The 54983-nt window shown below is 70.7% G+C and carries 53 protein-coding genes and 1 tRNA gene (1 of these 54 running past the window's edge); 29 read left to right on the top strand and 25 right to left on the bottom strand.

Features of this window, described 5'->3' with window-relative positions; genetic code table 11:
* Positions 1 to 1293 carry the 5' portion of a GntT/GntP/DsdX family permease gene (locus tag ACZ5U5_RS25535; protein ID WP_363210831.1) on the bottom strand. Its footprint begins 105 nt before the window's first position, so the window shows 1293 of its 1398 coding nt (coding positions 1-1293); its start codon is at positions 1291 to 1293; its stop codon lies off the left edge, out of view.
* Positions 1294 to 1340: 47 nt separating this feature from the next.
* Positions 1341 to 1850, bottom strand: coding sequence for a gluconokinase (locus ACZ5U5_RS25530; RefSeq protein WP_469025750.1), 510 nt, complete (start codon positions 1848 to 1850; stop codon positions 1341 to 1343).
* Positions 1851 to 2039: 189 nt separating this feature from the next.
* Here ACZ5U5_RS25530 and ACZ5U5_RS25525 point away from each other — a divergent pair, with 189 nt between their 5' ends.
* The 5 genes from ACZ5U5_RS25525 (at position 2040) to ACZ5U5_RS25505 (ending at position 8925) form a co-directional block, all read left to right on the top strand.
* Entirely contained in the window at positions 2040 to 2741 is a 702-nt protein-coding gene (locus ACZ5U5_RS25525; protein ID WP_453445034.1) for a FadR/GntR family transcriptional regulator, read from the top strand.
* A gap of 139 nt (positions 2742 to 2880) precedes the next feature.
* A complete protein-coding gene (locus tag ACZ5U5_RS25520) occupies positions 2881 to 3285 on the top strand; it encodes a YchJ family protein (RefSeq protein WP_469025747.1) in 405 nt (134 codons plus the stop codon).
* Between the two features lie 400 nt (positions 3286 to 3685).
* The gene (locus ACZ5U5_RS25515) at positions 3686 to 6562 is read left to right on the top strand and encodes a peroxidase family protein (protein ID WP_469025745.1); all 2877 of its coding nucleotides are present in this window, start codon (positions 3686 to 3688) and stop codon (positions 6560 to 6562) included.
* Positions 6549 to 7985 (top strand): hypothetical protein, encoded by a 1437-nt coding sequence (locus ACZ5U5_RS25510; protein WP_469025742.1) that lies wholly within the window; start codon positions 6549 to 6551, stop codon positions 7983 to 7985. The genes ACZ5U5_RS25515 and ACZ5U5_RS25510 overlap by 14 nt, the downstream gene beginning before the upstream one ends.
* Before the next feature lie 85 nt (positions 7986 to 8070).
* Complete coding sequence (locus ACZ5U5_RS25505) at positions 8071 to 8925, top strand: YhjD/YihY/BrkB family envelope integrity protein (protein ID WP_469025740.1); 855 nt, start codon at positions 8071 to 8073, stop codon at positions 8923 to 8925.
* Here the strand turns inward: ACZ5U5_RS25505 and ACZ5U5_RS25500 are convergent.
* The 3 genes from ACZ5U5_RS25500 to ACZ5U5_RS25490 form a co-directional block, all read right to left on the bottom strand.
* A complete protein-coding gene (locus ACZ5U5_RS25500; protein ID WP_469025738.1) occupies positions 8890 to 10110 on the bottom strand; it encodes an MAB_1171c family putative transporter in 1221 nt (406 codons plus the stop codon). The genes ACZ5U5_RS25505 and ACZ5U5_RS25500 overlap by 36 nt on opposite strands.
* Positions 10110 to 10613, bottom strand: coding sequence for a hypothetical protein (locus ACZ5U5_RS25495; RefSeq protein WP_469025736.1), 504 nt, complete (start codon positions 10611 to 10613; stop codon positions 10110 to 10112). The genes ACZ5U5_RS25500 and ACZ5U5_RS25495 overlap by 1 nt, the downstream gene beginning before the upstream one ends.
* A gap of 136 nt (positions 10614 to 10749) precedes the next feature.
* A complete protein-coding gene (locus tag ACZ5U5_RS25490; protein ID WP_469025734.1) occupies positions 10750 to 11421 on the bottom strand; it encodes a helix-turn-helix domain-containing protein in 672 nt (223 codons plus the stop codon).
* 521 nt (positions 11422 to 11942) lie between these two features.
* On the opposite strand from ACZ5U5_RS25490, the gene ACZ5U5_RS25485 reads away from it, so the two are divergent.
* The 12 genes from ACZ5U5_RS25485 to ACZ5U5_RS25430 all read left to right on the top strand — a co-directional run bounded on the left by ACZ5U5_RS25485 (position 11943) and on the right by ACZ5U5_RS25430 (position 23387).
* A complete protein-coding gene (locus ACZ5U5_RS25485) occupies positions 11943 to 13178 on the top strand; it encodes a sensor histidine kinase (protein WP_469025731.1) in 1236 nt (411 codons plus the stop codon).
* Between the two features lie 3 nt (positions 13179 to 13181).
* Entirely contained in the window at positions 13182 to 13790 is a 609-nt protein-coding gene (locus tag ACZ5U5_RS25480) for a response regulator (protein WP_469025729.1), read from the top strand.
* Positions 13791 to 14092: 302 nt separating this feature from the next.
* Positions 14093 to 15532: a phytoene desaturase family protein gene (locus ACZ5U5_RS25475; protein ID WP_469025727.1), complete on the top strand. Its 1440-nt coding sequence runs from the start codon at positions 14093 to 14095 to the stop codon at positions 15530 to 15532.
* Between the two features lie 183 nt (positions 15533 to 15715).
* A complete protein-coding gene (locus ACZ5U5_RS25470; protein ID WP_469025724.1) occupies positions 15716 to 15907 on the top strand; it encodes a hypothetical protein in 192 nt (63 codons plus the stop codon).
* 42 nt (positions 15908 to 15949) lie between these two features.
* Positions 15950 to 16156, top strand: a complete 207-nt coding sequence (locus ACZ5U5_RS25465) for a hypothetical protein (protein ID WP_365820849.1) — start codon at positions 15950 to 15952, stop codon at positions 16154 to 16156.
* Between the two features lie 231 nt (positions 16157 to 16387).
* Complete coding sequence (locus ACZ5U5_RS25460) at positions 16388 to 18193, top strand: alpha/beta fold hydrolase (protein WP_469025721.1); 1806 nt, start codon at positions 16388 to 16390, stop codon at positions 18191 to 18193.
* Complete coding sequence (locus ACZ5U5_RS25455) at positions 18190 to 18771, top strand: hypothetical protein (RefSeq protein WP_469025718.1); 582 nt, start codon at positions 18190 to 18192, stop codon at positions 18769 to 18771. Before ACZ5U5_RS25460 ends, ACZ5U5_RS25455 begins: the two co-directional genes overlap by 4 nt.
* Positions 18772 to 18840: 69 nt before the next feature.
* Positions 18841 to 19662 carry a nuclear transport factor 2 family protein gene (locus ACZ5U5_RS25450; RefSeq protein ID WP_469025715.1) on the top strand — a complete coding sequence of 274 codons (822 nt, stop codon included), beginning with the start codon at positions 18841 to 18843 and terminating at the stop codon, positions 19660 to 19662.
* 48 nt (positions 19663 to 19710) lie between these two features.
* Complete coding sequence (locus ACZ5U5_RS25445; protein ID WP_469025712.1) at positions 19711 to 20466, top strand: class I SAM-dependent DNA methyltransferase; 756 nt, start codon at positions 19711 to 19713, stop codon at positions 20464 to 20466.
* A gap of 38 nt (positions 20467 to 20504) precedes the next feature.
* Positions 20505 to 20684: a hypothetical protein gene (locus tag ACZ5U5_RS25440; protein ID WP_469025709.1), complete on the top strand. Its 180-nt coding sequence runs from the start codon at positions 20505 to 20507 to the stop codon at positions 20682 to 20684.
* The gene (locus ACZ5U5_RS25435) at positions 20681 to 22414 is read left to right on the top strand and encodes an ABC transporter ATP-binding protein (RefSeq protein ID WP_469025707.1); all 1734 of its coding nucleotides are present in this window, start codon (positions 20681 to 20683) and stop codon (positions 22412 to 22414) included. The genes ACZ5U5_RS25440 and ACZ5U5_RS25435 overlap by 4 nt, the downstream gene beginning before the upstream one ends.
* A gap of 85 nt (positions 22415 to 22499) precedes the next feature.
* Complete coding sequence (locus ACZ5U5_RS25430) at positions 22500 to 23387, top strand: M23 family metallopeptidase (protein ID WP_469025704.1); 888 nt, start codon at positions 22500 to 22502, stop codon at positions 23385 to 23387.
* A 60-nt stretch (positions 23388 to 23447) separates the two neighbouring features.
* On the opposite strand, the gene ACZ5U5_RS25425 is transcribed toward ACZ5U5_RS25430, so the two are convergent.
* Positions 23448 to 23535: transfer RNA gene (locus tag ACZ5U5_RS25425), tRNA-Leu, on the bottom strand.
* A gap of 181 nt (positions 23536 to 23716) precedes the next feature.
* Here ACZ5U5_RS25425 and ACZ5U5_RS25420 point away from each other — a divergent pair.
* The 3 genes from ACZ5U5_RS25420 (at position 23717) to ACZ5U5_RS25410 (ending at position 26340) form a co-directional block, all read left to right on the top strand.
* Positions 23717 to 25069, top strand: a complete 1353-nt coding sequence (locus ACZ5U5_RS25420; RefSeq protein ID WP_469025702.1) for a M20/M25/M40 family metallo-hydrolase — start codon at positions 23717 to 23719, stop codon at positions 25067 to 25069.
* Positions 25070 to 25207: 138 nt separating this feature from the next.
* Positions 25208 to 25441 carry a chaplin ChpH gene (gene chpH / locus ACZ5U5_RS25415; RefSeq protein ID WP_469025699.1) on the top strand — a complete coding sequence of 78 codons (234 nt, stop codon included), beginning with the start codon at positions 25208 to 25210 and terminating at the stop codon, positions 25439 to 25441.
* Between the two features lie 140 nt (positions 25442 to 25581).
* A complete protein-coding gene (locus ACZ5U5_RS25410) occupies positions 25582 to 26340 on the top strand; it encodes a chaplin (protein ID WP_469025696.1) in 759 nt (252 codons plus the stop codon).
* A gap of 85 nt (positions 26341 to 26425) precedes the next feature.
* On the opposite strand, the gene ACZ5U5_RS25405 is transcribed toward ACZ5U5_RS25410, so the two are convergent.
* Positions 26426 to 26614 (bottom strand): DUF5703 family protein, encoded by a 189-nt coding sequence (locus tag ACZ5U5_RS25405; RefSeq protein ID WP_363210842.1) that lies wholly within the window; start codon positions 26612 to 26614, stop codon positions 26426 to 26428.
* Between the two features lie 47 nt (positions 26615 to 26661).
* On the opposite strand from ACZ5U5_RS25405, the gene ACZ5U5_RS25400 reads away from it, so the two are divergent.
* The gene (locus ACZ5U5_RS25400) at positions 26662 to 27411 is read left to right on the top strand and encodes a hypothetical protein (RefSeq protein ID WP_469025694.1); all 750 of its coding nucleotides are present in this window, start codon (positions 26662 to 26664) and stop codon (positions 27409 to 27411) included.
* A 70-nt stretch (positions 27412 to 27481) separates the two neighbouring features.
* Here the strand turns inward: ACZ5U5_RS25400 and ACZ5U5_RS25395 are convergent, their stop codons facing one another.
* Complete coding sequence (locus ACZ5U5_RS25395; RefSeq protein ID WP_469025691.1) at positions 27482 to 29686, bottom strand: helix-hairpin-helix domain-containing protein; 2205 nt, start codon at positions 29684 to 29686, stop codon at positions 27482 to 27484.
* A complete protein-coding gene (locus ACZ5U5_RS25390) occupies positions 29683 to 30663 on the bottom strand; it encodes an aldo/keto reductase (RefSeq protein ID WP_469025688.1) in 981 nt (326 codons plus the stop codon). Before ACZ5U5_RS25390 ends, ACZ5U5_RS25395 begins: the two co-directional genes overlap by 4 nt.
* Positions 30664 to 30838: 175 nt before the next feature.
* Between ACZ5U5_RS25390 and ACZ5U5_RS25385 the strand changes: the two genes are divergently transcribed.
* Positions 30839 to 31888: an LLM class F420-dependent oxidoreductase gene (locus ACZ5U5_RS25385; protein ID WP_451213877.1), complete on the top strand. Its 1050-nt coding sequence runs from the start codon at positions 30839 to 30841 to the stop codon at positions 31886 to 31888.
* 224 nt (positions 31889 to 32112) lie between these two features.
* Positions 32113 to 32892, top strand: a complete 780-nt coding sequence (locus ACZ5U5_RS25380; protein WP_469026124.1) for a ferritin-like domain-containing protein — start codon at positions 32113 to 32115, stop codon at positions 32890 to 32892.
* 25 nt (positions 32893 to 32917) lie between these two features.
* Here ACZ5U5_RS25380 and corA read toward each other — a convergent pair whose 3' ends face one another.
* Positions 32918 to 33925 (bottom strand): magnesium/cobalt transporter CorA, encoded by a 1008-nt coding sequence (corA, locus tag ACZ5U5_RS25375; protein WP_469025685.1) that lies wholly within the window; start codon positions 33923 to 33925, stop codon positions 32918 to 32920.
* A 53-nt stretch (positions 33926 to 33978) separates the two neighbouring features.
* Here corA and ACZ5U5_RS25370 point away from each other — a divergent pair, with 53 nt between their 5' ends.
* The 4 genes from ACZ5U5_RS25370 (at position 33979) to mshC (ending at position 37584) form a co-directional block, all read left to right on the top strand.
* Complete coding sequence (locus tag ACZ5U5_RS25370; protein ID WP_469025682.1) at positions 33979 to 34665, top strand: histidine phosphatase family protein; 687 nt, start codon at positions 33979 to 33981, stop codon at positions 34663 to 34665.
* 81 nt (positions 34666 to 34746) lie between these two features.
* Positions 34747 to 35337 carry a DUF3090 domain-containing protein gene (locus ACZ5U5_RS25365; RefSeq protein WP_363210848.1) on the top strand — a complete coding sequence of 197 codons (591 nt, stop codon included), beginning with the start codon at positions 34747 to 34749 and terminating at the stop codon, positions 35335 to 35337.
* Positions 35301 to 36158: an SCO1664 family protein gene (locus ACZ5U5_RS25360; RefSeq protein ID WP_469025680.1), complete on the top strand. Its 858-nt coding sequence runs from the start codon at positions 35301 to 35303 to the stop codon at positions 36156 to 36158. Before ACZ5U5_RS25365 ends, ACZ5U5_RS25360 begins: the two co-directional genes overlap by 37 nt.
* 196 nt (positions 36159 to 36354) lie before the next feature.
* A complete protein-coding gene (gene mshC, locus ACZ5U5_RS25355; protein ID WP_469025679.1) occupies positions 36355 to 37584 on the top strand; it encodes a cysteine--1-D-myo-inosityl 2-amino-2-deoxy-alpha-D-glucopyranoside ligase in 1230 nt (409 codons plus the stop codon).
* Positions 37585 to 37681: 97 nt separating this feature from the next.
* On the opposite strand, the gene ACZ5U5_RS25350 is transcribed toward mshC, so the two are convergent.
* The 4 genes from ACZ5U5_RS25350 to ACZ5U5_RS25335 form a co-directional block, all read right to left on the bottom strand.
* Positions 37682 to 38167 carry a hypothetical protein gene (locus tag ACZ5U5_RS25350; protein WP_469025677.1) on the bottom strand — a complete coding sequence of 162 codons (486 nt, stop codon included), beginning with the start codon at positions 38165 to 38167 and terminating at the stop codon, positions 37682 to 37684.
* Positions 38168 to 38201: 34 nt separating this feature from the next.
* Positions 38202 to 40007 carry a S8 family peptidase gene (locus ACZ5U5_RS25345; protein WP_469025674.1) on the bottom strand — a complete coding sequence of 602 codons (1806 nt, stop codon included), beginning with the start codon at positions 40005 to 40007 and terminating at the stop codon, positions 38202 to 38204.
* Between the two features lie 254 nt (positions 40008 to 40261).
* A complete protein-coding gene (locus ACZ5U5_RS25340; RefSeq protein ID WP_469025671.1) occupies positions 40262 to 41302 on the bottom strand; it encodes a PAC2 family protein in 1041 nt (346 codons plus the stop codon).
* A 140-nt stretch (positions 41303 to 41442) separates the two neighbouring features.
* A complete protein-coding gene (locus ACZ5U5_RS25335) occupies positions 41443 to 42114 on the bottom strand; it encodes a FadR/GntR family transcriptional regulator (RefSeq protein ID WP_469025669.1) in 672 nt (223 codons plus the stop codon).
* A gap of 172 nt (positions 42115 to 42286) precedes the next feature.
* Between ACZ5U5_RS25335 and ACZ5U5_RS25330 the strand changes: the two genes are divergently transcribed.
* Positions 42287 to 42829: a MarR family winged helix-turn-helix transcriptional regulator gene (locus tag ACZ5U5_RS25330; protein WP_469025666.1), complete on the top strand. Its 543-nt coding sequence runs from the start codon at positions 42287 to 42289 to the stop codon at positions 42827 to 42829.
* A gap of 3 nt (positions 42830 to 42832) precedes the next feature.
* On the opposite strand, the gene ACZ5U5_RS25325 is transcribed toward ACZ5U5_RS25330, so the two are convergent.
* From ACZ5U5_RS25325 to ACZ5U5_RS25275, 11 genes are read right to left on the bottom strand one after another with little or no spacing between them, the layout of a single operon-like run.
* Entirely contained in the window at positions 42833 to 43861 is a 1029-nt protein-coding gene (locus ACZ5U5_RS25325) for a Rieske 2Fe-2S domain-containing protein (protein ID WP_469025663.1), read from the bottom strand.
* A gap of 5 nt (positions 43862 to 43866) precedes the next feature.
* Positions 43867 to 44091, bottom strand: a complete 225-nt coding sequence (locus tag ACZ5U5_RS25320; protein WP_469025660.1) for a recombinase-like helix-turn-helix domain-containing protein — start codon at positions 44089 to 44091, stop codon at positions 43867 to 43869.
* Positions 44092 to 44110: 19 nt separating this feature from the next.
* Positions 44111 to 45046 (bottom strand): PDR/VanB family oxidoreductase, encoded by a 936-nt coding sequence (locus ACZ5U5_RS25315; protein ID WP_469025657.1) that lies wholly within the window; start codon positions 45044 to 45046, stop codon positions 44111 to 44113.
* A 12-nt stretch (positions 45047 to 45058) separates the two neighbouring features.
* Positions 45059 to 46948, bottom strand: a complete 1890-nt coding sequence (locus ACZ5U5_RS25310) for a thiamine pyrophosphate-binding protein (protein WP_469025654.1) — start codon at positions 46946 to 46948, stop codon at positions 45059 to 45061.
* An 11-nt stretch (positions 46949 to 46959) separates the two neighbouring features.
* Positions 46960 to 47745, bottom strand: a complete 786-nt coding sequence (locus ACZ5U5_RS25305) for an SDR family oxidoreductase (protein WP_469025652.1) — start codon at positions 47743 to 47745, stop codon at positions 46960 to 46962.
* Between the two features lie 19 nt (positions 47746 to 47764).
* Entirely contained in the window at positions 47765 to 48520 is a 756-nt protein-coding gene (locus tag ACZ5U5_RS25300) for an SDR family oxidoreductase (protein ID WP_469025649.1), read from the bottom strand.
* On the bottom strand, positions 48513 to 49034 hold the full coding sequence (locus ACZ5U5_RS25295; RefSeq protein ID WP_399391996.1) for a cupin domain-containing protein: 522 nt from the start codon (positions 49032 to 49034) through the stop codon (positions 48513 to 48515). The genes ACZ5U5_RS25300 and ACZ5U5_RS25295 overlap by 8 nt, the downstream gene beginning before the upstream one ends.
* 14 nt (positions 49035 to 49048) lie before the next feature.
* A complete protein-coding gene (locus ACZ5U5_RS25290; protein ID WP_469025646.1) occupies positions 49049 to 49831 on the bottom strand; it encodes an alpha/beta fold hydrolase in 783 nt (260 codons plus the stop codon).
* Positions 49831 to 50628 carry an aspartate dehydrogenase domain-containing protein gene (locus ACZ5U5_RS25285; RefSeq protein ID WP_469025643.1) on the bottom strand — a complete coding sequence of 266 codons (798 nt, stop codon included), beginning with the start codon at positions 50626 to 50628 and terminating at the stop codon, positions 49831 to 49833. Before ACZ5U5_RS25285 ends, ACZ5U5_RS25290 begins: the two co-directional genes overlap by 1 nt.
* Positions 50625 to 51578: a VOC family protein gene (locus ACZ5U5_RS25280; RefSeq protein ID WP_469025641.1), complete on the bottom strand. Its 954-nt coding sequence runs from the start codon at positions 51576 to 51578 to the stop codon at positions 50625 to 50627. Before ACZ5U5_RS25280 ends, ACZ5U5_RS25285 begins: the two co-directional genes overlap by 4 nt.
* Positions 51579 to 51609: 31 nt before the next feature.
* On the bottom strand, positions 51610 to 53097 hold the full coding sequence (locus tag ACZ5U5_RS25275; RefSeq protein WP_469025638.1) for an aldehyde dehydrogenase family protein: 1488 nt from the start codon (positions 53095 to 53097) through the stop codon (positions 51610 to 51612).
* Between the two features lie 300 nt (positions 53098 to 53397).
* On the opposite strand from ACZ5U5_RS25275, the gene ACZ5U5_RS25270 reads away from it, so the two are divergent.
* Positions 53398 to 54777, top strand: coding sequence for an MFS transporter (locus ACZ5U5_RS25270; protein WP_469025636.1), 1380 nt, complete (start codon positions 53398 to 53400; stop codon positions 54775 to 54777).
* Positions 54778 to 54983 lie beyond the last annotated feature (206 nt).

Below are 54983 nucleotides of genomic sequence, written 5' to 3'. Positions count from 1 at the left end.
GTACTCCTTCACCAGCCAGAACCCCGCGTCGTTCACGTGGGAGAAGAAGAGCGAACCCGCTCCGATGGCAAGGACGAGCAGCGCCGTATGCGTGTCGGACATGTTCGCGGCCAGCGGTGCCACAAGGCCCGCGGCCGAGATGGTGGCGACGGTCGCCGACCCCGTGGCGAGACGGATCACCACGGCGATCAGCCACGCGAGCAGCAGCGCCGGAATCGACCAGTCCTCGGAGATCTCCAGGACCATCTTGCCGACACCCGAGTCGATGAGGGTCTGCTTGAAGCCACCGCCCGCACCGACGATCATCAGCACACCGGCGATCGGCGCGAGCGACTTCTCGACGGTGGTCGAGAGCTGCCCCTTGGTGAACCCTGCCGCACGGCCCAGCGTGAACATGCCCACGATGACCGCCGCGAGGAGCGCGATCAGCGGCGAGCCGACGACGTCGAAGACGCGCTGAACCGTGTGCTCGGGGTTGTCGACGATGATGTCGACCAGGGCCTTGGCCAGCATCATCACGACGGGCAGCAGCACGGTCGCGACCGTCACGCCGAACCCGGGACGCTTCTCCAGGTCCTCCGAAGGACGCTGCGGCGTCATCTTCTCGGGGACGGGGACGTCCACCCACTTCGCCGCGTACTTCGAGAAGACCGGTCCGGCGATGATCACCGTCGGGATGGCGACGAGCACGCCGAGCGCGAGGGTGATGCCGAGGTTGGCGTCCACCGCGTCGATGGCGACCAGCGGGCCGGGGTGCGGCGGGATGAGCCCGTGCATCACGGACAGACCGGCCAGGGCCGGGATGCCGATCCGCATCAGCGAGTAGTTGCCGCGCTTGGCGACCATCAGGACGACCGGGATCAGCAGCACGATGCCGACCTCGAAGAAGAGCGGAAGCCCGATCACCGAGGCGATCAGGACCATCGCCCACGGCATGGAACGCCCGCCCGCCTTGGCGAGGATCGTGTCGACGATCTGGTCCGCGCCGCCGGAGTCGGCGAGCAGCTTGCCGAGGATCGCGCCGAGCGCGATCAGCACACCCACGCCCGCGACCGTCGAGCCGAGACCTGCGGTGAAGCTGGCGATCGCCTTGTCGAGCGGGGCGCCCGCGAAGGCGCCGAGGGCGAGCGAACCGATGGTCAGGGCCAGGAACGCGTGGAGCTTGAACTTCGTGATGAGCAGGACGATGACGGCGATGCCCGCGAGGACGGCGATACCCAGCTGGGCATGGCCAGCTGAGGTGATCGGCTCGACGGCGTCCGCTGCCAGCATCTCAACGCTGAGACTGGTCACGGTGTCTTCCTTGTACGTCAGGGGAGGGGGGTGCGGGGGACGGGGGACTACTGGTCGAGCCCGCCGAGTGCCTCGAAGGCGCGCTCGCTGATCTCTTCCGGACTGCCGGTGACGTCGACGGCGACGCCCGCCTCGTCCGCGCCGAGCGGCTGCAGCGTGGCGAACTGCGAGTCGAGCAGGGCCGTCGGCATGAAGTGGCCCTGGCGGTGGGACATCCGGTCCTCGATGAGGGCCCGGTCACCGGTGAGGTGCACGAAGACGACGCCGGGGGCCGCGGCCCGCAGCCGGTCGCGATAGCTGCGCTTCAGCGCCGAGCTGCTGACCACGCCGCCGAGTCCGGCCCTGCCATGGGCCCAGGCGCCGATGGCATCGAGCCACGGCCAGCGGTCGTCGTCGGTCAGCGGGGTCCCGGCCGACATCTTGGCGATGTTCGCCGGGGGGTGGAAGTCGTCGCCCTCGGCGTAGGGAACGCCGAGCTGTGCGGCGAGCAGGGGACCGATCGTTGTCTTGCCGGTTCCTGCCACGCCCATCACTACGACGACGTGGGGGGTGCTCATCGCTGTCCTGCCTCGCTGTCTTCTTCGACATCGGTCCGAAACGAGCCATCGGTCCGGAACGAGCCACGGGACGGGGGAGACCCGTGGCTCGTTCACGTCACTGAAACCCATTAGGTCTGACAAATTCAAGAGGCTGTGACACAAAAGTCTGACTTTTTGTTCCCGCGGGTCCCCACATACCCTGACGACATGACCGATCAGGCCCGTGGGCTGCACGCTCGCGTACTGGAAAGCCTCGGGCCCGCCATCACCGGTGGCGAGTACCCGCCGGGCAGCGTGTTGCGCACGGACGAGCTGGCCCAGCGCTTCGAGGTGTCACGCTCCGTCGTGCGCGAGGCGGTGCGGGTCCTTGAGTCCATGCACCTGGTCGAGTCCCGGCGCCGGGTCGGCGTGACGGTGCGGCCCACCGCGGAGTGGAACGTCTACGACCCCCAGGTCATCCGGTGGCGTCTCGCCGGCGCCGACCGGCCACGCCAGCTGCGCTCCCTCACGGTCCTGCGCTCGGCGATCGAACCGGCGGCCGCGGGCCTCGCCGCCCAGCACGCCACCCCTGAGCAGTGCGCGGCCCTCACCGAATGCGCCCTCGGCATGGTCGCCACCTCGCGGGGCCAGCAGCTGGAGGGCTACCTCTTCCACGACATCAACTTCCACCGCATCGTCCTGAACGCGTCCGGCAACGAGATGTTCGCCCGGCTCGGTGACGTCGTCGCGGAGGTCCTCGCGGGCCGCACCCACCACCAGGTCATGTTCGAGGACCCGGACCCGGCCGCCGTCACCCTGCACGTCAGGCTCGCGGAGGCGGTGCGGGAGGGAGATCCGGCGCGCGCGGAGGAGCTGACACGGGAGATCGCGGTGGGGGCGCTGCACGAGCTGGACATCCTCGCCCCGTAGCGGACGCCCCCTGCCGGGGGGCGGGTGCCTTCCGCGGGCGCGTAGTGGCTGGTCGCGCCCGCGCGGCGGAGCCGTATATGTCACAGCCCCGCGCCCCTGCGGGACGCTCGTCCTCCCGCCGGCGAGGACAATGGTCCGCATGTCACGACGCGCCCCCCGCCCCCAGCCGACCTGCCCCTGCGGCCACCCCCAGCCGTACGAGAAGTGCTGCGGGCGGCTGCACAGGGGCGAGGCCGCGGCCGGCGTGCCCGAGGAGCTGATGCGCTCCCGGTACTGCGCCTTCGCCGTCAAGGACGAGGCCTATCTCCTGCGCACCTGGCACCCCCGCACCAGGCCGCCCCGCGTCGAGTTCGACCCGGGCCTGCGCTGGATCGGCCTGGAGATCCTGGACACGGCGGACGGCACCGCGTTCCACGCCACCGGCACGGTCGAGTTCCGCGCCCGCTACACCGACGGGGGCCGCAAGGAGGCCCTCCACGAGCGAAGCCGTTTCGAGCGGCTCGACGGGGCCTGGGTGTACGTCGACGGAGCCTTCATCGACTGACCGCGGCCCAGCGGCCCGTCACCACGTAGTGCCCCGGGCTCGGCCCGATCCGCAGTCAACACGCGCGCGCCGGGGCCCCGCGCGCCCGTCACGGACCGGCCATCGGCCGGCTCCGCCCCCTGGGGTTGCTGAGAGAGAAGTCGCCCGAGGGGCACCAGGACGATCACGCGCGCCGGGTCCCGGGCCCGCCTCAGGGCGCCCGACGGGCCCAAATACCGCTGCCCGCCTGCCTGTTCGAGGCACACGGAGCCTCCCGCACATAGGCGGGAACCCGCGCTGTGGCTGTCCGGCGCCGCCAGTAGCGTCCTAGGCCCTGTCGTCGGACAGGGCCCCAAGGTCCTGCCGTCGGACAGGGCCGAGCCCACCCGTCCCGTACGCCTGCGTGCGAAGGAAGCGCCTGATGGCCGACACCGGACAGTACGAGCAGACCTACGAGCGTTACGTGGGCGGCAGCCCCGAGGCGGAGCACCGCCTCTTCGAGCGCCTGGCCCAGGAGATCATGAAGGTCCAGGCGAAGAACCGGCGTACTGGCGACGCCGGTTCACTCGCGCGCACCCAGCACGCGAAACCCGCGCTCGGCGTGGAGAACGCCCGCCTCACCTTCCACGAAGACCTCCCCGAAGCCCTGCGCGGCGGCTTCGCCCAGCCGGGCGCCGAGTACGCGGCGACCGTGCGGCTCTCCAACGCCGGCGGCACCCGGCAGCCCGACGCCGTGGCCGATCTTCGGGGCGTGGCCGTGCGGGTGACGGTGTCGGACGAGGAGAGCCATGACCTCCTTGCCACCAACTTCCCGGTGTCGCACGCCCGCGACGCCCGCGAGTTCGTGGCCTTCGCCAAGGCCATGGCGGGTGCGAACACCACGCCGCAGAAGGCCTTCGGCCTGTTCGTGAAGCTCCCGCTCGCCGTCGGGTTCTCCACCGCGACCCGGATGCGGCGCAACATCCAGGCGGCCACCCGGCACAAGGTCGACAGCCTTGCCAAGGAGACGTACTGGAGCCGCGGCGCCATCCTCTGGGGCGAGGCCGGCCCCGTCCGCTACCTCCTGCGTCCCGTCGTGGGCCGCGCGCCCGACCCCAAGCCCGAGCGCCGCGACCCGGGTTTCCTGCACAGGGAGCTCGCGCACCGCCTCATCACGTCGGACGTCGTCTTCGACCTGTGCGTCCAGCGGTACGTGAACGAGCAGCGCACGCCCGTCGAGGACGGCTCCGTGGAGTGGAAGGACAACGTCGCGCCCCCGGTGCCCGTCGCACGCCTCACCGTGCCACGCCAGGACCTGGCCACCGCCGACGCGCAAGCAGCGGCGGGCCGGGTCGAGGAACTCGCCTTCAACCCCTGGTACACGACCGACGCGTTCCGCCCCCTCGGCAATCTCAACCGCGCCCGCAAGGCCGCGTACGAAGCGAGCGTCGCCCACCGCCAGGGCCTGCGCTTCACCACCGGGGAGCCGCTGCGCAACACCGTCCTCGGCATCCCCGTCGGCCGGTTCTTCGGCGCGCTCAACCGCTATGTGCCGTGGTACAGGCTGCCGTTGGAGGCGAGCCTGCTGAACCTGGTCTTCCTGCGCAAGGTGCTCCGGCGCCTCAACCTCATCGACACCGACGTCCACGAGGCACCGCCGAAGGCCGTCCGGGTGCCGCCGCCGGTCGACGAACGGCTGCGTACGGCCCGGTCGTACGACGGCACGTACAACGACCTCTCCGCGCCCTCCATGGGAGCCGTGGGCGCCGCCTTCGGACGCAACCTGAAGCCCGACTACCGGCCCGACCTCTTCGACACCCCGAACCCGGTCACCGTCAGCCGCACGCTCCTCCAGCGCGACACCTTCGTGCCCGCGACCTCGCTCAACATCCTGGCCGCCGCCTGGATCCAGTTCCAGGTCCACGACTGGGTCAACCACGGCCGCTACCCGACAGGCACCAAGTCGGTCGAGGTGCCGCTGCCGCCCGGCAGCACCTGGCACAACACACCCGGCGGGCCGCCCGAGAACGTCATGCGCTTCGCCGAGAACGAGGGCATCCAGCTCCCCGGCCGGCAGCCGCCGATCCTCTTCGCCAACACGGCGTCCCACTGGTGGGACGGTTCCGAGGTGTACGGCGCGGACGAGCAGACCGCGAGGTTCCTGCGCGAGGCCGACGGCAGCGCCGACCTGCGCCTGGAGGACGGCCACCTGCCCACCGGCCAGAACGGCATCCCGCTCACCGGCTTCAACGAGAGCTGGTGGCTCGGCCTCAGCGCCATGCACACGCTCTTCGCCCGCGAACACAACGCGGTCTGCACCGCCCTGCGCCGCGAGTACCCCGCGATGAGCGAGGACAGCGTCTACCACACGGCGCGTCTGGTCGTCTCCGCCCTCATCGCCAAGATCCACACGGTGGAGTGGACCCCGGCGATCCTCGCCACCGAGGCCATCAAGCTCGGCCTGCACACCAACTGGGAGGGCCCGCCCAGCAATTGGCTGAACAAGCTCGGCCTGTGGCTCCTGGAGTCGCACTCGCTGACCGGCATCCCCAAGACCCTGCCGGACCACCACGCGGCGCCGTACTCCCTCACCGAGGACTTCGTCACCGTCTACCGCATGCACCCGCTGGTCCCCGACGACTACGTGATGCGTGAGCACCACTTCGGGCAGCGCCTGGAGAGCCTGACCTTCCAGGACATCCAGGGCGGCGCGGCGGAGGCCGCCATCCGCAAGACGGGCCTGGCCGACACTCTCTACTCGCTGGGCATCGCCCATCCCGGCGCGATCACCCTGAACAACTTCCCGCGCGCGCTCCAGCGCTTCGAGCGCGACGGCGAGATCATCGACCTGTCGGTCGTCGACCTCGTCCGCACCCGCAGGCGGGGCGTGCCGCGCTACAACGACTTCCGTGCGGGCCTGCACAAGCCGCGCATCCGCCGCTTCGAGGACCTCAGCCAGGACCCCGAGACCGTCGCGCGGCTCAAGGACGTCTACAGCTCGGTCGACGAGATCGACACCGTCGTCGGCCTGTTCGCCGAGAACCCGCCGACCGGCTTCGGCTTCAGCGACACGGCCTTCCGCATCTTCATCCTGATGGCCACCCGGCGCCTGCAGAGCGACCGCTTCCTGACCGTCGACTACCGCCCCGAGATCTACACGCCGCTCGGCATCGAATGGGTCGAGAAGAGCGGCATGAAGTCCGTGATCCAGCGCCACGCCCCGGACCTCGCGGGTCTGCTGCCCCGCGACGCGAGCGCGTTCGCCCCCTGGCGGCAGGTCAAGCCGGTGCGGGACGGGGGCAGCGATGTCACCGGGTGAGGCCGGGCTGCCACTGGGTGAGGCCGGGCCCGGCAGCCGGGCGAACGGCCGCCACCCCGGGCTCGCCGACCTCTTCGTACGTCCCCTTCTGGAGACGGTCTGGCGCCGCCGCACCCACCGGGTGAGCCGCGGCGCCACCGTCCCCGCGGGGTCGATGAGTTACGTCTCCGAGAACGCCCCGCAGCCCCTGACCGAGCTGGAGGAGGCGGTCCTGATCGCCCTCACCGGCTGTACGGGGCTGACCATGCCCGACCGTCCCTTCGAGGACCCGCGCAACGGCAAACCGATCATGGCGAAGCCGAACCTGACCATGGCGGGGCGCACGGCGGGCAGCCCCGACAACGCGCAGGGCACGCACTTCTTCCTGATCAACGACACCGGCACGTACTACCTGAGGAAGCTGCCGCCGGCGCCGGAGGAACCCTTCGACGACGTGACGCTGACCTCCCGCGCGCGGGAGGCCAAGGTCAAGGTCCTCGACCACCGTCTCGACGTGGCGGAGGGCCTGCGGGACTTCCCCGCCTACCTGGACTCGAACCGCTTCCTGTCGAACCTGCCGGGCACGACGGTCCTCTTCCCGGTGGTGGACCTCTCCCACCAGTACATCAACGCCCTGATGTACCTGCTCACGCAGCCGGACGGGGCGCGGCCCACGCTGGTGGACGACCGGAACTTCTACCGCCCCGCGGGCGTCCAGAAGTGGATCAAGAACGGCTTCCTGAACGAGAAGCTGAAGCTGCCGCTGGGGGCCCTCGGCCCGCTCCGCACCCAGATCGAGGCCGACCTGCTGCTCCAGAACCTGATGCTGGTGGCGGAGGCGATGGGTCTGGGCGCCTGGATCCACGCGTCCATCAACCCCCAAATCGCCCTGGGAGACCCGAAGTTCTCCCGCGCCTACGGCAGGATGCTCGGCTTCACCTTCGTCACCCCGCGCTGGCGCCCGGCCGACATCTGGCGCTGGCACATCCCGCTCCCCAAGTACGCCAACGTGCGCTCGCACCCGGTGGGCCTGAAGGGGCCGGGCGGCGAGCAGCTGATCTCCGCGATGTGCCCGCCCGCGTTCGCGTCGATGTCCGACGCGGTGGACGCGGTGATCCGCGAGAAGTTCGGCCCCGGGGGCGTCTACGGCGACAAGGACGTCTTCAGCCGCATCTACCGGGAGGACTACGGCCGGCGTTATCTCGCCGAGGCGAGCGAGTACGAGGAGCGGGTGATCGAGTGCGCCCGCGACATCTGCACGTACATCCTCCGGACGCATCGCCGCTTCCCTGCCCACACGGACGCGATCCACGTCCCCGGGGTCTGGCTCCAGGCCCACCACGTGGAGAACGAGTACTACGACAAGTACTTCACGCAGGGCCTCACCCCGGCCCACCGCCGCCACGGGGGTCTGTGGGACGGAGCCCGTGATCCTCAGGCCTGATTTCCACCGCGATCCATGAGGTCGGTGCGCTCGTTCGGCGGTACGTGCGGCTGGTTTCATGGGGATTGCGGGTATTCGACCTGGCATGCCCTCAGCTCCTGATACGCCGCCGGGTGACGGACGCCGATCCCCGCGCTTCCACCGCCGCCTGCCGACGTCCTCGTCGTTCGCCGGGCTCGTCTGGAACCGGGGACGGGAGATGGAGCTGATGCACCGTGCCATGGGCTTCGCGGCGCTGAGCTTCCTGACTCTCGTGCCGCTGCTGGTCGTGGTCGCCGCGGCCGATCTCGCGAGGGGAGAAGGCTTCGCACGGTGGCTGGTGCAGGGTCTTGGGGTGTCCGAGGTGCCGGAGGAAGAGATCAAGCAGCTCTTCGGCGTGCCGGGGCGGGCGTTGCAACGGACCACGGCACTTGGCCTGGCCGCGCTGGCCGCGTTCGGCGTGACCTTCGGATCCGCCGTGCAGACGGGCTACGAACGTGCGTGGGGCCTGCCGTCGGCGCGCTGGCACACCATGTGGCGGCACGTCGTCTGGCTGGCCGTGCTGGTGTTCTTCTTGCTGCTCTTCGTCACCATGCCCGCGCCGGAGGAGTCGTCCGCGGCCGAGACCGCTCTCGTCACCGTGGGCGACACCATCGGCGTGTTCCTCTTCTTCTGGTGGTCACAGCGACTGCTGCTCTGCGGCCGGATCCGCTGGCGGGCCCTGGCCCCCGGGGCCGTGCTGACCGCTCTCGGGCTTCTTGGGCTGCGCGTCTTCTCGCAGTTCGTCTTCTCGCCACTGATCGCCTCGAACGCGGTGACGTACGGCCCCTTCGGCACCGTGCTCATCCTGCAGTCCTGGCTGGTGGGCGTGGGCTTCGTCGTGTACGGCGGGGCACTGGTGGGCCGCCTCGTCCATGAGCGGCGGCTACGGCGCGTGCTGCCGGCCGACGGATCGGACTGACGGCCGGCTGCCGGGGTGCTGGAGTGCGGTGGCCACGCGGACCAGATGGGCCCGTTCCTCTGCCGGCGGGACCGAGGGCAGGGGATCCGCGGGGGCGTCCGGCCGGGGTGGAACGCCCTGTTGCTTGCGGGCGATGGCATCGATGAGCGTGGCGGCCGTGCACGCGGCAGTGAGGTCCGGCGGGGGAGTGGTGGCGGGCGCCGACCGGCGGACGCCGTCCGCGGGCTCGGGTCGCATCCAGGGGTGCAGGGCGTGGATGGCGTCGGAGATCTCCATGATGCGGCGGGGCAGGTACCACGTCGTGACGTTCAGGGCGAGTTTCTCCGTGAGGGGGCCCGGCGGGGCGAGCGCCAGGCGCGGATCGCTGGCCTGCATGGTCAGCTCCCACAGGGGGTGGAGTGTGCGGAAGTCACGCCGCTCCTCGATCCAGGCGTCCAGCGCCGGCGCCAGGTAGCCGTACTGCACGAGAAGGGTGCCCGCGCCGCTCAGGAGGGGCACGCCGAGGTGGAGCATGCCGATGTGATGCGCGCCGAAGGAACTGGCCGTCAGCGGCGGGAGCTTGAGCGCGAACGACGCGCCCATGAGGAGCGCCCCGATCTGCACCGCGCGCAACCCGTGGCTGATCGAGGGATGTTCGTCTTGGTGGCCCTGGCGCATCTTGCCGCACTCATGGGCGGTGGCGAGCAGGGGAGCGGCGATGGACGCCCAGGTGACGGCGAAGAAGTAGACCACCAAGGGGTGGGTGTCGACGGTGATGCGCCCGGCCCCCAAGTCCTGCGGGTAGCGGAAGGCGGCCAGGAAGTAGAGCGTGGTCATGGCGATGCCGAGCGGCGGATACAGCGTGGCCGGGCGGACCGGACCGAGCGGCCCAGGAGGGCGGACGCTGCTCTGGTCCCGACTCCAAAGGCGCACCAGGACATGCGAGTTGACGGCGAAGCCGAAGAGGCAGAGGTAGATCAGCAGCGTGGCGAAGGTGGGGATGCCGGAGACGGCTCCAAGCCAGCGGTAGACGGCCGGATACATGAGCAGAAAGGAACCCGCCGCCAGCAGGGTGCCCCAGGCGAGGATGCTCAGAGAGCGTGAGGAGTTGTTGCGCAGTGCGAGCACCTTGCTGGCTGCCGTCATGACCGACAGACCACCGAGGAAGAAGTAGAGGGTGACATAGACGGTGTTGAGGACCGTCATCAGACACCGGTTCTGCGATGCGCCAGAGAGGCCGCGAGCTGGGCGTTGCCGATCTGATCCGCCCTCAGGTCCAGCATGGTGACCAACTGGGTGGCCACCACTTCCGCCTCCCGCTCCTGCGGAGAGCAGTAGTGGGAGCGCCCCATCAGGACCCCGCGGACGACGTCAGGATGAATCCCGGGCAGCAGGGTGCGCACGGTGGCCCTGTCGAACAGGGCGCCTTGGGCCGGAGTGTGCCCGCGCCACAGGTGCACGAGTTCATGGCACGCCGTGAGGATCCTGTTCAGGGGCGAGGCACTGTCGCCGATGACGATGACGTCGCGGTTCGCCAACTGCGCGCAGAAGCCGGTGAGTCCGGAGGGAAGCCGGCGATGATGGACCTCGACCGGTCGGCCGCGTGCTCGCGCCACCGACTCGACGACGTCCTTCAGCACGGGCAATTCCGGAAGATCGAGTTCCCGGATGAGCCGGATCGCGCGCCGCCGTTCACGGCCGATTCGCATGGTGCCCCCGTAGTGTTTCGACGCTTGCGGTCTGGTCAGGACCACGTGCGAGTGATCCTATGACCACCTGACCGTTCTCGGACACGGTGGCGCATTCTCCTGGTCGTTGAACCTGTTTGCCAGTGTGATGCGAGGGCTATGAGGTGGTGTCGTGCGGGCTCGGCTCCGCGAGCAGGCTTTCGATCACGGCGGCGACCTCTGACGCCTGCCCCGGGGGAAGGCCGGCCATGCGGAACGCGATCTGTGCGGCGGCGGGATTGTGGGAGATGCGGCGATAGGCGGCCAGGGCCTTGAGGGTGTCTTCCAGCTCGATGGCGACCGGCTCGCTGCTGTCGTAGGTGAGGGCCTCGCGGCGCACCCCGAAATGGTGCGCGACGGAGCCGAGGTCGTCCGTCAGGAGGGCGTCGATGCCCACGCGGAGGAAGGCGGCCAGCGGCGCCAGCTTCGACAGCGTGGGCTGGCTCTGGCCTTCCAGCAGCTTGTCGAGATACGTCGAGGACATCCCCGATGCCCTGGCCGCCGCCCGCAGCGAGTAGCGCCGCCCACGCTCGTCCACGCGCTGGGCCAGCAAGTGGTTGAGCCGGTCGGTGAAACGTGCGGAGATGTGTTCCTGCGCGGGGTCGCGGTGCAGGGGTTCGAGCGGTCGACCGCGGCGAAGGCCGACGATCCGGGCCACCGGCACGCCCGTGGCCGCCGCGACCTCCTCGTTCGTCCACGGGCGGCCGAGCCGGGCGGGTACGACGTTCTGGAACAGCTGCTCCAGGCGCACCGCCACGCGCTGAGCCAGCTCATCACCACCATCACTCACGGCCAAGCTCCTTGTCTGCCCAGGGCGTAGAGGCCTGGGGAGTCTAGAGGCTCCTCGAAAGCCGCACCGGGCCACTCGGTCATCCGGGAGTAACTGGGCGTTTCCGGGCGGGACTTCGAGAGCTTCATGAGGGTGCCATTAATAGTTGACACTTGTGCGGGTGGCCAGTGAGGATTCGGTGCGAACGGCTGATCGGGCGGATACACCCTCCAGCACGGCATGTTCAGGGGGATTCTCATGTGTACTTGCAGGCTTCTTGTGCCGAGAGGTGCGCTTCTCACGCCGCCTGACATCGCCAACGGCCGCGCGCCCGCCGGGTGTTCCTCCCACCCGCCCGGTGTTCCACCCAAGCGCTAGAGCCTCTTTGAGTCGCACGCCGCACCTGCCGCGTCCGGGCGGTCCGTGAGTCGCGATGCCCCCCACGGTGGTCGCACCCTCTTCGCGGTGCGCTCTTGATCCTTGCTTCGCCCCTCGCCGGGCGAATTGTACCTGCGTGATGCACCTATTTTGTGAGGCTTGACTTGCCCCCCACGTCCGAGTCCGGTCCGTACCCCTCCTTCGCGCTCACCCCGCTCTTCGACCGGGATGCGCGTCGGCCTCCGCTGGAGCCGACGCAGCTGAACGCCACACGCCAGGATGCCGAGCGTTTCGAGAGACACACCCGACAGGGCCTCGTCGTCTGCCTGACCGCACCCCTCCTGGTCTTCGTCGTGCTGGCGGAGATGCCTGAGCCGCACCCCGTACTTGGGTTCGTGTCCGTCCTGTACGCCCTCCACTTGGGTGCCTTGCTGCGTCCGGTGTGCACCGGATGCCGCTACGCGTTCCCGCCACTGGCCCTGCTCGCCCCCGCCTTCGTGTGGCCGGCCTGTCTCTGGCTCCTCCCTTACACCGGTGCCTTCACGCGGGCGGAGGTCGTACCGCTCTCCGGGGTGGCCGTCGTGCCCGCGGCCGTCGCCGCGGCCGAGCTGTCGCCGCGCGTCCAACTGGCCACCGGTGCCACGTGCCTTGCGCTGTCCGCCGCCGTCAGCCCGGACCCGGCGACCTCGGCACTGATCGCCGGGGGGATCTGCCTGACCGTCATCATCGCCGTCCGCAGCCTGATGCGACCCGTGTCCGTCATCTCCCGGCTGGAGGCGGCCGCGGACGTGGCCGCCCTGCACGCGGTGGCCGAGGAGCGGCTGCGGATGTCCCACGATCTGCACGACACGCTCGGCCGGCACCTGGCCATCATCGCCCTCAAGTCCGAACTCGTCGCACGTACGGGCAAGTTGCAGGAGATGGAGGAGGTCCAGGTGCTGGCGAAGGCGTCACAGAGCGAGCTGCGGGCGGTGGTCAACGCCGTACGCACCGCGTCGCTCGACGACGAGCTGGAAGGCGCGCGCTCCCTGCTCCAGGCGTTCGGCATCCGGTGCGACGTGATCGACGAGGGGTGCGGCCCGAGCTTGCCCCGCGAGGTGCGGGAAGTACTCGGCTGGGCTGTGCGGGAAGCGGCCACGAACGTTGTCTGGCACGCGTCCGAGGCCACGGTCTGCACGTTCACCCTGGCCGTGTCCGGCGTGGGGGAGGAGAGGGAGTGCGTCCTGCGGGTGGTGAACGACGGTGTGCGTGACATAAGGGACCGCGGAGCGGCTCGCGGTACGGGCATGAACGGGTTGAAGCGGCGCGTCGCACCGCTGGGCGGAAGCCTGAAGCACGGACCGCGACCCCATGGCACCTACCGCCTCCTGGTCACCGTCCCCCTTGCACGAGAGGTGTGAGGGGTGCGGATCCGAGTTCTGCTGGCCGACGACGAGAAGTTGATCCTGGGGGCGCTGTCCGCGTTGCTGGCGGCTGAGGAAGACCTGCAAGTGATCGGCGAGGCGGCGGGCGGCGTGGAAGCGGCCGAGATGGCGAGGAAGCTCGTTCCGGACGTCTGCGTACTGGACCTGAGCATGCCCGACAAGGGGGGAATCAGCGTCATCCGGGAGCTCCGGTATGCCCGGCCCTCCATACGGTGCGTCGTGGTCACCTCCCACACGGCGCCCGGATATATGGCGTCGGCCCTGTCGGCGGGAGCCTGGGGTTTCGTGCCGAAGACGACGTCCGCGAAAGAGCTGGCCGTCATCATCAGGACGGTTCATCGCGGCGCCCGCTATGTCGATCCGGAGATGGCTGCGAAGGCGATGTCGGCGGGAAAGTCTCCGCTGACCCGGCGTGAGACGGACATCCTGGCGCTGTCGGCGGACGGGGCGCCCATAGAGACGGTGGCGCGGCGCGCGGTCCTGACCCCCGGAACCGTACGCAACTACCTTTCGAAGATCGCCGGAAAGCTGCAGGCGGCGAACCGGCACGAGGCCGCCCATGTCGCCCGCCAGAAGGGCTGGCTCTGATCAACAGGCTTGTTCCGACGCTTACTTGCGTGGCGTCGGTCACATTCTCTCGGGTTGCGATGTCCGCGAGTCCTCTTTGCGCGGCGAATTCGCAGGCCAGGGCGGCAACTGCGGCATGCATCACGATGACATCCGTCATGCCGGAGCCGTGGCACATGTCAGGCATCCAGCAGAGCGGGCTCCGTTCGGCGCTGCGAACTGCGCCATGACAAAGGCGCTTTGGTGCTGCTTGTATCCCTTGCGGGTGGCCGACGGAGATTCCGCTACGAGCCCTCCGTAAGACCAGCAGGAGGGAGCGTCGTATGCCGGATGCGGTGATCGTCGGTACGGGGCCCAACGGGCTCGCCGCCGCTGTGACACTCCTGCGGGCGGGTCTCGGCGTCGACTTGTACGAGGCGCGCGACACGATCGGTGGCGGCCTGCGCACCGAGCCGCTCTTCGACTCCGACGTCGTGCACGACATCTGCGCGGCCGTGCACCCCATGGCGGCCGCGTCCCGGTTCTTCCGGGAGTTCGACCTGCCCGCGCGCGGCGTCGACCTGCTCCAGCCCGAGATCCCCTACGCCCACCCGCTGCTCGGGCAGGACACCGTCCTCGCCCACCGCGACCTCGCCGAGACGAGTGCCGGACTCGGCGTGGACGGCGAACGCTGGCGCCGGCTCATGGCCCCGCTCGCCGCACACAGCCAGGGAGTTGTCGACCTGATCCTCTCCGGCCAGCGCGGCATCCCCGACGACCTGGCGGCGCCCCTGCTCCTGGCGCCCAGAGTCCTCGCCCACGCCACCAGAATGCCCTTCCGTGCCGAGCGGGCCAGAGCCCTGCTCACGGGTGTCGCCGCGCACGCTGTCGGCAGACTCCCCTCGCTGGCCGCCGGCGCCGTCGCCCTGCTTCTGGGGCACCTGGCGCACACCACCGGGTGGCCGCTGCCCCGGGGCGGCAGTGCGCGCATCGCCGACGCCCTCGCCGCGGACATCACCGCGCACGGCGGCCGCATCCACACCGGACAGCCCGTCAAGGACCTCGGCGAACTCGGGGACGTACCCCTGGTGTTGCTCGACACCAGCCCCAAAGGGCTCCTCCAGCTCGCCGGCGACCGACTGCCCGCGCGCTACCGGCGGTCCCTGGAACGCTTCCGGTACGGGCCCGGCGCGTCCAAGGTCGACTTCCTGGTGTCCGGACCCATCCCATGGAGCGACCCGGAGACCGGCCGGGCCGGCACCGTCCACCTGGGCGGCACGCGCGCCGACATGTTCCGTACGGAATCGGCGGCCGTACGCGGCACCCAGGACCCCGAGCCGTTCGTGCTCCTCGTCGACCCCGCCGCGACCGATCCCGGCCGGGCTGTCGGCGGCAGACGTCCGGTCTGGGCCTACGCCCACGTTCCGAACGGCGACCGGCGGGATCCCGTCGACCTCGTCCGGCGCCGCATCGAGAAGTACGCACCGGGGTTCGGTGACACCGTCATCGCCGCACGCGGCGTGAGCGCCGCCGACTACGAGACGTACAACCCCAATTACGTCGGCGGCGACATCGGTGCCGGGGCGATGACCCTGCGTCAGTCGCTGCTGCGTCCCGCGGTGAAGTGGGACCCGTACAAGGTTCCGCTGCCCGGCCTGTACCTGTGCTCGGCCTCCACGCCCCCGGGGCCCAGCGTGCACGGGATGTCCGGCTATCTGGCCGCGCTCTCCGCGCTGCGCAACGAATACGACATCCGAACCCCGCCGTCACTGGTCAGCGCGTAATGCATGACTAATGTCATCACCAATTTCACAACAAGGCTTGAAAAGTTTTGCAGTTCTCATAGAGTGGTGCCGGTAACGGGGAGTTGATCGATCGTGGTTCCATTCCGGAATTTCTCAGCGATGCAATCGGCGACGATTCAAACACCCCGACGTCTCGATTTACATCAACAGGAGGAATGGATCATGGGCAAGATTGCTGCCTTTATGAACCAGCAGGAGCTCGGCTCCCTCGAAGAGGGTCTGATGAACGCCGACGGCACTCCCGTCATGGCCACCCCGGCCGTGGCCGTCCCGGTCACCGTCAAGATCACGGCCGGCATTGTCGCCTTCACCGTCCCGGTGGGCGCGTACGTCGCCGGCCGCGTCGTCAACTAAAGGCCGCCAGGCTTTCCGAGCATCTTCGAAAAGGAGATCAGAATGACTCACATCATCGACAGTGTGCGTTCGATCACGGAGCCGACCCTGACCGAGGGCGAGCAGGACCGTGTCACCCGCACCATGCCGGTCGCCTTCACCCCGGCCGTCCTCGTCACCTGCCCGTACGCGGGCGGCGGCCTCGCGGCCGGCGCGACCATCGTCGGCGCGTACGAGCTCGGCCGCGCCGCCGGCGCCGGCGGCAAGTAGAGAACACCGTCAGCAGCCCTTGACCTGAGCGTGGGCTCCTGAAGCCGCTCGGAGCGTGACGGCTGCGAGCACCAGGCGAGTTGTCGGGCCGCGCCGCAATCGCGGCCCGACAACTTTCAGATATTAGCTCACCCATGGTTCAGTCGTGAGGAACATCTTGTGAGACGAATGAAGAAGCTTGTCTCGTCGCTTTTCTCTCCGGTGCCGATATCCCGGGACCGTGCCCTGGGTATGTCTGAGCGACTCTCCGCGCTCACCACTCTCTCCTCCTCCCTCGAATATCTTCACCAGCACAAGCAGCTGGACCCCGGTGGCCTGAACGACTGGGAAATCATGAAGGAGGCTCCGGAGACCAAGAACCTGGCCATTCGTAAACTCACCGAGGCCGTGAGCGGCAAAAAGGTGACGGTGGCGATACACGTCGCGCGAGCCGCCGTGAGTGCCGGGCTCCTCCTTCCGGGAAACAGTCGGTGGCGCGGGGCCGGAAATCTTTTCCTCACCGCTTCCACCTCCGTTCTGCAAACACGCCACCGTTACGGCACGGACGGTTCGGACCAGGTGGCGAACCTGGTGCAGACCGCCAACGGCCTCGCCCGCCTCTCGAAAAGTCCACAGACCAAGGACGCGTTCCTCTGGTACGTGGCGATGCAGGCGAGCCTGTCCTACGCGGCGTCCGGCTGGGTCAAGCTCATCGGTGAGAAGTGGCGTGACGGCTCGGCACTGCCGGGAGTGATGCGCACCCGTACCTATGGGTTCGAGAGCGCCTACCGCCTCACCCAGCGCTATCCGCGCACCGCGAAATATGTTCAGCACAGTGTGCTCGCGATGGAATGCCTCTTCCCGGTCGTGTATCTCGCCGGCGGCAGGCTGACCCGCCCGATGATCGCGGCAGCGGGAAGTTTCCACGTGGCCAACGGCTTCGTCATGGGACTCGGCCGCTTCATGACGGCCTTCCCGGCCATGCACCCCATGGTCGCCTACACCACGGCCCCCAAGACGCACCCGTTGGTGGCGGGCCGCGACGACCGCGCGGTGAAGGCCGCGGGCCTGCTTCTCGCCGGAGGCGTCGCCGTCGCCACCGCGGTCGCCGCCCAGCGCCGTGCCGTGGTCCTCGAAGGCTGGCCCACGTCACGGAAGTTCGTCACCCGGCACGGCAACGAGCTCATGTACGAGACGGGCGGCCGCGACGACGAGACGGATTCCCCGGTGCTCGTCTTCTGCGCGGGACTCACCTCGACGTCCGAGCACTTCGCCTGGATCACCGAGCGGTTCGTGAACGACTCGGACAACGCGGTCGTCGCCTACGCGCGCGCCGGATACGCGGGCAGCCTCCGCCGGACCAACGCGCCCTTCGTCCTCGACGAGTCGGTCGACGACCTCGAGGACCTGATCCGCGCGACCGTGCCCGCGCACCGCAAGGCGGTCCTGGTCGGCCACTCCCTGGGCGGAGAGCTGATCCGCCGGGTCTCGGCCCGGATCCCGGACCGGGTCGCAGGCCTCGTCTACCTGGACCCGTCCCACCCCGCCGAACTGCAGCGCTCCGAGCGCCAGAGTGACGGTGCGAAGGACCTCAACGACACCATCACGCACGCGGCCCGCTACCTCTCCCTGGGCACCGGCATCCTCATGAGCCGCCCCGCGTGGCTCGACAGGCTTCCGGCGAACTACCGGGACAAGGTGTTCGCCCAGTACACCGACGCCCGCCTCTGGAAGGCCGGCAGGCGTGAATGGGCCGCGGTCGAGAAGGACTTCAGGGCCTTCGACGGTGACCTGCCGCAGGTGGCGGCGCCCGCGCTGATCATCGCCGCCCAGCAGACCGTGGACCAGGACCCCGAGCAGCTCCTGATGTACAACGAGCTCGTCCGGGTGCACCAGGGCGGCGAAGTGAAGATCGTCGACGGCGCCGACCACGACTCCCTGCTGACCAATGCGCTGTACGCCCACAAGACCGTGCAGCACATGACCGACTTCCTGCAGCACGGTGCGGGCGACGCGCACAGCGAGTCCGCCGTCGACGGACAAGGAGCACAGCGGTGAAGCCGACAACCCTGCTCAAGGACACGTTCACCGGTCCCGGCTCCATGGCGCGCGTCATGGGCGCGGGGATGCTGGTGGCGACCGTCGCCGCGCAGCACCCGCACCCGGCGTTCGACCGGGTCCGCTCCAAGGATCTCTTCTCGTTCATCCCGAACTGGAAGTTCTTCGCCCCGAACCCGGCGACGCACGACTTCCACTACGTCTACCGCACCCTCGACCACACGGGCGGCACGTCGGAGTGGAGCGAGATCGACATGATCGAACCCCGCCGGATGTACCAGGCGTTCTGGTTCGCCACCCGCCGCCCGGAGAAGTCGGTGTTCGACCTGTGCACCGCCATCCTCCAACAGGCCACCAAGGCCGGTGCGACGGAGGTGCAGAAGACCTCCTCCTACCGTGTACTCGCCGAGTTCATCCGCAAGACGATCCGCGAGCAGCAGGGTGAGGCGAACGTCAAGGGCTTCCAGTTCGCGGTCGTACGCGCCGCGGGGCACGACACCAGCGAGGAGCCCGAGCCGCTGTTCATCTCCCCGTACACCCCGATGCGCAGGGTGGGTCCGCACCTCGCGGCGGCCTGAGCACCACGAAGAACCGCCGCCACACCGAGCACCACCGCCACACCGAGCACCAGTGTTGGAGAACGCGCCATGACCACCGCTCCGATCCCCGCCGACGACTTCGTCGGTTACCTCCGCACCTACACCGCCGACGCCTTCGCCTCCGAGCAGAGCCTCGAAGACGTCTGGGACCGCTACCACGTCCCGGACGCCGTGCACGTGGTCAACCGCAAGCAGCGCGACCGCGACCGCGCCCTGAAGAACCTCGCGCAGTGGCGGGCGGACCAGACGCCGTACGAGCTGTGGATTCACGAGGCGGTGGTGGACGGCAACCGTGCCGCCGCCCGCTACACCATCAGCAAGCCCCTGGTGATGCAGGTACGGCACAACACCGAAGCGGTGATCTTCGCCGACCTCGCGGACGACGGACGCGTCGCGTCCACCGTCACCACCGCGCGGTCGACCTACGGCTGGGGCAGCTCCGACACCGCGACCTGGGACAGCGACGCGGCGTCCGCCGGCGCACCGAGCGGCGTGCCGACGGACCCCGCGGCCTACCTCACGACCTTCGCGGAGCTGGCCAACGACCCGGGCGTGCCCCTCGAAGAGGCCTACGACCGGTTCCACACCCCGGACTCCGTCCAGTACATCAACGGCACGTCGATGCAGCGCCCCGCGGCCCTGCAGTCCCTCGCCGCGGCCCGCGACAAGGGACCCGACTACACCCTGGACGTCCACACGGCGCTCACCCAGGGCAACCGCTTCGCCGCCCGCTACTCCATGGTGCCCTCGCAAGGCGGGCGCAAGGCAGGCGAGATGGAGGTCTTCACCTTCGGCGAGTTCGCCGACGACGGACGCGTCCGCCTCCTGCGCTCCGTGATGCAGACCCGGAGCGGCTACTGGCCCACCTGAGCCGCGCCACAGCCCCCGGACACCACCCATGGGAAGTGAAGCCCCGTCATGACCAGCACAGTTGCAGACATCGGCTACGGCGCGCAGTTCGCGAAGTGGTACGACCGGATCTTTCCCAAGGGTGCCGACGCGCAGACCACCGCGGACACCCTGGCCCGACTCCACCCCGACCCCGAAGCAGGCACCATCGAGTTCGGGGTCGGCACCGGACGCATCGCTATTCCGCTGTCCCACAAGACCGCCCAGGTGACGGGGGTCGACTCGTCCCCGGAGATGCTCGCCCAACTCGCCGACGCCCCGGGCAGCGAACACGTCGTCCCCGTGCACGCGGACATCCGTACGTACACCGACACCCGTACCTACGGCCTGGTGTACGTGGTGTGCGGAACGCTGTCGATGCTGCTCAGCCGCGAGGACCAGCAGGAGACGGTGCGCCGTGCCGCAGAACTGCTGCGTCCTGGCGGGAGGTTGGTGGTGGAGACCGGCAACAGGCCCGCGGTGGAGGCACTCCACGAGGGCCGGCAGCGCACCACCCTCTTCACGCCCTACCCGGAGCCGGGAACGGGGCTGCAGACCCACTCCACGCTCACCGCCGAGCTCTGGCAGTGCTCCCACATCTGGTACGAGTCCGACGGCAGCACCCGGGTCGGCAGTGAGCTCGCGCTCCTCACGACCCCCGACGAGGTCGACGGATACGCCACGGCGGCCGGACTCACCCCCGAGGGCCGCTACGCCGACTGGAACCTCTCCCCCTGCACCGAGCAGTACCCGATGTTCTTGACCACGTACACGAAGAGCGCCTGAGCCACCGCCGGTACAGCGAGCAGCACAAGGGAGGAACCATGATGACAACAAGCCGTGCGGTGTGGTTCGCGGTCACGTTCGCCTTCGCCGCGCCGGGCATGTCCGCGGTGTTCCGGGAGAACGGACGGCTCACCGGACGGGCGATGGCCCTCGGCATCGTCTTCGCCACGAGCATCGCCGTGATCATGGCCATCTCCTGCGGCCGGGACGCGTCGTGAACTTCTCCGCGATCGTCCGACGGCACCGGGTACTGCTGGCCGTCGGCATCCTCCTCGGCCTCGGCGGCACCGCCGCGACGCTCGTGCAGCCGCTGCTCATCGGCGACCTGATCGAAGCCGTCTCCCTGGACAAGTCCACGACCTGGCCGATCCTGTCCATCGCCGGCCTGTTCGTCGCCGACGCCGCGCTCGCCGCCACGCACTTCTATCTGATCGGCCGGGCGGGCGAGAACATCGTCCTGGACATGCGCTCCACCCTCACCGGGCGACTGCTGCACTCGCGGATACGGGCCTTCAACAAGCTCGAACACGGTGATGTGTTCACCCGCACCGTCTCGGACACCTCGCTCGCCCGGATCGCCCTGTCCTCGTCCGTCGCCCAGATGATCACAGCCGGGTTCACCACGGTGGGCTGCATCGCCGTCATGGCCTGGATCGACTGGCGGCTGCTCCTGGTCACAGCCGGCTGTCTCGGTGCCGCGTCCACGCTCGCGCTGTTCCTCGCCAGAGCCGTCCGCAAGGCGGCGGTCCAGAACCGCGAGGACACCAGCGACTACGGGTCAGGACTCCTGCGGGTCCTCGGCGCGCTCACCACGGTCAAGGCCTCCGGCGCCGAGCAGCGTGAGGCCGCGCGGATCGACGCGCTCGCCGACGCCGCACGCGGCAGCGGGATCCGGGTGACCCGGCTGTCGGCGATGCTGATGCCCGCGATGAACGTGGGCACTCAGGTGTCGCTCGCGGTGGTGATCACCTGGGGCATGGCCCGCACCACCACGGGAGCCCTCCCGGCCGCGGACCTCACCTCCTTCATCATGTACCTGTTCTATCTCGTCTCACCGCTGGTCACGCTCTTCATGTCGCTGGGGGAGTTCCAGCAGGGCCGGGCCGCCATCGACCGCGTCAACGACCTCGCCACCATCGGCCAGGAGACCGTCGAGGCCCCGGCAGGCCCCGTGGTGGCGCAGAAGCGGGACCAGGCCGAGGGCACCGCCGCCATCGAGTTCCGACACGTCACCTTCAGCTACTCCGACACCGCGCCCCGAGCCCTCGACGACGTCTCGTTCGCGCTCCCCGCCACCGGCATCACCGCGATCGTCGGACCGTCGGGCGCGGGCAAGTCCACCCTGTTCCAGCTGATCGAACGCTTCTATGACCCCGACAAGGGAACGGTCCGGGTCTCGGGCGAGGACGTCTCCCTCCTGCCGCTGCGCGAACTCCGCTCCCGTATCGGCCTGGTCGAGCAGGACTCCCCGCTCATGCGGGGCACGGTCCGCGAGAACCTCGTCTACGCCCGGCCCGACGCCACCCCGCAGGAGATCGAGCAGGCCGTCCAGGCGGCCCACCTCACCGACGTCGTCGCCGCCCTGCCGGACGGCCTCGACACCCACCTCGGCGAGGGCGGCGCAGGGCTCTCCGGCGGCCAGCGCCAGCGTCTGGCCATCGCCCGTGCGCTGCTGACCCGCCCCGCGGTCCTGCTCCTCGACGAGGCCACGTCGAACCTCGACTCGGATTCCGAGGGGGCGCTGCGCTCCGCCCTCACCACCATCGGAGCCCACTGCCACGTGCTCACGATCGCCCACCGCATCTCCACCACGGCGGGCGCCGACGAGATCCTCGTCATCGAGCAGGGCCGGCTGAGGGCCCGCGGCAGCCACCTGCAACTGATGGCGGAGGACGCCACCTACCGACGCCTCGCCGGCCAGCAGTTGGCCCCCGTCGGAGCCTCGTAGAAAGCCGTACCCGCCGGAACCCGTCACTTCACCGTGACACGATGCGGGCGCCGCCCGAACTGACACACCCTGCGAAGAGGTGCACATGCTCGTGATGCTGTGGAAGCGCTATGGCCTGGTGTTCGCCGCCGGTGCCTTGTGCATCGTGGTGAACTCCCGAGGGCTCGGCCCGCTCTGGTTCACCGGAGTGGCGCTGCTGATCGTCGCTCAGACCATGCGCGTGACACTGATCCGCGCCCAGCGCCCGCCCCTGGACCGCGAGCCGTTGCTCCTCCGCATGCCGGTCGCCGGGCGCTGGACGGCACTCAACGGCCCGGCCACGAAGGTTCCCAGCCACACCCACAGTCACGCGCAGACCTACGCCATCGATCTGATGCACGTCCCCGCAGCAGGCGGCGACGGAGTCACGCCGCAGGCTCCGCCCTTCCGCTGGCTCTGGCCGCTCGCCCGGCGCCCCCGCCTCTATCCCACGTACGGCATGCCCGTGCTCGCCCCCGCCGACGGAGTGGTCGTCGCGACCGGGCGACGTCAGCGGGACCATCTGTCGCGCATGTCGCTGCCCGCCTTCCTCTTCCTCTACCTGGAGGGCTTCATCCGCAGTCTCGGCTGGCCGAGCCACCTCTTGGGCAACCACGTCATCCTGGACATCGGCGACGGCGTGCACGCGGCTTTCGCGCACCTGCGGCGCGGCTCGCTGCGCGTGGCCGTGGGAGACCGGGTCACGGCCGGCCAGGAGATCGCCGAATGCGGCAACTCCGGCAACTCCTCCGAGCCCCACCTGCACTTCCAGCTGATGGACGGCCCCGACGTGATGACGGCACGAGGTGTGCCGTTCGCCTGGCACTACCGCGACGACGAGGGGGTGGAGCACACCGGCGTGCCCGAGGACAGCACGCACTGTGTCCCTGTCGGACCGCTCCCCGTGCCGGGCGCGACGGATCCGGTCGAGGACCCCGATTCCCGCTGCCGGTGATCAGCAACGCGAAAGCGCTGGTCGGGATCGCTCCCGACCAGCGCATTCGTGGTCAATCTCTGGTGTCCGAGGGGGGACTTGAACCCCCACGCCCGATAAAGGGCACTAGCACCTCAAGCTAGCGCGTCTGCCATTCCGCCACCCGGACCGGTGGTCTCTCGCGGTTTCCCGCGGCGACGTGGAAAACCATAGCAAACATTCGGGGGCCTCCGATCACACAGGTCAGGTGCGTGAACGGCACGTGACGGCGGGTGCCCGGTCTTGGGTGTCGGAGGGGGAACGCGGGAGGATGAGGGGGACCACCAGCAGCGATAGCGGAAGGAACCATCGTGAGCGAGCCGAGCAGGGCCGACAGGGCGGGCGACGCGGACCGGTCGCGGACCGTCACCGGTGAGGACGAGGTCGTCGACCTCTGCCGCGATCTCATCCGCATCGACACGAGCAACTACGGCGACCACTCGGGCCCGGGCGAGCGCAAGGCCGCCGAGTACGTCGCGGAGAAGCTCGCCGAGGTGGGTCTGGAGCCGCAGATCTTCGAGTCGCACCCCGGCCGCGCCTCCACGGTGGCCCGCATCGAGGGCGAGGACCGCTCCCGGCCCGCGCTGCTCATCCACGGCCACACCGATGTCGTACCGGCCAATGCGCAGGACTGGCGGCACCACCCCTTCTCCGGGGAGATCGCGGACGGCTGTGTGTGGGGCCGCGGCGCCGTCGACATGAAGGACATGGACGCGATGACCCTCGCGGTCGTACGCGAGCGCATGCGCACCGGGCGCAAGCCCCCGCGCGACATCGTGCTGTCGTTCATGGCCGACGAGGAGGCCGGCGGCACGTACGGCGCGCGCTACCTCGTCGACAACCACCCGGAGCTCTTCGAGGGCGTCACGGAGGCCATCAGCGAGGTCGGCGGCTTCTCCTTCCAGGTCAACGAGGACCTGCGGCTCTACCTCATCGAGACGGCCCAGAAGGGCATGCACTGGATGAAGCTGACCGTGGACGGCACCGCGGGCCACGGTTCGATGATCCACAAGGACAACGCCATCACCGAACTGTCCGAGGCCGTGGGCCGGTTGGGGCGACACAAGTTCCCGGTGCGGGTGACCAAGACGCTGCGGCACTTCCTGGACGAGCTCGGTGACGCGCTCGGCACCGAGCTCGACCCCGAGAACATGGACGAGACGCTCGCCAAGCTCGGCGGCATCGCCAAGCTCATCGGCGCCTCCCTGCAGAACACCGCCAACCCGACCCAGCTGGGCGCGGGTTACAAGGTCAACGTCATCCCGGGGCAGGCCACGGCGCACGTCGACGGCCGCTTCCTGCCGGGGTACGAGGAGGAGTTCCTCGCCGACCTGGACCGGCTGCTCGGCCCGCACGTCAAGCGCACGGACGTGCACGCGGACAAGGCCCTGGAGACCACCTTCGACGGCGCGCTCGTCGACGCCATGCAGACGGCGCTCCAGGCCGAGGACCCGATCGCCCGCGCCGTGCCGTACATGCTCTCGGCGGGCACCGACGCCAAGTCCTTCGACGACCTCGGCATCCGCGGCTTCGGCTTCGCGCCGCTGAAGCTGCCGCCGGAGCTGGACTTCGCGGGCATGTTCCACGGCGTGGACGAGCGGGTGCCGGTGGACGGCCTGAAGTTCGGGGTGCGCGTGCTCGACCGGTTCATCGACGCGTCCTGAACGCTCCGATAATCGTCAGCGCGTGCGTACTTGACTGAAAAGAGTGAAAGGGACCATGGGCTCGTAGCCCCCACACGTCCTCCTCGTTACAGGTGGTGCGGTCCGCGGCTGGGATCGCATTGCCAACAAGGAGGAATAATGATCAAGAAGATCGTCGCTGCTGTGGCTGCCACTGGTGGTCTCGTGCTCGCGGGTGCGGGTATCGCTGCTGCCGACGCCGGTGCTCAGGGTGCCGCCGTGAAGTCCCCCGGTGTGCTCTCGGGCAACGTCGTTCAGGTGCCGGTGCACGTGCCGGTGAACGCCTGTGGCAACACGGTCTCCGTGATCGGGCTGCTGAACCCCGCCTTCGGCAACACCTGCGCCAACGTCTGACGTTGCTGTGCCTCACCCCATGAGGGTCTGAGTCTGTCGGCCCCGGAGTGCGTGCCATGCACTCCGGGGCCTTCCGGCATTCCGTGTGCGCGCCCCGAGGTGCGTACGCATTCCTGAAGGTCACAAGGCAGGGAAAACCTATGCGACAGGTCACTCGTAAAGGCCTGATCACGGTAGCGGCCGCGACGGGCGTGCTCGCCATCAGCGGTGGATACGCGCAAGCCGACTCGGGCGCCCGCGGGGGAGCATCGGATTCTCCGGGCGTCGCGTCCGGCAACTCGGTCCAGCTCCCGATCAACGTGCCGCTGAACGTCTGCGGCAACAGCGTCAACGTCGTCGGGGTACTCAACCCCGCGGCGGGCAACAACTGCGTCAACACCTCCGACGAGGGCGGCAGCGGCCACGACAAGCCCTCGGGCGGCGGCTCCTCGGCGGACGGGCACACCAGTGGCTCGCCCGGCGTGGCCTCGGGCAACGACGTCCAGCTGCCGGTCGACGTGCCGGTGAACGTCTGCGGCAACAGCGTCACCATCGTCGGCCTCGGCAACGCGACCGGCGGCAACGACTGCGTCAACGACTCGGGCGAGGGAACCCCGCCGGGCAGCGAGAAGCCGCCCACGAAGCCAGAGCAGCCGCCGGGCGGCCCGGAGAAGCCCGAGACGCCGGAGAAGCCGGTCGGGCAGGAAGAGCCGGGGGACCCCGGTACGCCGGGTGAGAAGCCGGTGGACGACCGGGCGATGCCGAACCAGCCGGGGGCGCAGAGCATCGCGCAGCCCAAGGGGTCGGAGTCGCTCGCCCAGACGGGCAGCGAGCTGCCGGTCGGCGTCGTCCTTCCGGTGGGTGCGGGCCTGCTGCTCGCGGGCACGGTGCTGTACCGCAGGACGCGGTCGAACGCCTGATCAGGGTGCGCGTCGCCCCCTGATCCGGTACGCAGAACGGAGGGTGTCCCGCTGGTCGGGGCACCCTCCCGCTCGTTCGCTCAGCTCACCAGGTCGCCCGCAGCTGGCGGATGATCCGCCGCTTCAGCCGCACCCTGCGGCTGCCGTCCGTACGCAGGCTCAGGCGGTCCAACTCCCAGTGCCCGTACTCCGCGTGGTCCGTCAGCAGGCGCGTCGCTTCCTTGCGGGTGACCCCGCGCGGCACATACACGTCGACAAATTCGTATTCCGGCATCGCATCTATTGTGCAAGTACAGGCCCGGTACGGATAGCGTCTGCACTATGTCTGATGCTGCGCAGCCCACCGCTGCCGAGGTACGCGCCGCCGCCGAGGCGGTCAAGACCGCGCTCGACCGTCACCTTGCCGCGGTCGAACGCAGGTCGGGTGAGGACGACCCGGCCGTCTATGAAGCGTTCAACGAGCTGGCCGCCGCGGCCGAGGAGTACGACGAGCTTCTCTACGACCGCCATGACGAGGTCACCCCCTTCGAGATCCCCGGTTCGGACAGCGGAGTGCTGCCGCCCTACCAGGGCCCGGAGGAGGCGAACGCGCTCAGCGTGCTGATCCGCAGGGACTACGCCGTGGCGGAGCCGCAGCGGCTCCTCACGCAGGCCCAGCGGATCGCGGACCTCGACGCGGGCACGTCGGGCGAGAGCTCCGCGGCCGCGGCGGCCGGCAGCAGTGTGCACGCCGCGCTCGGCGTGCTCTTCGGAGAGTTCGAACCGGACGAAATCGCCTCCCGGCACAAGGAGTTCGGCCTGGAGGAGGGTGACTCCACCCTCTGGGTCACCGCCGCGGACGAGCCCCCCGAGCCGGGGGAGTGGCTCGACGCGCCCTTCGACCAGGCGGACCCGCACCGGGTCCTGTGCCGGTTCGACGTCAGCGCGGTCTTCGACGATGACCCGGACGACGACGGACCCGAGGTCGACGCCGTGGCGGTGCTCGAAGAGCTCGACGGGGTCGATGAGGCCGACGAGGCGGACGGGCTCGACGTCGACGACGACAGAAGGCCCCTGGACGCGGATCGCTGACCCCTGGGCTCGCGGGTGCCGGTGGTCCTTGCGGCCGCCGGCACCCGCAGGCGCGGGAAGGGCCCTCGCCTCAGGACGTGACGGGCGCGGCGGGGGTGGCGGGCGTGGCGGGCACCTGAGGGCGCAGGAGCGTCTGCAGGCGCGTCGTGCGGGCCTTGGCGGGGATCTCCGCCACCGCGCGCGGCAGCGCCTGCTCGGCGCCCTGGACCACCGACAGATGGCGCTCACCGCGACTGAACGCGGTGTAGACCCACGGCCTGCTCAGGGCCGCGGTCGCGTCGCCGGGCAGCACCACGACCGCCGCGGGCCAGCTCAGGCCCACGGCCTGGTGCGCGGTGAGCGCCCAGGCGTGCCGCACCGTCTGCTCCACCTGCTCCTTCGCCACGACGACGGGGGCGCCGTCACACTCCAGGTGCAGCCCCTCCGCGTCCGCCCGCAGGACCCGGCCGAGCGTCGTGCGGCCGGGCGCCGGGACGTGGGCGACGCGGTCGCCGGGGTCGAACCCGGCGAACTTGCCGGGGCCGGGGTTCAGCCGCTCCTTGAGTGCGGTGTTCAACGCACGCGTACCGGCGGCTCCGCCGTGTCCGGGAGTGATCACCTGGGTGTCCTCCGGGGGCACCCCGATCGCCCGCGGCACCGAGTCCGCCACGAGCTGGACCGTTCGGTGCACCGCCTCGCCCGCGTCGCGCACGGGGACGATCACGACTTCCTTGCCCGGCGCCTCGACCTGGTTCAGCTCGCCGATGCCGATGCCGGAGACCAGCTCCCCGATGGGTCCAGGGTCCGGGACGCGTGAGACGACCTGCGGGCAGCAGCGCGCCGCGAGGAGGTCCGCGAAGACCCGGCCCGGGCCCGCCGACCAGAGCACCCCCGGGTCGCCGCTCAGCACGAGGCGGGCGCCGTCCGGCAGGGACTCCACCAGCATCGCGGCGGTCTCCACGTCCAGCTGCGGCGCGTCGAGGACCACCAGCAGGTCAAGGGCGAGCGCACCGTCCCTGTCCCGCCCCGGGCCTTCCGCTCCCGAGAGCAGCCCCGCCACGGTCGCGGTGCCCGTCTCGTCCGTGCCCGCGAGCCCGGCGACGCGACTGCGGCCCGCGGAGCTGTGCGTGGCCGCCCACGCGCGCAGGCCGAGGCCTGCGGCCGCCTTCAGTACCGCGGCGGGCTCGGCGCGTGCCGCCTCGCCGCCGGTGTGCAGGACGAGACCGTGACCGGCCACCGCGCGGATCAGCTCGGCGGTGGAGCCCGACGCCTCGCCTGCCGCGGACTCCCAGTCGGCGGCCTGGGGACCCGAACCCTCTTCCTTGGAGAGGGAGTTGATCACCCGGGCGAGTGCGTCGGCGAGGCTTTCCTCCGCGAGGGCGTACCGCTCGAGGCCGACCAGGACGCGGACCGGCTGCTCCGTCTCCTCGCCCTCGCCTTCGGCTTCCTCCCGCGCGGGGGCCGGTGCCCCCGGTGTCTCGACGGCGTCCTGGAAGACCAGGATGTCGCCCTCCGCGATGGCGCTCTGGACCGCCGCGTCCGGATCGGGCACGGCACGCTGACCGAGCGCCGCGGTGAGCGCCGCCGCGTCCAGGGCGGTGTGCCCCGCGACGGCCGCCTGCTCCAGGAGCCAGGCGGTGATCGCGCGTCCCCTGCGCTCGTCGTCGGGCCCGCACTCCGCGCCGAGCAGCGCACGCGCGAACCCGTCGGCCTGCTCCGTGCGCACGCCGCCGACCCGCAGCAACTGCCAGGGATCCGCGCGCAATTGTTCGTCGGCGCCCTCGCCGAGCACCGCCGCCGTCCGTGCCGCGAGGGCGGCGGGCGCTCCTCCCTCGGCGAGGACGGCGCGGACCGCTTCCACGACCTCGTCACCGGGCCCCGCGGGGCCCGCGGCGACGGGCTGGGGCCGCCGCACGGGCTCCGGTGTGGTCCTGCGGGGCGCGGGCGCGGGCTCGCTGAAGGCGCTGGCCGTCGGCTTCTCGCCGCTCTCCACCGCGCGCACGGCGGCCAACAGGTCGGCGGCCTTGCCACTGAGCTTGGCTCCGGCGTCGACCGGCCCCTGCTTGGCGGCCTTCCGCTCGGCGATCCGCTCCTGGAGCTCCCGCTGGGCGGCGATCTCCGCCTCGGTCTCGGAGAGTTCCTTGCTCTCCGCGGCGGCTTCACCCTCCGCGGTGGCTGTGTCGGCGGCGGCCTCCGGAGCCTGCGCCCCGGTCTCCTCCGGAGCCTGTGCCTCGGTCTCCTCCGGGGCAGCGGCCTCCGCTTCCTCCGCGGCAGCGGTCTCCGGCTCCGTACTCACAGCGTGCTCCAGTCGTGATCGGGGTAGCGGTGCACGGGCGCCGACACGTCGTCGAGCGCCCGGCAGATCTCGTCAGGAAGACTAAGGGTCTCCACTGACAATGCGGCCGTGAGCTGCTGCGCGTTGCGCGCGCCGACGATCGGCGCGGTCACCCCGGGGCGGTCGCGCACCCAGGCGAGGGCGACCTGCAGGGGCGTCGCCGCGAGGCCGTCCGCCGCCGTGGCCAGCGCGTCGACGATGCGGCCCGCGGCGTCGTCCAGGTAGGGCGCGACGAACGGCGCGAGGTGCTCGGAGGCGCCGCGCGAGTCGGCCGGGGTGGAGTGGCGGTACTTGCCCGTGAGCACGCCGCGGCCGAGCGGCGACGAGGGCAGCAGGCCCATGCCGAGGTCCATCGCGGCGGGCAGCAGCTCCCGCTCGACGCCGCGCTGCAGCAGGGAGTACTCCATCTGCGCGCCGGCGAGACGGGTCCGCGTGCCCGGGGCCGCGAGCTGCCACGTCGCCGCCTTGGCGAGCTGCCAGCCGGAGAAGTTCGAGAGGCCCGCATAGCGCGCCCGGCCGCTGCTGACGGCGATGTCCAGGGCCTGGAGCGTCTCGTCCAGGGGCGTGCAGGGGTCGAAGGCGTGCAGCTGCCACAGGTCCACGTAGTCCGTGCCCAGGCGGGCCAGGGAGGCGTCGAGCGCGGAGAGGAGGTGGCCCCGGGATCCGTCGAAGCGGCGGTCGGGGTCCGGCACGCTGCCCGCCTTGGTCGCGATGACCAGATCGCGCCGCGGCACGAGCCGTTCTATGAGTCGGCCGAGCAGATACTCGGCCTCCCCGTCGCCGTACACATCAGCCGTGTCGACGAGGCTGCCACCGGCTTCCCAGAACACCTTCAGCAGATCGGCGGCGTCGCTCTCCTGGGTATGGCCCCAGGTGAGGGTGCCGAGTCCGATCCGGGACACGCGAAGGCCGGTACGGCCGAGATGCCTCTGCTCCATGGGCGCTGAGATTACTGGCCGTGCTCCAGCGGCGTGAGGGGCTGTGGACAAACCTGTGCCTGTGGAAAACCCGGGAACCCCTCGGCCACCCCCACGCCCGCCGCTGACGGGCCCCGCACCCACGCGCTACAGTCCCCGGCACAGAGACGTTACTGCTCAGTAAGGGGATTCGGCCATGCAGCTCGGGATCAACCTCGGCTACTGGGGCGCGGGGATGGACGCGGACAACCTCGCCGTCGCCAAGGAGGCCGACAAACTCGGCTACGCGGTCTGCTGGGCCGCCGAGGCCTACGGCTCGGACGCCGCGACGGTGCTGTCCTGGGTTGCCGCGCAGACCGAACGCATCGACATCGGATCCGCGATCTTCCAGATCCCGGCCCGGCAGCCCGCGATGACCGCCATGACGGCGGCGACGCTCGACTCGCTCTCCGGCGGCCGCTTCCGCCTGGGGCTCGGAGTCTCGGGACCGCAGGTCTCCGAGGGCTGGTACGGCGTCAAGTTCGACAAGCCGCTCGCCCGCACCCGCGAGTACGTCGAGATCGTCCGCAAGGCGATGACGCGCGAACGCCTCAGCTACGAGGGCGAGCACTGGACGCTCCCGCTGCCGGACGGACCGGGCAAGCCCATCAAGCTGACCGTCCACCCGCAGCGCGAGCACATCCCGCTGTACGTCGCCGCGATCGGCCCCAAGAACCTGGAGCAGACCGGTGAGATCGCCGACGGCGCCCTGCTGATCTTCCCCGCCGCCGAGCACCTGGAGGAGACCGCGATCCGTCACCTGCGGGCGGGACGCGAGAAGGCGGGCAAGACGATGGACGGCTTCGACGTCGTCCCGACGGTGCCGCTCGCCGTGGGCGACGACGTCAGCGGCCTCGCGGACATGTTCCGCCCGTACACCGCGCTCTACGTGGGCGGCATGGGCAGCCGCAAGCAGAACTTCTACAACCAGCTCGCCCAGCGCATGGGCTACGAGAAGGAAGCCGCCGAGATCCAGGACAAGTACCTGTCCGGCGACAAGGAGGGCGCGGCGGCCGCGGTGCCGCGCGAGCTGATCGACTCGACGACGCTGCTCGGCTCCGTGGACCGCATCGCCGACCGGATGCAGGCCTACGCGGCCGCCGGGGTCACCACGCTGACGCTGGCGCCGGCCGGCTTCACGCTGGATGAGCGGATCGCGGCCCTGCGCGCGGGTACGCAGGCGCTGGAGCGCGCTGGACTGGCGTAACCCGGGGGGAAAAGTTCTGCGGCCGTGGTGGGGGCTCGGGGGTCTTCCCCGCCACGGCCGTCACGGGGCACAACGCGTCATGGAGCCCGTCGGTTACGGTCCCGTCCGGGGGCAACTGTCCTTCGTTCGGCGGAGTTGTCCGCGACACCTGTTGCCACACCCGCGCCACCGCATTTGACTTGTTCTTTGCGGAGGTCCGCGCGGAGGGCATGGAGGTGCCACTGATGCTGTCGGCCAGGAGTGTCTTCGAGGAGATCCTCGACAACGACGAGTCGTTCCAGCTCTTCTGTTCCATCGCCGCCAGCGGCGAGACGCAGGGCGGCTGGGAGAACGCGCGCATCGCGGCGCTGCTTCCCGAGAGCTACCGCGGCCTCACCCAGAAAGTCACCCGGCACGGCGCCGACGAGGACAAGCACGGGCGGATCTTCAACGCCCTGCTGAAGAAGCGCGGCCTCGAGCCCGTCCCCGTGCCGCCCGAGACGGACTACACCATGCTCCTGGAGCAGAAGGGCATCGGCCTCGCGCACGACAAGCTGCGCCGTGAGGAGCCGCTGACCGAGCGGGACGTCGTCGTCTACCTCGCGCACAGCCGCGTCACAGAACAGCGGGCCGCCGACCAGATGGACATGCTCGTCACGTACTTCGGCGATCACCCCGAGGTCGGCAAGGCCATCCGGATGATCTGCCACGACGAGGACAACCACCTGGCGTACTGCCACGAGGAACTGCTGAGCCTCGCGGCGGCCGGTCACGGGCGGACGATCCTGGACACCCTGCACGAGTGCGCCCGCGCCGAGACGCGCGTGTACCGCGACGTGAGCATCGCCGTGATGGGTCACATGGGGCGCATCCTGGGCTGGCCGAAGCCCAAGGCGGCGGCGCTCGCCACGGGCGTCAACGGGCTCTACGCGTTCGAACGGCTCGGTGGCTGGCGGCGGATGGTGTCCCTGAAGATGCCCGAACGGCGCGACGCCCTCGGCGGACCCGCCACGTCGTTCGCCTGAGCCGGACCTGACCCGCGGCAGGGACCTAGAGCCAGCCGCGGCGCTTGAACAGCCGGTAGAGGAAGAACTCGATGCCGGCCATCAGCAGGATCACCGCCGGATAGGACCACACCCAGCGCAGCTCGGGCATGTGGTCGAAGTTCATGCCGTAGACCCCGGCGATCATCGTCGGCACCGCGGCCATGGCCGCCCACGCCGAGATCTTCCGCATGTCGTCGTTCTGGCGCACGCTCATCTGCGCCAGATGCGCGGAGAGGATGTCGGACACCAGGCGGTCGAGGCTGTCCACCCAGTCGTTCACGCGCGTCAGATGGTCGTTGACGTCCCGGAAGAACGGCTGGGCGGTGTCCTTGACGAAGGGCACGTCGGGCGCGAAAGGGCCTGTTCCGGAGAGACGCATCATGGGCAGCGCCAACGGTCCGGTGGCCCGGCGGAACTCGACGATCTGCCGCTTGAAGCGGTAGATCCGGGACGCCGTGTTGCGGCTGCCCCCGCTGTCGGGCGAGAAGACCTCCGCCTCCAGCTCCTCCAGGTCGGTCTGCAGCTCGCCCGCGACGTCCAGGTAATGGTCGACCGTGGCGTCGGCGACCGCGTACAGGACGGACGTGGGGCCGTGCCTGAGCATCTCCGGCTCGGCCTCCATGCGATGGCGTACGGCACCGAGGGGCGAGCCCTCGCCGTGCCGGACCGTCACCACGAAGCTCTCGCCGATGAAGACCATGACCTCGCCCGACGACACGGCGTCGCTGTCCGGCTCGTACACGACCGGCTTCAGGACCACGAAAAGGGAGTCGTCGAACACCTCAAGCTTGGGCCGCTGATGCGCCTTCAAGGCGTCCTCCACCGCCAGCGGATGCAGCCCGAACTCCCTGCTCACCTCGTCGAACTCGTCCTCCGTCGGTTCGTGCAGGCCCACCCAGACGAAGGCGTCCCCCGCGGCACGTGCCTTGCCCAGGGCATCGGAGAAGTCCGCCTCGCACTCGGTGCGGCGCCCGTCCCGGTACATCGCGCAGTCCACGATCACGGAGGGCATTCTTCCGAACCTCTGCTCGGGGCGCACCCCCGCGTCGGCTTAGGCTGGCCCGCATGCCCACGCTGATCCTCGTCCGGCACGGACGATCCACCGCCAACACCGCGGGCCTGCTCGCCGGGTGGACCCCCGGCGTGGCCCTGGACGAGCGCGGCGCCGCACAGGCCGCCGCGCTCCCCGGACGCCTCGCGGACCTGCCGCTCGCCGAAGTCGTCACGAGCCCGCTGCAGCGCTGCCAGGAGACCGTCGCGCCGCTGCTCGCCGCCCGCCCGGACCTGCGGGCGCACACCGACGACCGCATCGGGGAGTGCCACTACGGCGACTGGTCGGGCCGCAAGCTGGCCGAGCTGTCCGGCGAGCCGCTGATGGAGGTCGTACAGCAGCACCCCTCGGCCGCCGCCTTTCCGGGCGGTGAGTCCATGCGCGCCATGCAGACGCGGGCGGCCGAGGCGGTACGCGAGTGGAACGCGCGCGTGGAGCGCGATCACGGTCCCGACGCCGTGTACCTGATGTGCTCGCACGGCGACATCATCAAGTCCCTTGTCGCGGATGCCATCGGCCTCCACCTGGACCTCTTCCAGCGCATCTCCGTGGAGCCCTGCTCCGTCACCGCCATCCGTTTCACGCGCCTGCGCCCCTTCCTCGTACGGCTGGGGGACACCGGGGACTTCGGGTCGCTCGCGCCCCGCGCGGAGCCGTCGGGCAGCGACGCGGCGGTGGGGGGCGATGCGGGAGCACCGTGATCGTCACCCGCAGTAGGGTGCAGTCGTCGCGCCGAACTAGCGCAAATGATCAATTGCAGTCGATCCCAATGGAGACAGGACGTGTCGCGTCAGGTGTTCCTCTACGACCCGCCGGAACGCTTCGTGGCCGGAACGGTCGGGCTCCCCGGCCGGCGTACCTTTTTCCTCCAGGCCTCCGCGGGAGTCCGGGTGACCAGTGTCGCCCTGGAGAAGACGCAGGTGGCCGCCCTCGCCGAACGCATGGAGGAGCTGCTGGACGAGGTGGTGCGCCGCAGTGGCGGCAACACCCCCGTGCCCGCGGTGGCCCCTTCGGAGGTCAGTGACAGCGCGCCCCTGGACTCACCCGTCGAGGAGGAGTTCCGCGTCGGCACGATGGCGCTGGCCTGGGACGGCGACGAGGAGCGGATGATCGTCGAGGCGCAGGCCCTGGTCGAGCTGGACGCCGAGTCCGACGAGGATCTCGCGGAAGCCGAGGAAAGGCTTCTGCAGGACGAGGAGAACGGGCCGCCGATGCTGCGCGTGCGGCTCACCGGGGCGCAGGCGCGCGCGTTCGCCAAGCGCGCCCTCGACGTCGTGAACGCGGGGCGGCCGCCGTGCCCGCTGTGCAGTCTCCCGCTCGACCCGGAAGGACACGTATGCCCGCGGCAGAACGGATACCGGCGGGGCGCGTGAGCGTGGCCTCCGGCACCGACGTCATGGAGTTGCTCACCCGGGGTGAGCTGACCGTGCGAGGGCGCATCCGTGAGGCATCGAACGCGGTGCTCTACTGCTCCGTCTCGTACGAGGGCCAGGAAGCCGTCTGCGTCTACAAGCCGGTCGCGGGGGAGCGTCCCCTGTGGGATTTCCCCGACGGGACGCTGGCACAGCGGGAGGTGGCCGCGTACGAGGTCTCCGAGGCGACGGGGTGGGGCCTGGTCCCGCCGACCGTCCTGCGGGACGGGCCGCACGGCGAGGGCATGTGCCAGCTGTGGATCGAGGGGTCGGACTCCGACCCGGAGTCCGCCGAGGACGGCGGGGAGCTGCTGGCCCTCGTCGAGGGCGCGGAGCCGGGCGAGGGCTGGAAGGCGATCGGCTTCGCCGACGTGGGGGAGGGGCGTACGGCCCTTCTCGTGCACGCGGACGACGAGCGGCTGCGGCGGCTCTCGGTGCTCGACGCCGTGATCAACAACGCGGACCGCAAGGGCGGGCATCTGCTGACCGACGCGGGCCGCCTGTACGGCATCGACCACGGGGTCACCTTCAACGCCGAGGACAAGCTGCGGACGCTGCTGTGGGGCTGGGCGGGGGAGCCGCTGACCGCCGAGGCGGTGGGGGTGCTCGAGTCCCTGCGGGACGGGCTTGGCGGTGAGGCGCCGCTGGCCCTGCGGCTGGGGAAGCTGATCACCGGGGCTGAGGTGGACGCGCTCCGCGCGAGGGTGGACGCCCTGCTGGCGTCGGGGAAGCACCCTGTACCCAGCGGAGAGTGGCCCGCCATTCCGTGGCCGCCGGTTTAACCGGGACCCCGCAGCTTCGGCGTTGTGCCCACCCGTTCCGCCCTGCGGAACGCCTGCCCACAACGGCGGCGGCTGTCCGCTGCGGGGCAATCGGGTGGGTGGGTGGGGAAACATCGCCGCGCAGCGGCGGCTTGATCGCACCGCTCAAGGCGCCCCCGCCAGGTATGCGGACGCTCCGTCCGGTTAGGCTCATGGAATGCATGCCTGGCCCGCTTCTGAGGTCCCCGCCCTTCCTGGCAAGGGCCGCGACCTCCGGATCCACGACACCGCGACCGGCGGTCTTGTCACCCTTGACCCCGGTCCCGTCGCCCGTATCTACGTCTGCGGCATCACTCCGTACGACGCCACCCACATGGGTCACGCGGCGACCTACAACGCGTTCGACCTCGTGCAGCGCGTGTGGCTCGACACCAAGCGGCAGGTTCATTACGTCCAAAACGTGACCGACGTGGACGACCCGCTCCTGGAACGCGCCAACCGCGACGGCAAGGACTGGGTCGAGCTCGCCGAGGGTGAGACCGCCCTGTTCCGCGAGGACATGACCGCCCTGCGACTGCTCCCGCCGCAGCACTACATCGGAGCCGTCGAGGCGATACCCGGCATCGTGCCGCTCGTCGAACGGCTCCGGGACATGGGCGCCGCCTACGAGTTGGAGGGCGACGTCTACTTCTCGGTCGAGTCCGACCCGCACTTCGGCGAGGTCTCGGGACTCGACGCCGCCGCGATGAAGCTGCTCTCCGCCGAGCGCGGCGGCGACCCGGACCGTCCGGGCAAGAAGGACCCGCTCGACCCGATGCTCTGGATGGCGGCCCGTGAGGGCGAGCCGAGCTGGGACGGCGCCTCGCTCGGCCGGGGCCGCCCCGGCTGGCACATCGAGTGTGTGGCCATCGCCCTCGACCACCTGGGCATGGGCTTCGATGTGCAGGGCGGCGGCTCCGATCTCGCCTTCCCGCACCACGAGATGGGTGCCTCGCACGCCCAGGCGCTCACCGGCGAGTACCCCTTCGCCAAGGCGTACGTGCACGCCGGCATGGTCGCCCTGGACGGCGCGAAGATGTCCAAGTCCAAGGGCAACCTGGTCTTCGTGTCGAAGCTGCGGCGGGACGGGACCGACCCGGCCGCCATCCGCCTCGCACTCCTCGCGCACCACTACCGCGCCGACTGGGAGTGGACCGACGCCGTCCTGACCGAGGCCGTGGAGCGCCTCGGCCGGTGGCGTGCTGCCGTCTCGCGGCCCGACGGACCCTCCGCCGACGCCCTCGTCGAGGAGATGCGCGAAGCCCTGGCCAACGACCTGGACGCACCTACAGCGCTCGCCGCGGTCGACGCGTGGGCCGCCCGCCAGGAGGCCGAGGGCGGTACGGAAGAGGGCGCCCCCGGCGTCGTCTCCCGCGCGGTCGACGCGCTGCTCGGCGTGGCCCTGTAGCCCCGTCGACCGCTGAGGTAATCCGGCATGAAGAGCGGCGCCGGGCGGGAAGGACTCCGCCCGGCGCCGCGGTCCGTTCACGCGACGGCGGTGACCGTCACTTGGTGACCACGATGGCCACCAGGTACGACGGGTTGTTGGTGTCGTAGTAGCCGTACACCCGCTGCCCGAACGCGAAGGCGTCCTGCACCTCGTCGCGGGTCTGCGGGGTGGGGTTGATGAACACCCGCCACGCGTCGTCGACCCACAGGTAGAGGGCCGACGCCTGGCCGGGGAGGGGCTGCACGACGTCCCAGAACGTCGTCGCAACGTTCGACGCGACCGCCTTGGTGGAGATCTCGGGTGCCTGCGCCTGCGGGATGTTCTCCTGGCCGAGCTGCTGGAGCAGCTGCTGGTAGGGCTGCTGCTCGCCGAGCTGGCGGAGCTGCTGCTGCGCACCCTGCGTGCCGTTCCCCTGCATGCCGCGCATGCCCTCCTGGTCGAACTGCTGGTCGAACTGCTGGGGCGGCGCGGTGCTCGGGCCCTGCTGGCCCTGTTGCTGCCGGCCTTGCTGCATGGGGCTCATGTGCGGGGTGGTACTCATGCGTGTGCCACCTTCCCTCAATGGTTGTGATGCTTCAGCCCGTGACGACCAGGCCGACGACCTCGTCGTCCGAGAACCAGACGCGTACGTCGGGGTGTCCTCCGGCGAAGGCGGCGCGTACCGCCTGGCGGATGTCGGGGGACGGATCGTTCAGGTTGCGCCACTCTCCCGCGACGAACAGCCGTAGGCGCGGCGGGAGTTCGGGGGGATACGGGATCAGCTCGTCCCAGTAGCGCTCGGCCCGGCCCGAGCCCACCGCCGACGGCAGCAGGTTCGTGACCGCCGACTTGATGTCCGGGCGGTTGCCGATCCGCTGCGAGGCCGGGCGGCCCGGTGCGTCCTGCTGCGGCGAGCCCGTCGAGCGCAGCACCGCACGCGCCCGGTCCGGGGTCATCAGCTGCTGGCCCGCGGCCTTGAGCATGCCCTGCAGACAGGCCAGGGCGCCGACGACGACCGGTGAGGCGGACGAGGTCCCGGAGAACGTGTCCGTGTACCAGCCGATCTCGTCGGGGCCGCCCTGCAGATCGCCCGGCTGGTTCCAGGAGCCGCCGGTCGTGGTCGTCTCGCGGCCCCAGCCCTGGGCGTCCACGCGGGCACCGTAGTTGGAGAACCCCAGACGTGAGCGGTCGGGGCCGTGATCGCGGCCGTGGGTGCCGGGCGGCGGTGCGCCCGCGCCGACCAGGACGGCGCGGGAGGGCCGGTTGGAGGGGTTGAAGGGGTTGCGCCACGACTCGGGGAACTCGTCGGGCCTGCGCTCGTACATCGCGTCGTCCAGGGATTCGGCGCCGTTGCCCGCCGCGCCCACGACGATGACGCCCTTCGCGGCGGCGTACCGGATCGCCGCGTAGTCGTCGGGCCACCACTCCAGGGCGATGTAGCCCCGCTGGTCGTCGCGCGGTTCGAAGCCGAACCGCGGCCCTGGGCGGTGCAGTTCGATCAGCACGATGTCGCCGGGGCCGAGCCGCTGTGCCGCCGCGTGGATCGTCGCCGCGGTGCCCAGGGGCTGGAAGGAGGCCGTCGCGGTCATCGCCTCGGGCGCGATGCCCGTGATCCCCGCCTGGTTGCGGTCGCCGCCGATCACGCCGATCACCGCGGTGCCGTGGTTGCGCCAGGCCACGTCCTGGATCGGTGTCCCGATGACCACGCCGGCGAGCTTGCCCGTCAGGTCCTCGTGGCTGAGCTGCCAGGCGCCCTCGATGTCGATCACCGTGATGCCCTCGCCCGAACCGCCGAGCCGCTGCCACGCCCAGTGCGCGTCGACGCCTTCGGGCGCGGGGCGCAGATAACCCTGGCGGCCGGTGAAGTCGGGGGTGACGGGGGCGCCTTCCTTGCGGCGCGCGGACTCGCCGACGTCGGGCGTGCCGAGCTCTCCCGGCCCGCGCTGGGGCGGGGTCCGCGGCTTGTCGGTCGAGCCGAGCGACGCCGGTACGGCACCGGGCTTCACGTACGCCGTGTCGATCCCCGGCAGCGCGGCCAGCCGCGAGCGCAGTTCCTGGGCCCGGCTCTCGCCGCCGCGTACGCGGTAGAAGAGCGCAAGGTCGGGGACGTCGTCGCCGTCACCGCCGTCCGCTTCGGCGAGCTGCCCGGCCGCGGCGTGCAGACGCTCCTCGTTGCCGAACAGCGGTTCAAGGGCGAGCTGTTCGTCGCCGAGGAACATGTTCAGGGCCGACACGTCGGAGCCCGCCGCCGAGCGGACGCCCTCGGCCCCGGCCCGCAGCCGGGCCTCCGCCCGTGCGACGACGATCAGCTCCTGCTCGGACGCGCGGTAGGTGAATCCCGCCCCGTCGGGTCCGGGGCCGCCGGCTCCCGGGTCCCTTGCCGGCTCTACCTGGTCGGTCATCGCTTCACCGCTCCCTTCGGTCCTGCGGGGTGCCGTGCCGCGCGCTGTGGCCGCGCGTTCCGGGGCTCACCCTGCTACCGCCGGGCGCGGTCGTCCACCCCCTTTGCCCCAACTGGGTTTGAAATCAAGGGGAACGGGGAAGCTCGTGCAATTCGTCCGAAAGGCGATGTCACGTCTCAATCCGGCCAGACGCCGAACGCGAAGGGGCGGCACCCTCACAGGTGCCGCCCCAGGTAACTCGCTCTGTGCCGCTGTCAGTCCTCGGAGGAATCAGCGGGTCCGGATTCGTCGCTGCTCTCCTCGTCCGGTCCCGCCGCCGCTCCGGACCCCGGTTCCGTGTCCGGGCGCGCTTGCGGCTTCGGCGGCCGCGTACGGTCGCCACTGGGGCTCTCGCGCAGGTACGGGGCGGTGTCGCCGCCCTCCGTGGCGTGGCCGCCGGGCTGCGGCGGGCCGCCGCCGTCGCGCCGCCGCAGATAGCGCTCGAACTCGCGGGCGATGGCCTCGCCGGTTGCCTCGGGCAGCTCGGCCGTGTCCCGCGCCTCTTCGAGCGACTGGACGTACTCGGCGACCTCGCTGTCCTCGGCGGCGAGCTGGTCCACGCCCACCTGCCAGGCACGCGCGTCCTCGGCGAGGTCGCCCAGCGGGATGCGCAGGCCGATGAGGTCTTCCAGGCGGTTCAGGAGGGCCAGCGTGGCCTTGGGGTTCGGCGGCTGCGAGACGTAGTGCGGGACGGCCGCCCAGAGGCTGACCGCCGGAACGCCCGCGTGCGTGCAAGCCTCCTGGAGGATGCCGACGATGCCCGTCGGGCCCTCGTACTTCGTCTCCTCCAGGTCCATGGTGCGGGCCAGGTCCGGGTCGGACGTGACGCCGCTCACCGGGACGGGGCGGGTGTGGGGGGTGTCGCCGAGCAGCGCACCCATGATCACCACCAGCTCCACGCCCAGTTCATGGGCGAAACCCAGGATCTCGTTGCAGAACGACCGCCAGCGCATCGACGGCTCGATCCCGCGCACCAGCACGAGGTCGCGCGGCTTGTCGCCGCCCACGCGGACCACCGAGAGCCGGGTCGTCGGCCAGGTGATCTTGCGGACGCCGCCCTCCAGGAAGACCGTGGGGCGGTTGACCTGGAAGTCGTAGTAGTCCTCGGCGTCCAGTGCCGCGAAGACCTCGCCCTTCCACTCCTTGTCGAGATGCGCGACCGCGGTGGAGGCGGCGTCGCCGGCGTCGTTCCAGCCCTCGAACGCGGCCACCATGACCGGGTCGACCAGCTCGGGTACCCCCTCGAGCTCGATCACCCAGGCCTCCTTCCGACGTCCTTTACGTACGCCCCAACCTTACGGCGTCCGGCGGGGCCCTCCGCAGCCCCCTTGCGCGGGCCGCGATGGATGGATCATTGCCCCGCGGAAGGCCCGCGCACTCCCTCGGAACCCGTGCTTCACAGCGTCGAGCGCAGCCACTGCTCCACGCTCGCGATGTGCACCGTCGCCCATGACCTGGCCGCCTCGGCGTCGCGGGCGCGCAGTGCGGTGAGGATCGCGCGGTGCTCGTGCAGGGTGCGGCTGACGGCGTCCTCCTGGGTGAGGCCGCGCCAGACGCGGGCCCGGGTGGTGGGTCCGGAGAGGCCGTCCAGGAGCGAGCAGAGCACCGAGTTGCCGGACGACTGCACGATGCCGCGGTGGAACTCCAGGTCGCAGGCGACCAGTTCCTCCACCGAGGGGGCCGGGCCGAGCGCGTCCAACTGGTCGCTCAGTACGTCGAGTTCGGCCTCGGTGATATGGGCGACGGCCATCGCCGTGGCAGCCGGTTCCAGGATGCGGCGCACCGCGAGGAACTCCAGGACCGTGTCGTCGCGGTGGAAGTCGACGACGAAGCTGAGGGCTTCGAGGAGGAGCTGCGGGTCCAGACTCGTGACGTACGTGCCGTCGCCCTGTCGTACGTCGAGGATGCGGATCAGTGAGAGGGCGCGCACCGCCTCGCGCAGCGAGTTGCGTGAAAGGCCCAGGTCGGCGGCGAGTTCACTCTCCTTGGGCAGTCGGTCGCCGGGGCGCAGCGCGCCGGAGACGATCATGCCCTTGATCTTTTCGATGGCTTCGTCGGTGACAGCCATGGGGACCTCGCCTCGCAAGACAGAAGACATCCGATGTGTCGGACGAGTATGGCGGGTTCCCGCGCCGTCGTGCACGAGGTCCCGCGCATACGTACTTCTCTCAGGGCTAAGATTTCCGTACTGACCGCGGCAGGACACCGGCCGCGGGACGGCGAGAGGGAGGCTACGGCAGATGGCCGGGAAGAAGTCGGCGGGGCCCCAGCGGGACGCGGTCGCGTCGATCATCGAGGACTGGGCGAGGGAACGGCCGGATCTCGACACCGCGCCCCTGGAGGTCCTCGCGCGGCTGCACCGGACCTTCCTGCGCTACAACACCAGGCTCACCACGGCGATCGAGCGGCACGGCCTCGCGGTCGCCGGGTTCGACGTGCTGACCGCGCTGCGCAGGGCCGGGGCGCCCTACCGGCTCACGGCGGGCCAGCTCGCCGACTCCGGTCTCGTGTCGTCGGCCGGCGTGACGCTGCGCATCGACCGCCTGGAGAAGGACGGCCTCATCGTGCGCGAGCGCGACGCCGAGGACCGCCGCGTCGTCTACTCACGGCTCACCGAGACGGGACTCGCCAAGATCGACGAGGTGTTCGCCGAGCACCTCGACAACGAACGCCGGATGCTCGACGGACTCTCCCCGGCCGAATGCCGTCAGTTGGCGCGACTGATGTCCAAGCTGGAGCGGTCCATCACCGACTCCGACGCACCTCACGAAGCGGAGGCCTGAGCCTTATGAGGCGCCGGCCTGGGCCTCCGCCTCCGCGCGGTACATCCGGCGCAGCCGGACAACGCCCAGGTCGTGCTGGTAGAGGTTCTCGCGCTGGTCGGCGTCGGCGGGCATCGCTTCCAGCATCACCCGGTCCTGTTCGAGGACCTGCCAGTGGCGCTCCTCGATGAGCGTCTTGTAGAGGAAGCGCCAGGTGTCGCGCTGCCAGCCCTGCACCCGGCGGTAGCGCCAGAAGAAGACACCGGTGCGGTTCTCGTCGACCGGGCAGACCATGCCGACGATCCCGAACGGGCCGCCGGGTCCTGCCGACGGCGGGTAGGGGATGGTCAGGTCCACCCAGTCCACGCCGGTGCGGCACAGCTCCACCCAGTCGAAGTTGACGCCCCGCTGGTCGGTCTTCTCGAAGAAGTAGCCGCGGTCCGTCTCCCGGATACGGAACTTGGCGGTGGTGTCGCCGTCGTACATCGTGTGCGACTCGTGGTGCAGGAACGCGCCGTGCATCGGATCCAGGAGGTTCTCCACCGCGAACCGCCAGGGGCCGTTCCACTCCGCGTAGCAGAGGATCGCGTCGACATCGGGGTCGGTGAGCGGCTCGGGCAGCGCCAGTTCGGCCGGCTCAGGGTGCCGCTCGTCGCCGAAGTACGCCAGGATCGCGCCGCCGATCTCGCGGACGGGCAGCGACGTGACGAGTTTCTTGCCCTCCAGATTGCAGCCGGGCAGACCCGGTACGGAGGAGACGGTGCCGTCGGTCTCGACCTCCACGCCGTGGTACCAGCAGGCCACCCGGTCACCGAGGTGTTTGCCCAGGGAGAGGGGCGCCCCACGGTGCGGGCAGCGGTCGGCGAGCATCGAGAGGGCGCCGTCGGAGCGCCGGAAGAGCAGCCACTGCTCGCCGAGGGCGGTGACCTTGCGCATGGCACCGGGGGCCACGAAGTCCGAGGGGACGACGGGGTGCCACTGGTTGCGCAGGCCGGTGGCGTAGATGTGGTCGGCGGAAGCGGCCGGGCCGACGCGGGGAGTCAGGGTGGTCATCGGGGTCACGCTCCCAGTCGGTTCATCTCGGCACGGAAGGACTCTTCGGTCCATGCGGCGCCGTCGGGCGCGTGGACCTGGCGGCTGTTCAAGCCACGTACGACATCGGAGAGTTCATGGCCCTCCTTGGTGAATATCTCTTCGAGGGTGGCGGCGAGCTTGTACTCGTACGGGGTCGGCTCGTGCGTACGGGACTGGTGGACGTCCAGGTACGGCCAGGTGGTGGTCACTGTTGCCTCCGGTGGGGATTTACAGGTCGAGGACGAGAGGGCCGGACGCGCAGCGCGAGACGCAGATCATCATCGAGGCGTTCGCGGCGTGCTCGGCCTCGCTGAGCAGGAAGTCGCGGTGATCGGGCGTGCCGTCGAGCACACGTGTCTCGCAGCTGCCGCAGATGCCTTCCTGGCAGGAGCTGTTGACGCTCAGACCCGCGTCCTCGGCGGCCCGCAGGATGGACGTGCCGGCGCCGACGGAGAGAGTGAGGCCGGACGTCCGGCACTCCACCTCGAACGCCGAGTCGTCCCCGGCCTGCTCCACGACGGGAGCGGCGAACCGCTCCACGCGCAGCCGGTCCGCCGGACAGAGCGTCTCCACGGCGGCGAGCAGCGGCTCGGGCCCGCAGCAGTACACGAGCGTGCCTTCGGGCAGTCCGTCGAGCGCCGACGCGAGGTCGATGTGCCCGTGCTCGTTCTGCGGTATGACGCTCAAGGCGCCGTCCAGAACGCTCAGTTCATCGATGAACGCCATCGAATCCCGACTGCGTCCGCCGTACACCATGCGCCAGTCGGCCCCGCGCCGCGCGGCCTCGCGGGCCATGGCGAGGAGCGGGGTGACGCCGATGCCGCCCGCGATGAAGAGGTAGCCGGGGGCGTCCTCCAGCGCGAAGTGGTTGCGCGGTTCGGAGGCGGTGACCGTCTGGCCCGGCCGCAGCTTGGTGTGCACGTGCCGCGAACCTCCGCGCGACGCAGCCTCGTTGAGGACGCCGATGCGGTACGCGGAGGTGTTCCGCGGATCGCCGCACAGGCTGTACTGGCGTACGTGGCCGCCCGTGTGGAGGTCGAGGTGCGCGCCGGGGCTCCATGCGGGCAGTGGCTTGCCGTCCGGGTGGACGAGTTCAACGGAGAGGACTCCGTCCGCCTCCCAGGTCATACGGCGTACAAGCAGCGTGAGTGCGCTGTCGGTCATGGTGGGCCCTCCTCACTGGCCGGGGATCTTGACGGGCGGGGTGAACGGGTTCTTCATCGGGCCCAGGCGGGCCAGGTCGACCTCGACGAGGGTCGGCCCGTCGGACGCGACGGCGTGGCCGATCACCGGCTGCGCGTGCTCCTCGGCGGCGATCCTGGCGTAGGGCAGCCCGCAGGCCTTGGCGAGGAGTTCGAAGTCGGGCGTGGCGAGGTCGACTCCGGAGCGGCGCTCGCTGTAGCGGTCCTGCATGTTGCGCAGCACGCCGTACCCGCCGTCGTTGAAGACGATCAGCGTCAGGCGTGGCCGCTCCTGGGCGAGCGTGAGCAGTTCGCCCAGGTGGACGGCGAGCCCGCCGTCACCGGCGAGGACGACGGTGGGCGCGTCGGGCCGTGCGAGGGCCGCGCCGATGCCCATGCCGAGCCCCTGTCCGATGCCGCCACCGCGCGGGAAGACGTTGTCGCGGGGGTCGTACATCTCCAGGAGCCGGTTGCCCCAGCTGCTGGACGGGATGGTCACGTCACGGGCCACGACCGCCTCGCGGGGCAGCGCGGCACGGATGGCGTCGCAGATCGCGGCCTGCGGTCCGATGTTGTCGTGCAGGGTGGCGCGGACGTCCTCGCGGACGGCGGCGACACGGTGCGTCCAGCTCTCGTCGGCCCGGCGCGCGTGCGGGAGCAGGGCCGCGAGCACGTCGGGCGCGTGACCGTGCAGGGCGTGCCGAGCCGGATATACGCGGCCGAGGGCGTCGGCGTCGACGTCTATCTGGATGTGCGCTTCGGGGAGCGTGAGCCCGTAGTCGGCGGTCTCGTTGGACCGGAAGTGCGTGCCGATGGTCAGCAGCAGGTCCGCGTCCGCGAGGAGGGCGCGGGCCGCCGGGGAGGTGGCGAAGTTCCCGATGACCTGCGGGTGGTCCTCGGGTACGGCACCCCGGCCGGAGTTGGAGCTGAGCAGCCCGGCGCCGGTGACGTGCAGCAACTCGGCCAGCTCGGCGCGCGCACGGGTGGCTCCGCCGCCGGCCCAGATGAGGGGGCGCTCAGCGGTGGCCAACAGGGCTTGAGCGGCTGCGAGTTCGGAGGCAGCGGGGATGGGGTGGGGCCGTGCTGTAGCCCCCGGGTGGCCGAGTGTCCGCAGGCTTTCGGTCCCCTGCGCCGGTGCCGGTTCCCCGGAAGGAGTGGTCACGTGCAGCTCTGCGTCTGCCGGAGGCGGTGGGGTCCTCGGTGTGCTGGGCAGCGAAAGCGTGGTGTCCGGTGCCGCCTTCTCCGGCGTGGCCGCGGGCCGCTCGGTCTGCTCCGGAGCCGGTGAGGCGTGCTGCGTGCCGGGACCCGGAAGCGTTGCCCCCGCGATCGTCGGCGCCGGGTCCGTCTGGGCCGCGTACTGCAGATCCACCGGCCACTCCACGCTCGCCGGGCCGCCGGGGTCGGTCAGGGCCGCGCGGGCCGCGTCGCGCAGGATGCGGCCCGCGTCTTCCGTCGAAGGAACGGTCGCCGCGTACGTGGAGACCGCCCTGAGCATGCCCAGCTGGTCCTTGGTCTCGTGGATGAAGCCACGGCCGCTGCCCAGGAACTCGCTCTCCACCTGCCCGGTGACGTGCAGGACGGAGGTGCCCGCGCTCAGCGCCTCGACCAGGGAACCCGCCGCGTTGCCCGCGCCCGTACCCGTCGAGGTGAGCGCGCAGCCGAGCGAACCGCGCGCACGGCCGTAGGCGTCGGCCGCGTTCACGGCGGTCGCCTCGTGGCGCACCGGGACGAAGCGCAGCTCCCGGTCGACCGCCTCGACCAGCGGCAGGTTGTGCACGCTGACGATCCCGAAGACCGTGTCGACGCCGAGTTCCCGCAGGACGGCGACGAGGAGATCACCGCCGGTGGCGTGACGCGTGGGCGTCGTGGATGGTGTGGGTGGCATGGGGGAGCTCCTCAGAGGATGCCGCGGCCGACGCCGCCGCAGACGTCGATGCTGGTGCCGGTGGTGTACGAGGCGCGGGGCGAGAGCAGCGCGACGATCGCGTACGCGACCTCCTCCGCCCGGCCGAGGCGGCCGAGCGCGATCCCGCGGTCCGCCGCGAGTTCCGCCTGCCAGTCCTCGTACGACAGACCCGACTCGGCTGCCGCGTGGCGGCGGGTCCACTGGCCGGTGTCGATCAGGCCCAGGCAGACCGAGTTGACGCGGATGCCCTCGGGCGCGAGTTCCGTGGCCAGGGACTTGGAGAGGTTGAGGATGCCCGCGCGGGCGGCGCTCGTGGTGATGAGTCGGGGCTCGGGCTGCTTGGCGAGGACCGCGTTCACGTTGACGACGCTCGCCGCGTCCGATGCCGCCAGGTGCGGGCGGGCCGCGTGCAGGGGGTTGAGGACCCCGGCGAACTTCAGCTCCAGCTCGTCGCGCCAGTCATCGGCGGTCGACTCGTCGAAGCCCTTCATGCGGGACTGCCCCGCGTTGTTGACGAGACCGTCCAGCGAGCCGAAGGTGCCCGCCGCGCGCTCGGTGAACTCCCGTACGGCGTCCGCGTCGCGCACGTCGCACACGCCCGTCAGGAGACGGTCACCGCCGCCGAGGCCGGCCGCGGCCTTGGCGAGACGGTCGGCGTCACGCCCGCAGGTCGCGACGCGCGCACCCTCGTCGAGCAGGGCGCGGACCGTGGCCAGGCCGACGCCCGAGCTGCCGCCGGTGACCAGGACGGTCCGGTCGGAGAGGCCCAGATCCATAACTCAGTGCTCCTGTGCGTCAGTTCATGGTGAAGCCGCCGTTGACGGCGATCACCTGTCCGGTCAGATAGCGGGATTCCTCGGAGAGGAGGAAGGAGACGAGCCCGACGAGGTCGTCCGGCTGCTGCGGGCGCGAGATCGCCCGGTTGCCCCGGTAGAGCGCGTGCCGCTCGGCGGGCACCGTCGCGGTGGCCTCGACCTCGGTGAGACCCGGTGCCACCGCGTTGACGGTGATCCCCTGGTCGCCGAGCTCGCGGGCCATCGCCCGGGTCAGGGCGATGACCGCGCCCTTGGAGGCGATGTAATGGGCCAGGCGCGGCGACCCGTAGAGGGCCGCGTCCGACGCGATGTTGACGATCCGCCCGGGGGAGCGGAACTGCGGGTGCAGGGCCTTGGCGACGAGCCAGGGGCTGCGGGCGTTGACCGCCATCAGGCGGTCCCACACCTCGACGTCGATGTCCTGGAACTCCTTGCCGCCGACGCCGTTGGCGAGGGCGGCATTGTTGACCAAGCCGTACAGCGGCCCCAAGTCGCGCACAGCCGCAGCGAGTTCGCTCACCGACTCCGGGTCCGCTACATCGCACCGCACGAAATGCGCGTCCAGGCCGTCGGCGCGCAACCCGGCGACGGCCTCGCCGCCGAGCCCCGCGTCCACCTCGGCGACGACGACCCGGAAGCCGTCCTCGCCCGCCCGGCGGGCCATGGCAAGACCGAGGCCACGGCCCGCGCCGGTGATGACGACGGTGCGGTCGTCGGTCGAGCGGTCGTCAGTCACGGGTGACGCCGTGCATCGGCGAGTGCTCGGGGTACGTCGGCACCTGCGGCTTCTGCGTGCCGATGACGACGCAGAAGAGCGCGTCGGTGTCACCCTCGTTCTTCAGGGAGCGCGCCACGCCCGCCGGGACGACGATCATGTCGCGGTAGCCGAGGGTGCGGTACTCGGCCTCCTCGGAGCCCCGGTGGATGCCCACCTTGACCTGCCCCTCCAGGACGAAGAAGGCCTCCTCGACGTCGTGGTGGGTGTGCTCGGGGCCCTCGGCACCGGGCGGCAGCAGCATGTTGGAGAAGGTGAAGCCGCCGGACGGCAGGATGCGGCTGTCGTTCTCGTGGTTGCCGGTCGCGCCGGAGCCGACGTACCGGATCTGGCCGCGGCGGTACTGCGGGCCCGCCTTCTCCTGGAAGGACAGCGTGCTGAAGTCCGCGACGCGGGACTCCTTGGTGGCGATCAGCGAGTCGGTGTACTTGCCGAGGTCGCCGCCGTTGTCGTACTCGGTGGTGGTCAGAGGCATGGAGGGGCTCCTTCTCAGAGGTGTTCGGCGATACGGGCGGTGATGCGCAGGTGCGAGAGGACCCAGGCGTTGAAGGCCTCGGGCTGCTCCTGGTTGGCCAGGTGACCGGCGTCCTTGACGATCACGTAGGCGGTCTTGTGCAGGGCCCCGGCGATGGCCTGGGAGGCCTCGGCGCCGGTGACCCGGTCCTGGTCGCCGCAGAGGACGAGGGCGGGGGCCGCGATGCCGGGGATCTCGGGGCGCAGATCGGCTCCGGCCATGGACTCGGCGGCGTACGCGTATCCGGGCAGGCGTACGGAGGCGGCCATGGTGTCGACGACCCGGCGGACGAGCCGAGGGGGCGCGTCCGGCGAGACGAGCCGGGGCCCGCGCCGCTCGGCGAACTCCCGCGGCCCGAGCTCAGCGAGTTCCGCGGCCCGCTGCCGCATGGCGTCGGCCTTCGCGGGGTCGGTGCCGGACCCGGCGCTGGAGTCCGCCACGATCAGCGAGTCGACCAGCTCGGGGTGCCGGGCCGCGAGCCGCAGCGCGATCACCCCGCCCCACGAGACGCCGAGGACATGGGCGCTCGCGCCGCGTTCCCGGATGAGGGAGGCTGCCGCGTCCGCATAGCCGTCCAGGTCCAACGCGCCTTCCGGGTCAGCGGACTTGGCGTACCCGGGAGCGTCCCAGGCCACCACCCGCACGTACGCGGACAGCTCGGTGAGCTGCGGTGCGAAGGCGGCCGACGAGGAGCCGATGCCGTGCAGGCAGAGCAGCAGCGGCCCGGCGGAGCCCGCCTCCTCCACATGGACGGCCATCACAGGATCTGCCCCGTCCGCCCCGCGAGCGCGGCCAAGCTGCGCAGGACCGCGTACGGCACGACCTGGCTGGTCGCCGGGTTGCCGGGGTCCGGCAGATGCGCGACCTCGAAGCGGTACGAGCCGTGCGCGCCGGACGCCTCGACGACATGCCGCGTGTGGTGGGCGCCGGGGTCGGCGACGACCTGGACCCGCACAGCGTCCAGGTCGCCGACGGCGAGGGCGACCGATGCCGCGACGTTCGTGGACTTGGGGAACTTCACGGGGACATCGCGCGCGGTCCCGGACATGACCTCGACCGGGCCGGTGGCCGCCCGCATCCGGGACAGCAACTCGGCGTCCATCCAGGGCTGTTCGAGGGTGGCGGGCAGTTTCGTCGTGGTGAGCCGCACCTCGTCGAGCGGCCCCAGCGAACGCACCGCCTGGAGCAGGTCGAGCCCGCCGACCGCGCCCCCGGTGAAGTACACCCGGCCGGGACCGGCGGCCAGGAGCCGCTTGGACAGCTCTTCGTCGGTGAGCGCGCCCGTCGAGGCGATCAGCAGATCGGTCCCGGAGGCGAGAACGCGCTCGCCCCACTCCCGTACGACTCCCTGGCCCGCCGCCTCGACGATGAGATCGCAGCGCTCCATGGCCTCGTCGAAGGTGACCTGTGGGGCGGGGGCGCTTTCGCCGAGCGGACGGTTGTCGACGAGGCACGTCAACTCGGCTCCGGTGACCCGGCGTTCGGCCAGTGCGGTGCCGACGACGCGCCCGATGGCACCCCAGCCGACGATGCCGACCTTGCGTACGGCGCTCATGCGTGGACCTCCGGTTCGTTCCGGGCGGACAGCGGACCGGGGTCGGGCACCCCCGCCATGTGGCAGCGGATCTCCTTCGACGGCGGCCCGGCCGTCCCCCACAGGTCGGAGAGCTCGGGCACCCGCCGCCAGACCTTGGCGATCCACGCGTCCTCGACGATCTGCGCGACCTCGGAGGTGTACTCGCAGACGAGCCCGGAGGGATCGGTGAAGTAGGAGAAGGTGTTGTTGCCGGGCCCGTGGCGCCCCGGGCCCCACTGCGGGTCGATCCCGTGGTGCCGCAGCCGGCCGAGGCCCCGCATGAAGTGGTCGACCGAACTCATCTCGTACGCCACGTGGTTGAGCGAGGCCCACTCGGCCTGGTTGAAGGCGATGCAGTGGTGGTCGGCGTTGCAGCGCAGGAACGCCATCTGGTGCTCGGACCAGTCGGAGACGCGCAGGCCGAGGACGTCGCGGTAGAAGGCGACGGAGGCGTCGATGTCCGCCGTGTTGAGCACGGCGTGCGTGACGCCGACCGGCACGGCGCCGTCCCGGCCGCGCGGCGGCACCGCGTGGACCTCCGCGCTGATCTCGATCAGACGGTGCTCGGGATCGGTGAAGCGCAGGCCGTAGCCGCCGCCGACCTGGTCGAGCGGGCCGGGTCCCGCCACCGGTGTGATGCCGCGGGCGAGCAGCCTGCGGGCCGCCTCGTCGACCTCGGCGGGCGTGGCCACCGCGAAGGAGATCCTGCCGAGGCCGATGCGGTCGGCCCGGGTGAGCTGGAGGGCGTGGTGCTCGGCGCCGGTGCCGCGCAGCCAGGCGGCCGTGCCGCGCTCGGACTCCACGGTCTCCAGGCCCCAGACCTCCTGGTAGAAGTCGGCGGCCTCGGTGAAGGAGGGGGTCAGGAGCTCGACGGAGCGCAGGGCGCGGAGCCGGGCGATCGGGGGACGGTGGGCTTGGGGTGGTGACATGACCTGCTCCAGAGGTCCGGAGGTACGGGGTTCAGTTGGCCCAGGGGAGAGGCGCGTCGGAGAGGCCCCAGTACAGGGACTTCTGGCGCTGGTAGGCGCGGATGCCGTCGCGGCCCTTCTCGCGGCCGAGGCCGCTCTCCTTCATGCCGCCGAAGGGCGTGGCGATGCTGAACTGCTTGTAGGTGTTGATCCAGACCGTGCCCGCCTCCACACGGCGCGCGATCCGCCAGGCGGCCCGGTGGTCGCTGGTCCAGATGCCGCAGGCGAGGCCGTAGACACTGGAGTTGGCCTGCCGCACGAGATCGTCCTCGTCGTCGAAGGGCAGCGCGACCAGGACGGGCCCGAAGATCTCCTCCTGGCAGGTCCGCGAGGAATTCGGGAGGCCGTCCAGGACGGTGGGCAGGTAGTACGCCCCGTCCCGGTACTCCGCGCCCTGTGGCACACCTCCGCCGCACAGCACCCGTGCGCCTTCCTCGCGGGCGAGATCGACGTACGAGGCGACGGAGTCCCGGTGCTTGTGGTGCACGAGGGGCGCGACCTGGGTGTCGGGGGAGGTGCCGGGCCCTACGCGCAACTTCCCCACCCGTGCGACCAGTTCGCCGACGAACTCCTCGTAGAGAGCGCGGGCGACGAAGAGCCGCGACCCGGCGATGCAGGACTGTCCGCTGGAGGAGAAGATCCCGAACATCACGCCGGCCAGGGCCTGCTCGATGTCGGCGTCGGCGAGGACGACCGTGGGCGACTTGCCGCCCAGTTCGAGCGAGACCGGCATCAGCTTCTCGGCCGCCGCGTGGGCGAGCGTCCGGCCCGTACCCGTGCCGCCGGTGAAGGTGACCTTGCCGACGCGCGGATCGCGGACGATCGCGTCCCCGACGACACTGCCGCGCCCGGTGAGGACGGAGAGCAGGCCGGCCGGAAGCCCGAATTCCGCCAGGGCGCCGCTGATGAGGCGGCCCAGGGCCAGCGAGACCAGCGGGGTCCACTCGGCGGGCTTGAGCAGGACCGCGTTGCCGCCCGCGAGCGCCGGGGCCAGCTTCTGGGCGTCGCTGGCGACCGGGGAGTTCCAGGGGTTGATGGCGCCGACGACGCCGATCGGCTCGTACACGCTCATCGTCACGTAGTCGCCGCGCGAGGGAGTGATGGCCTCCTCGGCGGTCTCCAGGGCGGCGGCCGTGTAGCGGAAGGTGGCCGCCGCGCTGCCCACCAGGGCGCGGGTCTCGGTGAGGGCCTTGCCGGTGTCGGCGGTCTGCAGGGCCGCGAGGTCCTCCGCGGACGCCTCGATCAGCTCGGCGACGCGGTGCAGGAGCAGGGCGCGACGGTGGGGCAGCAGGTCGCGCCAGCGCGGGTCGGCGGCGGCCTCGGCCGCCGCCTGGGCTGCTTCGGCGACCTCGTCGAGGGAGACGGCGTGGACGGTGGCGAGCACGCGGCCCGTAGCGGGGTCGACGGTGTCGGCCGGGGCGCCCGCGCCGCGTCGCCACTGGCCCGCGATGAGGGCCTCGTCGGCCGGGATGCGGGGCATGGGGGCCTCCTTGCGTGCGGTGTCCGGAGTGAACCGCCGCGTGGTTCAGGCGAGTTCCGGATGCTCTTCGGTAAGCGCTAGAAATCTAAGGGCTTAAATATCTGGAGCGCAAGACCTGTCCGTGGGCGGTCTTCATGGATTTCCCCTGCGGAGACTCTTGACGCGCTCCGGTGCAGGGGCGGTACAACTTAAGCGCTTAGAAACTTTGCGCTTACTCGCTTCTTGGCTTGAGTTTCCCCAGACTCCGTGGCCGTCGCGTTCCTCCCCTCGTCCCCGCCCCCTCAGCAGCGGAGTGCCCGCATGACGATCGACGCCTCCCCGGACCCATCGGTCCGGGCCGCCATAGCCGCCCGCTTCGAACGGCTACCCCTGTGCCGCTGGCACGTCACCGTCCGGCTCATCGTGGGCGCGGTCACCTTCTTCGAGGCCTTCGACCAGCTCCTGATCGCCTACGCCCTGCCGGAACTGCGCCACGAGTGGGACCTCAGCACGTCCGCCGCGACGCTGCTGCTCACCGTCGGCTCGATCGGCATGCTCATCGGGGCGCTGCTCTCCGGGCGCCTCGCGGACCGCATCGGGCGCGTGAAGGTCATCGCGCTGTGCATCGCGCTGTCCAGCGTCGCCAACCTGGCCCTGTCCGTGTCCACCTCGCCCGACGCCTTCATGGCCCTGCGGTTCGTCCAGGGCCTGGCGATCGGGGGCGAGGTGCCGGTGGCGGCGACCTTCATCGCCGAGATCACCCGCAGCCACCAGCGCGGCCGCTTCGTTCTCCTCTACGAGCTGGTGTTCCCGGCGGGCCTGACCGTGGGCGCGCTTGTCGCGGCCTGGGTGGTGCCGATGCTCGGCTGGCGCTGGATGTACGCCATCGCGGCGCTGCCCGGCCTGCTCTGCATCCTCGTACAGCGGAAGGTTCCCGAGTCGCCGAGGTGGCTGGCTGACCACGGAAAGCTGGACGAGGCGGACGCGGTGATGTCCGGCATCGAGGCGGACGTCGAGCGGATCACGAAGAAACCCCTGCCGCCCGTACCCGAGGCGCTTCCCGTCGCGGCCCCCGGCGAGGCGGCTTCCGGTCTGCGCGGCTTGTTCACCGGCCGCTACCGCCGCCGGACCTTGATCATCGGCGTGCTCTGGTTCACCGGCTACTTCGTCAACTACGGCATCACGTCCTGGCTCCCGACGATCTACCAGAACCGCTACGACCTGACCCTCTCCGACGCGCTCCTCTACTCGACGGTCACGTCCTGCGCGGGCCTCCTTGGCTGCCTCGTGGCCGCGCTCACCGTCGACCGGCTTGGGCGGCGGAAGGTCATCACCGGCTGTCTGGGCGGGGCGGCGGTGATGCTGGTGGCGCTCGCGGCGGTCGGCGCGGACACGCCGGTCCAGGTCCTGGTGTGGACCTCGCTCGCCGCGGTCTTCTTCTTCGGCTCCAACATCTGCCTGTACCTCTACACGCCGGAACTCTTCCCGACGCGGATGCGGGCACTCGGCAGCAGTGTCGGCGGGGCGATGAACCGCCTCGGCGTGATCCTCGGCCCGATCGTGGTGGGTGTGGTGTACGCGGGCGGCAACGTTTCGACGGTGTTTGTGATGCTGGGGGCTGTGGCGTTGGTGGGGTCCGTGGTGGCCGCCTTCGGGGCGGAGGAGACTGCCGGGCGGCGCCTGGAGGAGGTCTCACCTTAAGATTCCCCAACCCCGCCCCTTCCCGAAAACTCGCTCTGGCGCGAGAGCCTTGGTGGCCGTCATCACCGGCTTCGCCGAGTTCGTCCTCAAACGCCGGCCGGGGGGGGGGGGGGGGGGGGGAGGGGGAGGGGGGGGTGGGGGGGGGGGGGGGGGGGGTGGGGGGGGGGTTGGGGGGGGGGGGAAGGGGTTTGGGAAGGGAGGGGTGG

The sequence above is a fragment of the Streptomyces sp. NPDC033177 genome (genome assembly GCF_055577715.1).
This window is presented reverse-complemented; position numbering and strand designations above follow the sequence as displayed.

What these genes read in the sequence shown, in the direction of transcription:
- ACZ5U5_RS25525 (WP_453445034.1), top strand. Translation starts at nt 2,040, where the DNA reads ATGACCGATCAGGCCCGTGGGCTGCACGCTCGCGTACTGGAAAGCCTC.
- ACZ5U5_RS25505 (WP_469025740.1), top strand. Translation starts at nt 8,071, where the DNA reads ATGCCCTCAGCTCCTGATACGCCGCCGGGTGACGGACGCCGATCCCCG.
- ACZ5U5_RS25430 (WP_469025704.1), top strand. Translation starts at nt 22,500, where the DNA reads ATGCTCGTGATGCTGTGGAAGCGCTATGGCCTGGTGTTCGCCGCCGGT.
- ACZ5U5_RS25285 (WP_469025643.1), bottom strand. Translation starts at nt 50,628, where the DNA reads ATGAGCGCCGTACGCAAGGTCGGCATCGTCGGCTGGGGTGCCATCGGG.
- ACZ5U5_RS25270 (WP_469025636.1), top strand. Translation starts at nt 53,398, where the DNA reads ATGACGATCGACGCCTCCCCGGACCCATCGGTCCGGGCCGCCATAGCC.
- ACZ5U5_RS25275 (WP_469025638.1), bottom strand. Translation starts at nt 53,097, where the DNA reads ATGCCCCGCATCCCGGCCGACGAGGCCCTCATCGCGGGCCAGTGGCGA.
- ACZ5U5_RS25315 (WP_469025657.1), bottom strand. Translation starts at nt 45,046, where the DNA reads ATGACCGACAGCGCACTCACGCTGCTTGTACGCCGTATGACCTGGGAG.
- ACZ5U5_RS25345 (WP_469025674.1), bottom strand. Translation starts at nt 40,007, where the DNA reads ATGACCGACCAGGTAGAGCCGGCAAGGGACCCGGGAGCCGGCGGCCCC.
- ACZ5U5_RS25520 (WP_469025747.1), top strand. Translation starts at nt 2,881, where the DNA reads ATGTCACGACGCGCCCCCCGCCCCCAGCCGACCTGCCCCTGCGGCCAC.
- ACZ5U5_RS25380 (WP_469026124.1), top strand. Translation starts at nt 32,113, where the DNA reads ATGCTGTCGGCCAGGAGTGTCTTCGAGGAGATCCTCGACAACGACGAG.
- ACZ5U5_RS25440 (WP_469025709.1), top strand. Translation starts at nt 20,505, where the DNA reads ATGATGACAACAAGCCGTGCGGTGTGGTTCGCGGTCACGTTCGCCTTC.
- ACZ5U5_RS25445 (WP_469025712.1), top strand. Translation starts at nt 19,711, where the DNA reads ATGACCAGCACAGTTGCAGACATCGGCTACGGCGCGCAGTTCGCGAAG.
- ACZ5U5_RS25385 (WP_451213877.1), top strand. Translation starts at nt 30,839, where the DNA reads ATGCAGCTCGGGATCAACCTCGGCTACTGGGGCGCGGGGATGGACGCG.
- ACZ5U5_RS25295 (WP_399391996.1), bottom strand. Translation starts at nt 49,034, where the DNA reads ATGCCTCTGACCACCACCGAGTACGACAACGGCGGCGACCTCGGCAAG.
- ACZ5U5_RS25310 (WP_469025654.1), bottom strand. Translation starts at nt 46,948, where the DNA reads ATGCCACCCACACCATCCACGACGCCCACGCGTCACGCCACCGGCGGT.
- ACZ5U5_RS25335 (WP_469025669.1), bottom strand. Translation starts at nt 42,114, where the DNA reads ATGGCTGTCACCGACGAAGCCATCGAAAAGATCAAGGGCATGATCGTC.
- ACZ5U5_RS25370 (WP_469025682.1), top strand. Translation starts at nt 33,979, where the DNA reads ATGCCCACGCTGATCCTCGTCCGGCACGGACGATCCACCGCCAACACC.
- ACZ5U5_RS25500 (WP_469025738.1), bottom strand. Translation starts at nt 10,110, where the DNA reads ATGACGGTCCTCAACACCGTCTATGTCACCCTCTACTTCTTCCTCGGT.
- ACZ5U5_RS25330 (WP_469025666.1), top strand. Translation starts at nt 42,287, where the DNA reads ATGGCCGGGAAGAAGTCGGCGGGGCCCCAGCGGGACGCGGTCGCGTCG.
- ACZ5U5_RS25465 (WP_365820849.1), top strand. Translation starts at nt 15,950, where the DNA reads ATGACTCACATCATCGACAGTGTGCGTTCGATCACGGAGCCGACCCTG.
- ACZ5U5_RS25350 (WP_469025677.1), bottom strand. Translation starts at nt 38,167, where the DNA reads ATGAGTACCACCCCGCACATGAGCCCCATGCAGCAAGGCCGGCAGCAA.
- ACZ5U5_RS25280 (WP_469025641.1), bottom strand. Translation starts at nt 51,578, where the DNA reads ATGTCACCACCCCAAGCCCACCGTCCCCCGATCGCCCGGCTCCGCGCC.
- ACZ5U5_RS25390 (WP_469025688.1), bottom strand. Translation starts at nt 30,663, where the DNA reads ATGGAGCAGAGGCATCTCGGCCGTACCGGCCTTCGCGTGTCCCGGATC.
- ACZ5U5_RS25400 (WP_469025694.1), top strand. Translation starts at nt 26,662, where the DNA reads ATGTCTGATGCTGCGCAGCCCACCGCTGCCGAGGTACGCGCCGCCGCC.
- ACZ5U5_RS25530 (WP_469025750.1), bottom strand. Translation starts at nt 1,850, where the DNA reads ATGAGCACCCCCCACGTCGTCGTAGTGATGGGCGTGGCAGGAACCGGC.
- ACZ5U5_RS25405 (WP_363210842.1), bottom strand. Translation starts at nt 26,614, where the DNA reads ATGCCGGAATACGAATTTGTCGACGTGTATGTGCCGCGCGGGGTCACC.
- corA (WP_469025685.1), bottom strand. Translation starts at nt 33,925, where the DNA reads ATGCCCTCCGTGATCGTGGACTGCGCGATGTACCGGGACGGGCGCCGC.
- ACZ5U5_RS25460 (WP_469025721.1), top strand. Translation starts at nt 16,388, where the DNA reads ATGTCTGAGCGACTCTCCGCGCTCACCACTCTCTCCTCCTCCCTCGAA.
- ACZ5U5_RS25515 (WP_469025745.1), top strand. Translation starts at nt 3,686, where the DNA reads ATGGCCGACACCGGACAGTACGAGCAGACCTACGAGCGTTACGTGGGC.
- ACZ5U5_RS25290 (WP_469025646.1), bottom strand. Translation starts at nt 49,831, where the DNA reads ATGGCCGTCCATGTGGAGGAGGCGGGCTCCGCCGGGCCGCTGCTGCTC.
- ACZ5U5_RS25305 (WP_469025652.1), bottom strand. Translation starts at nt 47,745, where the DNA reads ATGGATCTGGGCCTCTCCGACCGGACCGTCCTGGTCACCGGCGGCAGC.
- chpH (WP_469025699.1), top strand. Translation starts at nt 25,208, where the DNA reads ATGATCAAGAAGATCGTCGCTGCTGTGGCTGCCACTGGTGGTCTCGTG.
- ACZ5U5_RS25325 (WP_469025663.1), bottom strand. Translation starts at nt 43,861, where the DNA reads ATGACCACCCTGACTCCCCGCGTCGGCCCGGCCGCTTCCGCCGACCAC.
- ACZ5U5_RS25410 (WP_469025696.1), top strand. Translation starts at nt 25,582, where the DNA reads ATGCGACAGGTCACTCGTAAAGGCCTGATCACGGTAGCGGCCGCGACG.
- ACZ5U5_RS25470 (WP_469025724.1), top strand. Translation starts at nt 15,716, where the DNA reads ATGGGCAAGATTGCTGCCTTTATGAACCAGCAGGAGCTCGGCTCCCTC.
- ACZ5U5_RS25495 (WP_469025736.1), bottom strand. Translation starts at nt 10,613, where the DNA reads ATGCGAATCGGCCGTGAACGGCGGCGCGCGATCCGGCTCATCCGGGAA.
- mshC (WP_469025679.1), top strand. Translation starts at nt 36,355, where the DNA reads ATGCATGCCTGGCCCGCTTCTGAGGTCCCCGCCCTTCCTGGCAAGGGC.
- ACZ5U5_RS25510 (WP_469025742.1), top strand. Translation starts at nt 6,549, where the DNA reads ATGTCACCGGGTGAGGCCGGGCTGCCACTGGGTGAGGCCGGGCCCGGC.
- ACZ5U5_RS25475 (WP_469025727.1), top strand. Translation starts at nt 14,093, where the DNA reads ATGCCGGATGCGGTGATCGTCGGTACGGGGCCCAACGGGCTCGCCGCC.
- ACZ5U5_RS25450 (WP_469025715.1), top strand. Translation starts at nt 18,841, where the DNA reads ATGACCACCGCTCCGATCCCCGCCGACGACTTCGTCGGTTACCTCCGC.
- ACZ5U5_RS25360 (WP_469025680.1), top strand. Translation starts at nt 35,301, where the DNA reads ATGCCCGCGGCAGAACGGATACCGGCGGGGCGCGTGAGCGTGGCCTCC.